Below are 50,536 nucleotides of genomic sequence, written 5' to 3' on the forward strand. Positions count from 1 at the left end.
AAGCTGCACTAAGCACGCTTTTTTAGCACGGCCGAACGGCGGTGTGAGCCTCGAAAGAGGCCACGCCGCCGTTCTGCTTTTAGGCCGCGGCACAGCACCTGACCGATGGCTCACCCCGAGTGATCAGCCGGCCTTGCGGTTGCGTCCTTTCTTGCCGAGCGCCACGCATGGTGCGCGGCACATGCAGGTCGTCTCATGGTCGTTGACCATGCCCACCGCCTGCATGAATGCGTAGCAAATAGTCGATCCCACGAATTTGCAGCCGTAGCGTTTCAGTGCCTTGCTGAGCGCGTCCGACACCTCCGTCGAGGCCGGCGCATGTTTGTACGATGCCCAGTCGTTCTGGATGGGCGTCTGGTCGACGAACGACCAGACGAAGTTGGAGAGTGAGCCATGTTCGGCCTGAATCTGCTGGACCGCACGTGCGTTGGTAATGGCCGATTCGATTTTGCCGCGATGTCGAACGATACTTTCGTCGACGACCAGCGCATCGACGTTTTGCGGCGTGAAGCGCGCCACCGTCGCGATATCGAAATCGGCAAAAGCACGGCGATAACCGGCGCGCTTGTTCAGAATCGTGGACCACGACAAACCCGCCTGCGCGCCTTCGAGCACGAGCATTTCGAACAGATGCCGGTCGTCGCGCGACGGCACGCCCCATTCGGCGTCGTGATACTGTGCGAGCGCTTCGCTCGATACCCAGTTGCATCGCTGTGTCAATTCGCGCCCCCGCTGTGTCATGTCGACCGCCAGCATAGCGGATGCCGTGCGCGCCGCAAGCTACCCATTCGGCCGATTGCGGGATCGAAACCGACCTGCCACGCTATGCGTTATTCCCCTTCCTGAACTCACACGATTTTCAATGAACCAAGCTCTCTTTCTGATCGGCATTGACGGCGGTGGCAGCGGCACACGCGTCGTACTCGGCGACGCCGAGGGTCGCGAACTCGCGCAGGCGGCGAGCGGCCCGTCGGGTCTGGGGCTCGGCGTGGAGCGCGCGTGGCAGTCCATCACGACGGCGTGCACCGAGGCTTTTGCGCGTGCCGGCGCGAAGTTGGACTGGTCGCGCTGCGTGCTGGGGTGCGGGCTGGCCGGCGTCAACAATCGCGACTGGCTGGCGGCATTTCACGCGCACGCGCCCGCCGTCGCCGCGCTTTCGGTGGAGAGCGATGCCTACACGACCGTGCTGGGCGCGCATGGGGGCGAGCAAGGTGTAATTGTCGCGTTGGGTACCGGTAGCGTGGCGGCCGTGCTCGACGGCGCGGGTCAATGCCGCTTCGTCAGCGGCTACGGTTATCCCTCCGGCGATGAAGCGAGCGGCGCGTGGTTGGGTCTGCGAGCCATCGTGCATGCCCAGCATGTGCTGGATGGGCGCAGTCCCGGCGACGAGTTTGCCGACGCGCTCCTCGCGCACACCGGAGCCCACGATCGCGACAGTCTCGTCGTGTGGCTGTGCGATGCGAACCAGACGGCTTACGCGAGTCTTGCGCCGATTGCTATCAGGCACCGAACGCATCCGTTCGCGGCGCGTGTGCTCGACGAGGCGGGTGTCCAGGTCGGCCGGATGATCGATGCGCTCGATCCTTCGGAAAGCCTGCCGGTGGCATTGTGCGGCGGACTCGGTGCGCCTATGCGCGACTATCTGGCGCCGGTCTACCAAGCGCGCCTGCGTGAGCCGCTGGCCGACTCGGCACACGGCGGTTTGCAACTCGCGGCGCGCGCCGCGGCTCGTTTAGGCGGCTGAGCGACCGCGAAGCGGGAGAACAGCATCACGGCGCTTACGAGCATCACGGCGCTCTATGCATCGCACCGTCCTCGAAGCACACCTCCCTTCGAAGCACACCGCAACAAAATTCGCCTGCCCGTTGAGCCCAGCCCAAGCCGGAGTCGACGGTAAGATACGTGTTTCGACGTTGCCCGGTTGCTCACCCATGTACAAAGTCATCGCCACGGATCTCGACGGCACGCTGCTCAACGCGAATCACCAGGTCGACCCGTTCACGATCGCCACGCTTCGCAAGCTCGAGAGCGACGGCCTGCGCTTCGTTATCGCAACGGGCCGGCATTTTTCCGACGTCGCCGGCATTCGCGACGTGCTCGGGATCAGTCCGTATCTGATCACCTCCAATGGAGCGCGCGTCCACACGCCGGACAATACCGTGCTGCACGCCGACGACCTGCCTGCGGCCATCGTCAGGCAGCTCGTGCAACCGGAGATTGCAGGCGGGCACGGCCGCGTGATCGTCAATCTTTTCGCGGATCAGGCGTGGCTGATCGACCGCGATGCGCCGCATCTACTGAAGTTTCATCAGGATTCGGGCTTCACTTACGAGGTGACCGATCTACTCACTCACGACGGCGCGAACATCGCCAAGGCGTTATACATAGGCGACCCCGCCGATCTTGCGCAAGTCTCAGCGAATCTCGCGCGTGAATTCGGCGACGCGTTGTACGTCACCTATTCGCTGCCCGACTGCCTCGAAGTGATGACGGCCAATGTGTCGAAGGGGCGTGCACTGCAAATCGTGCTGGACCGTCTCGGCGTCGATGCTGCCGAATGCGTAGCGTTCGGCGACAACATGAACGATATCGATATGCTCGAAACCGCCGGTCATCCGTTCATGATGAACAATGCGAATCCGGACCTCATCAAGCTTTTGCCAAATGTCCCACGCATCGGCAATAACTTCGACGCCGGCGTGGCGCATCATCTGCGCAAGCTCTTCGCGCTCGACGACGAATTGACGTCCTGAAACGCCACCGGCCCGTAGCTGCAAGAGCGGATACGGGCCGGTGAGCTTATAAATTCAACAGGCCTTGGGCCGAGGCCGATTAACCGTGCCATCCGCCACGGCGATCGCCATGATCCCCACGGTTGTCGTGACCGCCGCGATAGTCGTCGTGACCCCAGTGGCGGTCGTAGCGATGATCATAACGATGATCCCAGCCGCCATCGCCGTAATAAACCGGCTGCGGTGCGACGTAGACCGGCGCGGGTTCCGCGTAAGCAGGCACGCCCAGCGAGAGGCCGATATTCAAACCCGTATGAGCTTGCGCGACGCCGCATGCGCCCGCCGCAAGTCCGGCAGCAACCAGCAAGTGAGTGACGATGCGTTTCATGTTCTGTTCTCCTGTTAGGCGACGTGTGTTTGTCGCACAGGACCAATGTACGCACTCCCCCGCGCCGATCTGCGACGAGATGTTACGGACTGCAAGCATCGTCGCAGGGTCTGAAAGGGATTCGAGAGCAAGCGCCGGATCGCGCCGTATCGTGCTGGATTCGCCAGAACCGCGGCGAGATGGCGCTTCGGCGGCGTGAATTAAAAAAGGAGAGGAAAAATACAGGAGTGATCGCCTGAATCACTCCCGCCGCGCGTAATCGCGACTTACATCTGTATTACCCGATTAATCATCCGCGCTGGCGGCATTCGCCGTATTCGCCGCTGGACCGCTCGCCGGAGCCGCACTCGCCGCCCCCGGCAGCCCTGCACACGGACATTCGGTCGACCGTCCATTCAACCCCTGCCGGTCATGCTTGAAACTCGCATGCGCAACGCCGTCTTTCCAGTCGAGCCGCACGATATAAATACTGTCGAAATCGTCGCTTGCCCACTTCGGGACGTCAGCGGCATTACCGCCATGCGCACTCATGATCTGCCGCAGCAATATGACGATCAGATGATGTTCCCACGCGACGACGATGAGCTTGTTGCGATTGGCCGGGTCGACCAGCGTCTTGCCGAGCTGGTCGATCTGCGCAAACCCATAAGGCGTTTGCACGGGCATCTGGAATTGGATCGCAGTGGGCTCGATCGTGGCGAGCGGACGGATGTAGTAGTACGGGTGTCCGCTGTCGTTCTTCTGCTGGCCGGGATCGGGCGCAAAAAGCTGGTCGGGTTTGCCGAACTTGGCGGCGATGACAGCGGGCAAAGCCAGCGCCCGGTTCAATCCCTGACAGTCGAGCTGACCGTAACCCTGCGCCGGCTTCTCGCCGTGGCGCACGAACACGAGCGTTTCGACACCATCCTTCGCTGCCACTGGCACTGCCACGCCGGCCGTCCCGCTCGTCCCTGCCGCATGCGCCGCCGGTAGTATCGGCAAACCGCCACCCAAACCAGCCAGACAAAGCGCCACACAAGACGCCACATTAAGCGCCGTACCCTGCACAAATGCGCGACAACGGTTCATCGTTCGTACCTACTGGCCAGGAAAGTCGCTCGATTCTAGCAGCGGGCTTCCCTTGGCCCGTGAAGCGCCGAGGCCAGTCAGTCCAGCGCCAGTTCCGCCGAACGGCCACGCCGCTGTTCGGCGATCAACGGATACAGCACGCCGGCGACCACCGCGCCGACGATGGGCGCAACCCAGAACAGCCACAACTGATCCACCGCCGCACCGCCGACGAACAAAGCCGGACCGGTCGAGCGCGCCGGGTTCACCGACGTGTTCGTGACGGGAATCGAAACGAGGTGAATCAGCGTCAGGCACAGGCCGATGGCGATCGGCGCGAAGCCGGCCGGCGCACGCTTGTCCGTCGCACCGAGAATGACGAACAGGAAGAAGCCGGTCATGACCGCCTCGCAGATGAACGCGGCGACGAGCGAATACTGTCCTGGCGAACGCTCGCCATAGCCGTTGCTCGCGAAGCCGCTGGCCACGAGATCGAAGCCCGGCTTGCCCGACGCGATCAACGCGAGAACCGCTGCGCCCAACACGGCGCCGAGCACTTGCGCGACGACGTAGGGCAGCAGATCGCGCGCCGGAAAACGGCCGGCGACCGTCAGGCCCACGCTCACCGCCGGGTTCAGATGGCAGCCGGAAATGTGACCGATCGCGAAGGCCATGGTCAGCACGGTCAATCCGAACGCCAGCGACACGCCGACGAAGCCGATGCCCAAACCATGCAACGGTCCCGAAAAATTCGCCGCGAGCACTGCGCTGCCGCAGCCTCCGAGCACAAGCCAGAATGTGCCGAACACTTCGGCCGCAAGGCGTTTTGACAACTGCATGATTGGTAATCCTGAAAAAGAAGTCGCTTCTGATGCGCATGCACGGTTATGTGCCACTGCCCAATTTGAGTGCGCATTCTAGGGAAAGACGGCCAATTCAGGTGTCAAGAATTGTCAATGTAGAGAGTCTTTTGTCGATTATTACGGGATAAAAATTGTCTTTTACAAATCATCCACGTTTAATAATTATCAGAGGATATCCCGGCTAAATCAGTATTAGTGGCCATTGCGAATTTTTATAATTGCGGTTAGTCTCCGAGCGAATGAGTTCGGGAAACGGGGAGAATCGAAATGTCTCAATATGCAGACCTGAAGGCGCAGATCGCGAAATTGCAGGCACAGGCAGAAGATGCGCGGCGAACTGAAATCGACAATGTCGTCGCCGATATCCGCCAAAAGATCGCCGAATACGGCCTGACTGCGCAAGACCTCGGTTTTGCAGTTGCCGCCAAGCGCGGACGCCCGCCCAAGAAGGCGCCGCTGCCGGCAAAGTATCAGGACCCGAAGTCGGGCAATACGTGGAGCGGACGCGGCAAACCACCCAAATGGATCATCGGCAAGAACCGCGAGCGGTATCTGATTGGCGCACTTTGAATGTGCATATCGTGTCGAACCGAAAGCCAACTGAAGGTTAATTCACTCGCAGTCTTATTCGAGATCCGGCATTCGACCGGCTAGACACTTCTGCACAATCAATTGAAAAAGCCGCCTCAAAAGGCGGCTTTTTTCTGCACCAGCGTCGGGATACTCGGTCCGGCTGTTCGCGCAAACGATTCACATCGACAAATTATGTCGTGCCCTGCCGTTCATTCAGAAAAATCGCATTGTTCGAACTGAGACGGCTCAATCGGCGCATTGAATAACCCTACAGCCGTTTGAACCGTCGTCATTCGACCAGCCGATTAACCGACTGCAACCTGGCGCAACACCGGGCGGCGCGTGGCTTCGATCAGGGCTGTGTAGCCGTCGACATAGTTTTGCGCCATCGTCTTCGAGCTGAAGCGGCGTTCGAACTGCGCGCGAATTTCGGTGCGCGACAGTTCGTCCAGGCGTTGCAACGCGGCGACCGCACCCTGCACGTCTTCGACGATGTAGCCCGTCACGCCGTGGTCGATCACTTCCGGCACCGACCCGCGGTTGAATGCGATCACCGGCGTGCCGCACGCCATCGACTCGATCATCACGAGGCCGAACGGCTCCGACCAGTCGATCGGGAACAGGAGCGCCTTGGCACCGGACAGGAACTCGGGCTTCTGCGCCTCGTTGATCTCGCCGACGAACTCGACATGCGCCATCGACAGCAGCGGCTCGATTTCACGCTTGAAGTATTCCTGGTCGACCTTGTCCACCTTGGCGGCGATCTTCAGCGGCAAACCGCTTTGTGCAGCGATCTTGATAGCTGTATCGACGCGCTTTTCGGGGCAAATCCGACCGAGGAAAGCCAGGTATTCCGGCTTCTTGTGCGTTTGCGGCGTGAGCAACTGGTCCGGCAGACCGTGGTAAATCGTGTTTAGCCAGTTGGCCTGCGGCAACGGCGCACGCTGCGAATCCGAGATCGACACGACCGGCACTTGCGGGAAAGCGTCGAACACCGGCTGCAGTTCCGGCAGGTCCAGACGACCATGCAGCGTGGTGACGAACGGCGTGTCCATGGTCGAGAACAGTGGGAACGGCATGTAGTCGAGGTGGAAATGCAGCACGTCGAACTCGTGCGCGACCTTGCGCACCTTTTCCATCATCAGCACGTGCGGAGCGAGCGCGTCGCGGATCGTCGGATCGAGTCGCAGCGCCCGCGGCCAGCAGGCTTCGAGGTTGGCCGAGGTTTCCGAGTCGCCGCTCGCAAACAGTGTGACGTCGTGCCCGAGGTCGACCAGAGCTTCGGTCAGATACGACACGACACGTTCGGTGCCGCCATAAAGCTTCGGCGGGACGGCTTCATACAGGGGCGCAATTTGTGCGATTCGCATGCGGTTTCTCCTAATCAATACGGCTTTCGCACAACGGCGCTCGTGGTGTGAGCGAGGAGCGAATGCCTGACGGACGGTTGGGCGCGGTAAGCCGCCGCCCGGGGGTGCTCCGAACCAGCATCGGGTAATCCCTTATCGTCATTATCGGGATCACATGAGCTAATTCGAGTTATTTTTCAAACGCTTAATGTTGTTACAGCGCGATACACGAGGTGTTACAGGCCGTTCTACCGGCCTTTCCACCCACGAAAATCGAGCCCTACTAGTTAACTAAACGCTGCGGCATCATAGCAAGCGACGCGCCCGGACCGCTTCAAACGCCAGAGCGCCGGCAAACCGAAGTGAAAAGTGAAAAGCTTTTATAATCCGGTTTCACCCGAGAACAGGTGAAAACTCCGGCCGGAGAATTCTCACTTTCTGGCCAGCCTTTCGAACAATCAGGCGCCACGCCTTATCCAGTAAGCATCAGCGGCGGTCAAACTGCCCGGACATCAGCCGTATCAAAACCTCCCGCGAACGTCCTTTGTAGGAAAAATTCCTACACGAATGACGGATTAATCCGTCAGAGAGGCAGGGTGTCTGTCCGATTTTCGTCCGTGCCCCGTTTCGCCACAATGCACGCAAGACCAGAAACGAGCCGATTCGTGCGTTTAAAGCGCGCGCGATCGAGCAAACGTTTCCTAAACGGCCTGACCAGCCAGTTACACCCGGGGGAATCATGAGCGCGACAAGCGAAATGCTCAGTGAGATCAGAGACGTCAATCTCTCGTATCTCCTGCTGGCGCAGCGACTACTGCGCGAAGACAAGCCTATGGGCATGTTTCGCATGGGCATCTCGGATCAGCTAGCCGATGTCATTGCCAATCTGTCTCTGGCGCAAACCGTCAAGCTGGCCGCGTCGAACCAGATGCTGTGCCGCTTCCGCTTCGATGACCATGCAGTGCTGTCCGCGCTTGCCGATAAAGGCAAATCCGGCGCCGTTGCCCACGCGCATTCCGCGATTCTGATGGCCAGTCAGCCGGTCGAGCAACTCGGCTAATTCGGCTAACTCGACTGATTGCCGGCCTTTTTGCACATCGCGTGCACGGACCTGGGAAAATACAAGCGGATGGCAACTAAAAGCGTGGTGCTCGAGGTCAGGGAAATTACCCTGGCCATCGAGCTGATCGAACTCGGCGCGCGGCTGCAACTGCTGGAAGCCGAAACCAGCCTGTCGCGCGATCGCCTGATCAAGCTGTACAAGGAGCTGAAAGGCGTGTCGCCGCCCAAGGGCATGCTGCCGTTTTCGACCGACTGGTTTATGACCTGGCAGCCGAACTTTCATTCGTCCCTGTTCTACAACATCTACCGTTTCATGGCCGACCACGGCGGCTGCGAAACCATCCAGTCGATCGTCAAGAGCTACCGGCTCTACCTCGAACACGTCCAGTTGCACGACGACGAGCCCGTGCTCAGTCTCACGCGCGCCTGGACGCTAGTGCGCTTCTTCGACTCCGGCATGCTGCAGATGACGTCCTGCTGCCGTTGCCGCGGACACTTTGTCGCACATGCCCACGATCCGCAGCACGGTTTTGTCTGCGGACTCTGCCAGCCGCCTTCGCGCGCCGGTAAGACAAAGAAATTTGCCGACGCCCGCGCCCGCGAGACGGCGGCCGCCCTCCAGGCCTGACGCGACGCTTTTCCACCAAAGTTTTCTGCCCTGCTGCCGTAAACCTGAATAACGCGACGGACGCCGTCGCTTATCGATAGGGGTCGGCAGTGCTGATTTTCGTGGGAACACTCGTGACGCTGTTGTCCGTTTTCGGCGGTTATGCGCTGGAAGGCGGCCATCTCGGCGCGCTGCTGCAGCCCGTCGAAGTGCTGATGATCGTCGGCGCCGGCGTCGGCGCGTTCATTCTGGGTAACGGAATGAAGACGATCAAGGCGACCCTGCGCGTCCTGCCGACGCTCTTCAAAGGCGCCAAATACAACAAGGCCGTCTATATGGAGTTGATGGCGCTGCTTTACGTCCTGCTCGCCAAAGCCCGCAAGGAAGGCACGCTGACGCTGGAAGCCGACATCGACGATCCGTCCAAAAGCCCGATTTTCACGCAATACCCGAAAATCCTCGCCGATCACCACATCATCGAATTCCTGACCGATTACCTGCGCCTGATGGTGGGCGGCAACATGAATGCGTTCGAAATCGAAAGCCTGATGGACGAAGAGATCGAAACGCATCACCAGGAGGGCGAAGCGCCCGCGCATGCGCTGAACAAGGTCGGCGACGCGATGCCCGCGTTCGGGATCGTCGCCGCGGTGATGGGCGTGGTGCACACGATGGCCTCCGCCGACAAACCGCCCGCCGTGCTCGGCGAGATGATCGCGCAGGCGCTGGTCGGTACTTTCCTCGGGATTCTGCTGTCGTATGGGCTGATCGGGCCGCTCGCGAGCGTCGCCGAACAGCGCCTGACCGAGTCGACCAAGATGTTCCAGTGCATCAAGGTGACGATCCTCGCCAGCCTGAACGGCTACGCGCCGGCGATCGCCGTCGAGTTCGGCCGCAAGGTGCTCTTCTCGACCGAGCGCCCGTCGTTCGCCGAGCTCGAAGAGCACGTGCGCCGCGTCAAGGCCAAGTAAGCGGCGCCCGGACACGAAGCCATGAGCAAGGACAAAGACCGCGCCATTGTGGTGAAGCGCTCCGCGCCGAAGAAAGCCGGCCATCACGGCGGCGCGTGGAAACTGGCGTACGCGGACTTCATGACCGCGATGATGGCCTTCTTCCTGTTGATGTGGCTGTTGAGCTCGGCATCCACCGTGCAGCTCCGGGGCATTGCCGACTATTTCAACCAGCCGCTGAAAGTCACATTGTGGGGCGGCGACCGCAGCGCCGAGGATTCGAGCATTCTGAAAGGCGGCGGCCGCGACATCTCGACGGACGCGCAAGGCGTGACGCGCGCGACCGACGGCGCCGCGAACCGCGCCGAACACTCCGTCTCGCACAACGACGAAGAGTCGGTGAAGCAGTCGCAAGGCGCGCTCGAGCGCCAGGAGCAGGCCCGTCTGCACGATCTGCAGGTCAAGCTGATGGCGGCGATCGAAGCGAATCCGGTGCTGCGCCAGTTCAAGCAGCAGATCCGCATCGACTCGACGCTGACCGGCCTGCGCATCGAGATCGTCGACTCGCAGAAGCGGCCGATGTTCGCCACCGCGAAAGACCAGGTCGAACCGTATATGCGCGACATCCTGCGCGAGATCGGCCACACGCTGAACGACGTGCCGAACCGCATCATCGTGCAGGGTCACACCGACGCCGCGCAGTACGCGGGCGGCGAGAAGGGTTACAGCAACTGGGAACTGTCCGCCGACCGCGCCAACGCGTCGCGCCGCGAGCTGATTTCCGGCGGCATGGACGAAGCGAAGGTGATGCGCGTGCTCGGCCTCGCGTCCACGCAGAACCTGAACAAGGCCAACGCGATGGACCCGGAGAACCGCCGCATCAGCATCATCGTGCTGAACAGGAAGTCGGAGGATGCGCTCAATCACGACGACTCCACCACGACGACCTTGTCGGACGACGCAGCGGGCTCGAGGCCTTTGCTGCCGAAGATCATGCAGCCGGTGACGGTTGCACCGAAGTTGCCGACGCTCGCGCCGGTGACGAAGTAAAGAACAGCGATCGCCCGGACGACTCCGCGCGCCCAGGCGGCGCGGACGGCCGGGCGGCTTATCAGGCAAGTGCGACGAGGTATTGATGATCAGGCACATTCTGGCAATCGACGATTCGGCCTCCATGCGGCAGATTCTCGCCGCGACGCTGACGACGGCCGGCTATGAAGTGACGCTGGCGGCAGACGGCAACGAAGGGCTCGAAAACGCGCTCGCGATGTCGTTCGACCTCGTGTTGACGGACCAGCATATGCCGGGCAAGACCGGGCTCGATCTGATCACCGCGTTGCGCAACAACCCGGCCTATCAGGCCACGCCGATTCTGGTACTCACGACGGAATCCGGCGAGCCGTTCAAGGATGCGGCGCGCGCGGCGGGTGCGACCGGCTGGATCGAAAAGCCGCTCGACCCCGACATGCTGACCGAACTGGTCGCGGCGCTCGCCGAACCGGATCACGCATGAACGGCGGGCGCGCATTCGACACGACGTATAGAAGCTTCCGGCGCGGCGGCCCGGTAGCCCAAGTTAGACAGGAACTCTCGCGGTGACCCAGGCATGACACTCGACATCACTCAGTTCTACCAGACCTTCTTCGACGAAGCGGACGAACTGCTCGCGCAGATGGAGCAGTTGCTGCTCAATCTGGATATCGCTCGCCCGGACCCGGAAGACCTCGCGGCGATTTTCCGCGCGGCGCATTCGATCAAGGGCGGTGCGGCGACCTTCGGCTTTACCGCGCTGACCGAAACCACGCACATTCTCGAATCGCTGCTCGACCGCGCGCGCAACAACGAACTCGTGCTGCGCAAGGACATGATCGACACGTTCCTCGAAACCAAGGACGTGCTGTCGGGCCAGCTGGCCGATTACCGCGCGAGCGCCGAGCCCGATGCCGACATTGCGCGGGCGATCTGCGCAAAGCTCGAGCGTCTGCATACGGAAAGCCGCTTCGGCGCAGCGGCCGCGGAAGCGGCGCACGCCGAACCGCAACAACCGGCAGTAGAAGCAACAACCACCGCGGCAAGCGCAGCACCCGAAGACGGCTCGGCGCCCGAGCATGTCGTCGAGCAGGCCTGGCATGCAGCAGGCGAATGGAACGACGGCGAAGCTGCGCAGACAGCAGAAGCCGTGGGCACGGCGTCGGCCGACAGCGACACCGGCCCGCATCTGAAAATCACGCTACGGGGCGTAGGTGAGAAGGACCAGGCACTGCTCGTCGAAGAACTGGGCAACCTGGGTAGCATCGTCGGTCAGGTCGAGGGCAACGGCGAACTTTCGCTGTGGCTCGCGACCGACGTTACCGCCGACGACATCATCGCCGTGTGCTGTTTCGTGATCGACGAAAGTCAGATCACGATCGGCCGCGGCACCGCACCGGCGGACGACGCGAGCGAAGGCGATCCTGGAACGCCCGAAGCCGCTGGATCGTCCCCGGCGCAGACAGCACCGGTCAATGAGTTGGAGCAGGCAGCATCATCGGCCACGGTGGCCGACATCGCTGCCTCCGTCAAAACCGCAACGCACGGATTGTTCGACACACCGGCCTCGACCCGATCCGCCCATCAAGCATCGGCACAACCGGCAGCACCAACGACGCCGCAGCCCGTGCAAGCACCCGCACCGGCTGGCACCGAGAAGCAGGCCGCCCCGGCCACCACGGCCACCACGACCGCCGCAGCACCCGCCGCCGCCGATCAGGAGCGCAAGGCCGCTCGCCCGGCCGCGGCAGCAGGCGGCGCGGAAGGCAGTTCGATTCGCGTCGGCGTCGAGAAGGTCGATCAGTTGATCAACCTGGTCGGCGAACTGGTGATTACGCAGGCGATGCTCGCGGAAACCACCAGCACGTTCGATCCGGCGCTGCACGACCGGCTCTTCAACGGCATGGCGCAACTCGAACGCAACGCGCGCGACCTTCAGGAAGCGGTGATGTCCATCCGCATGATGCCGATGGATTACGTGTTCAGCCGCTTCCCGCGCCTCGTGCGCGATCTGGCGGCGAAGCTCGGCAAGGAAGTGGAACTCGTCACGTTCGGTCAGGCGACCGAACTCGACAAGAGCCTGATCGAACGCATCATCGATCCGTTGACGCACCTCGTGCGCAACAGCCTCGACCACGGTATCGAAACGGTGGAGGCGCGCCGCGCGGCCGGCAAGGACGGCACCGGCCAGCTGGTGCTATCGGCCGCGCACCATGGCGGCAACATCGTCATCGAAGTGAGCGACGACGGCGCCGGTCTGCGCCGCGACAAGATTCTCGCGAAGGCTGCCAAGCAGGGCATGCAGGTGAGCGAAAGCATGAGCGACGAAGAAGTCTGGAACCTGATTTTCCTGCCCGGCTTTTCGACGGCGGAACAGGTCACGGACGTCTCCGGCCGTGGCGTCGGCATGGACGTGGTGAAGCGCAACATCCAGGCGATGGGCGGTCACGTCGAAATCACGTCGCACGCCGGCAAGGGCAGCACCACGCGCATCGTGTTGCCGCTCACGCTGGCGATTCTCGACGGCATGTCCGTCAAGGTCGGCAACGAGATTTTTATCCTGCCGCTGAACTTCGTGATGGAGTCGCTGCAACCGCGCGCCGAAGACATCTACACGGTCGCCAACGGCGAGCGCGTGGTGCGCGTGCGTGGCGAGTATCTGCCGCTGGTGGCGCTGCACGAAGTGTTCACCGTTTCCGACGCGAAGCAGGAACCGACGCAAGGCATCGTCACCATCATGCAGGCCGAAGGGCGCCGCTTCGCGATGCTGATCGACGAACTGGTCGGCCAGCAGCAGGTGGTGGTGAAGAACCTCGAAACCAATTACCGCAAGGTTCACGGCATTTCCGCCGCGACGATTCTCGGCGACGGCAGCGTCGCGCTGATCGTGGACGTGGCGGCGCTGAACCGCGAGACCCGCCACGCGCACGGCGCGCTGAGTCTCGCATGACATTCACCCGATTCATCTCATCCCAACCGTTTGGGGGCTAAACGTGGCAGAAGTCCATTCCATCAATTCGAGCGGCACGAGCAGTACGAGCGGCCGCCGCGACGCGCAGCAGGCCGACGCAGGCGGTCAGGAATTTCTCGTGTTCACACTGGGCGCGGAAGAGTACGGCATCGACATCCTGAAGGTGCAGGAGATTCGCGGCTACGACAACGTGACGCGCATCGCCAACGCACCGGATTTCATCAAGGGTGTGATCAATCTGCGCGGCATCATCGTGCCGATCGTCGACATGCGCATCAAGTTCCACCTCGGCCGGGTCGAATACGACCATCAGACCGTGGTGATCATCCTGAACGTCGCGCATCGCGTGGTCGGGATGGTGGTGGACGGCGTGTCCGACGTGCTGACGCTGGCAACCGAGCAGATCATGCCGGCGCCGGAATTCGGCGCGACGCTCACGACGGAGTACCTGACGGGACTCGGCACGGTCGACGGCCGCATGCTGATCCTGATGGATATCGAAAAACTGATGACCAGCCGCGAAATGGCATTGATCGAAACGATCGCGGGCTGAATCCGGCGGCACGCCAAGGCTGGCGCGCGCAATCAGAGACAGATTTGAACGGGGAGCATCGAGATGTTGAGCAGGTGGTCGATTCGCACGTCGCTTACGCTGGTGGGGATTCTTCTGGTGGCGCTCACGGTCGTGGTCGGCGTGCTGGGACTGAGCGCGCTGAACGGCGCGAGCGGGTCGCTCGAGCGCATTGCGCGCGGCGATCTCGCGTCGATCCACGCACTCGACGAAGCGTCCGCGTATCTGTTGCGCTCGCGTTTGTCGCTGGATCGCTTCAACGCATTGAGTGCAGCGGGCAACCAGGACGAAGCGAAGAAAGCCCTGGATCGTGCGCAGGAGTTGTACGGCAAGGGCAATCAGAGCTGGCAGCAATATCTCGACGCGCCCAAGCAGGGCGTCGATCAGGCGCAACTGGATGAACTGGTCAGCCGTCGCACGACCCTGACGCGCGACGGCCTCGACCCGGAATTCGCCGCGTTGCGCGCGAACGATCTGCCGGGCTATCACGCGATTGCCGATCTGAAAATCAGCCCGTGGTTCGTCGCTTACGACGGCGCCGCGTCGGCCGTGATCGCGAGCCTGCAGCAGCAGGCCGTCACGCAGCAGGCCAGCGCGCAGTCGACCATCTCGCTGATGACCACGCTGATTCTCGGCCTCACCGTGTTCGCCCTGGTGCTGGTGGTGGGCCTGCGCTTCGCGCTGCGCGGCCTGATCGTGAAGCCGCTCGCCGACGCAACCGCCTGCTTCGAACGGATTGCCGCGGGCGACCTGTCCGAATCCATCGAGGTGTTCAGCCGCAACGAAATGGGCCGCCTGTTCGCCGGCATCAAGCAGATGCAGGCCAGCATGGGGACGATGGTCAAAGCGGTGCACGACAGCGCCGAGTCGATCGACACCGGCGCGCGCGAAATCGCGATGGGCAACACCGACCTGTCGCAGCGCACCGAGCAACAGGCCGCTTCGCTGCAGGAAACCGCGTCGAGCATGGAACAGTTGACCGGCACGGTGCGCCAGAACGCGGAAAACGCGCGCCAGGCGAGCCAGCTGGCCGTCAACGCGTCCGATATCGCGACGCGCGGCGGCGACGTGGTCAGCCAGGTTGTCACGACCATGCAGGACATCGCGACGAGTTCGAACAAGGTGGTCGACATCATCGGCGTGATCGAAGGGATTGCCTTTCAGACCAACATTCTGGCGTTGAACGCCGCGGTGGAAGCAGCACGCGCCGGCGAACAGGGCCGCGGTTTCGCGGTGGTCGCGGGTGAAGTGCGCAGCCTCGCACAGCGCAGCGCCAGCGCCGCGAAGGAAATCAAGGAACTGATCGGCGACTCGGTGGACAAGGTGCAAAGCGGCTCGACCCTGGTCGGCCGCGCCGGCGCGACGATGGAGGAAATCGTCCAGGCCGTGCGGCGCGTGACGGACATCATGGGTGAGATCAGCGCGGCCTCGGAAGAGCAGTCGGGCGGCATCGAACAGGTGAATCGCGCGGTCGTGCAGATGGACGAAGTGACGCAGCAGAACGCGGCGCTGGTCGAACAGGCCGCGGCCGCGGCCGCCTCGCTCGAAGACCAGACGCGCCAGTTGCAAGCGGTGGTGAGTGCGTGGACCGTGGCGGGCGACGAGCCGCGCGCGGTGTCGGCAACGGGGCACTCGAGCGCAACACGCAGCGCGGCGATGACGAAAGCCAGGACGAGCGCCGCGTCGCAAACCGTAAGTCAGTCCGCGACCGCAGCGGCGCATCGTCTTGCCGCAGCCACGGCTCTATCGGGCGACGCCGCCGCGCGTGTCGAGCCGGCCCTCAATGCGGCCCTCAAGCCGGCATCGAAGCCAGCATCGAAGCCGGCCTCGAAGCCGTCCACGGCCACGACCCGCACGGCCGCCGATTCCGCAGCACGCCCGGCCGCCAGCGCGGCCACGGCGAGCGCGGATGGCGACTGGGAAACGTTTTAAGCAAGGAAACGGCAGGAAAACATGCGGTCATTCGACATCTCGCTCCTCGACGGGCGAATCATCGAAGCACGCCTTGACGGTGTGTCGCGGGCCGACTGCATGTTGCAGCCACGTCATTGGCAGCACTTCGCGGGCGGGCGCGACCCCGCGAACACAATCCCTTTCGCTGCGAGGCGAAAGCGCGATGGCTCGTATTGCAGGCAGGAACTCTCATGATGGCAACGCGCGCAACCCAGCGGCCTGAACCGGCCAGATCCGGCGAGTCGGGACGGGACTTCGAATTCACCGCAGCGGACTTCGCCCGCATTCGCGAGCTGATCCACCGCAGCGCGGGCATTTCGCTGTCGGATCACAAGCGCGACATGGCGTATAGCCGGCTCGCGCGGCGGCTGCGCACGCGCGGACTCGACACCTTCCGCCAGTATCTCGATCTGCTCGAGGCGGAGAACGATCCCGCCGAGTGGGAAGCGTTCACGAACGCGCTCACGACCAATCTGACGGCGTTCTTTCGCGAAGCGCATCACTTTCCGATCCTCGCCGATTTCGTCGGCTCTCGCGCCCAGCCGGTCTCGGTGTGGTGCTCGGCGGCGTCTACCGGCGAAGAACCGTATTCGATCGCGATGACGCTGATCGAAGCGCTCGGCGAAAGCGGCGCGCGCCAGGCGAGCGTGCTCGCCACCGACATCGACACGCAGGTGCTGGCCAAAGCGGCGGCCGGCATGTACCAGTTCGATCAGGTCAAGCATCTGTCGCCCGAGCGGCTGCGGCGCTTCTTCCTGAAGGGTACCGGCGCGCATGCCGGCATGGTCAAGGTGCGCCCCGAAGTGCGGGCGCTGGTGCGCTTCGAACAGCTCAATCTCACCGACCGCGATTACCAGTTGCGCACTCAGTTCGACGCGATCTTCTGCCGCAACGTGATGATCTATTTCGACAAGCCGACGCAGGGTCAGGTGCTGACCCGCTTCGAGCCGCTGATGAAAAGCGGCGGTCTGCTGTTCGCGGGTCACTCGGAAAACTTCACCTATGTCACGCAGGCGTTCCGGCTGCGTGGCCAGACCGTCTACGAACTCGCGCGCGACGCGACCGGCGTGCGCGCACCGAGCCGCGCGACGAGCGCGACTAGCGCGACTAGCTCGACGCGCCCAACGAATAGCGGGGTGACCGCATGAGCAGCCGCCTGCCGATCGCGACCAACCTGTATTACGACAACCACTTTCAGCGCCCCGGCGTGAAGCTGTTGCCGAACGAGTTCTATACGACTCACGAAGACATGGTGCTCGTCACCGTGCTCGGCTCGTGCGTGGCCGCCTGCATTCAGGACCGCACCGCGGGCATCGGCGGAATGAATCACTTCATGCTGCCCGACGACGGCGCGGATGTCGGGCAACCGGCGTCGGACTCGATGCGCTACGGCGCGTATGCGATGGAAGTGCTGATCAACGAACTGATCAAGGCGGGCGGGCGGCGCGAGCGTTTCGAAGCCAAGGTGTTCGGCGGCGGCGCGGTGCTGGCCGGCATGACGACCATCAACATCGGCGACCGCAACTCGGAATTCGTGCGCCGCTATCTGGCGCTCGAAAAAATCCGCATCGTCGCGGAAGACCTGCAAGGCGCGCATCCGCGCAAGGTCGCGTTCATGCCGCGCACGGGACAGGTGATGGTGAAGAAGTTGCGTCTGCAACAGGAAGCCGGCGTGGCCGAGCGCGAACAGGCGCTGGTGCGCCAGAGCGCCGAGGCGCGTGCCGAGCGGCTCGCGGCTGCGCGTCAGCGCGTCGAACTGTTCTCGGCGCCGGCCGCCGCGCGTCCCAAGGTCGAGCTGTTTTCCGCGGCGCCGGCCGCACCCGCCAGACCGAGAATCGAGCTGTTCGGCGCAGGCCCGCGCCCCATCAATTCCAACAACGCCAGAACCACAGAGGAGGCGTGAGCGCTGTGCAAAAGATCAAAGTGGTGTGCGTCGACGACTCGGCGCTGATCCGCAGCCTGATGACCGAGATCATCAACAGTCAGCCGGACATGACGGTCGTGGCGACCGCGCCCGACCCGCTGGTCGCGCGCGAACTCATCAAGCAGCACAATCCCGACGTGCTCACGCTCGACGTCGAAATGCCGCGCATGGACGGCCTCGACTTCCTCGAAAAGCTGATGCGTTTGCGGCCGATGCCAGTGGTGATGGTGTCGTCGCTGACCGAGCGCGGCAATGAAATCACGTTGCGCGCGCTCGAACTCGGCGCGGTCGATTTCGTCACCAAGCCGAAGGTCGGGATTCGCGACGGCATGCTCGATTACGCCGAAAAGCTCGCCGACAAGGTGCGTGCTGCGGCGCGCGCGCGCGTGCGACAGAGCGCGCCGGTGCAGCACGCGAGCACGCACGCCGCGCACGCGGGTAGCGCCGGTGTCGCGGCCGCCGCGCCGCTCTTCAACAATCCGTTGCTGAGTACGGAGAAGCTGATCATCGTCGGCGCATCGACCGGAGGCACCGAAGCGATCCGCGAAGTGCTGGTGCCGCTGCCGCCGGATGCGCCCGCCGTGCTGATCGCACAGCACATGCCGCCGGGTTTCACGAAATCTTTCGCGCAACGCCTCAATGGTTTGTGCCGGATTACCGTTAAAGAGGCAGAGCACGGCGAACGCGTGCTGCCGGGACATGCGTATATCGCGCCCGGTCACGCGCATCTGCTGCTGGCCCGCAGCGGCGCGAACTATATCGCGCACCTGTCCGACGAGCCGCCGGTGAACCGGCACCGGCCGTCGGTGGACGTGCTGTTCCGTTCAGCCGCGCAACACGCGGGCAAGAACGCGGTCGGCGTGATCCTCACGGGCATGGGGCGCGACGGCGCGGCAGGGCTGCTGGATATGAAGCGGGCGGGGGCGTACACCTTCGCGCAGGACGAAGCGAGCTGTATCGTTTTTGGCATGCCGCGCGAAGCGATTGCGCTGGGCGCGGCGGACGAAATCGCAGCGTTGCCGGACATGAGCCGGCGCGTGATGGCGCGATTGTCGTCGATGGGCGAACGCGTTCAACGCGTATGATGCGCGCCGGGTCATTCACGCGGACGGTCATACGCCGCACCATGAATCAAGCAAAGGAATGGAAATGGATAAGGGAATGAAGATTCTGGTAGTTGACGATTTTCCGACGATGCGCCGGATCGTCCGCAACCTGCTGAAAGAACTCGGCTACTCGAACGTCGACGAAGCGGAAGACGGTCAGGCGGGTCTCGCGCGTCTGCGCGGCGGCGGCTACGACTTCGTGATCTCCGACTGGAACATGCCGAACCTCGACGGTCTGGCCATGCTGAAGGAAATCCGCGCCGACGCGGCGCTCACGCATTTGCCGGTGCTGATGGTGACGGCCGAGTCGAAGAAGGAAAACATCATCGCAGCGGCCCAGGCCGGTGCGAGCGGATACGTCGTCAAGCCGTTCACGGCCGCGACGCTCGACGAGAAGCTCAACAAGATTCTCGAGAAGATGGCGAAAGCCGGGAGCTGATGTGAACCTGCCGATCCCTTCGCAAGCGGACGAAGCGGCCAGCGAGAACGGTGACCACGCGTCCGACCGCATCCTCGCCCGCATCGGCCAACTCACGCGCACGCTGCGCGATTCGATGCGCGAGCTCGGACTCGACAAACACGTCGAGCGTGCGGCGCAAGCCGTGCCCGATGCGCGCGACCGCCTGAAATACATCGCCACGATGACCGAGCAGGCCGCCGAGCGCGTGCTGTCCGCGATCGACGTCGCCAAGCCGATCCAGGAGCAACTGCAGAAAGACGCGGGCGAACTCGACGCGCGCTGGGAGCAGTGGTACGCGGCGCCGATCGAGCGCGAGGAAGTGCGCGCGCTGATGAACGACACGCGCACGTTTTTGCGCAGCGTGCCGCAATCGACCGGCGCGACCAATACGCAGCTGATGGAAATCATGCTGGCGCAGGACTTCCAGGATCTGACCGGCCAGGTCATCAAGAAGATCACGGACGTCGTCTACCTGATCGAGCAGCAGTTGCTCGGCGTGCTGGTGGAAAACATCGCGCTCGAGCGGCGCGAGCAGTTTGCGGCGAACGCGGCGGCGCTGGCGGCCGAACCGTCGGCGACCGGCAGCCCCGAGCATCTGCTGAACGGTCCGCAGATCGATCCGGAAGGCAAGCCCGATGTGATGCAGGATCAGTCGCAGGTGGACGATCTTCTGGCCAGCCTCGGCTTTTAACGCGCGCAGGCGCGGGGCGTTTTGCATAACGCCGTTGCAAGCCCGCGTTGCAGCCCCCGTTGCAGCCCGCCTTGCAACCTAGGCGCGCGCCAGGTAAGGCCCGGTAAGCCGCCCTGGCGCGAGCAGGCGCAATGAGGGCCGGCCGCTTTCAGGCGCCCGGCTGTCTGGCGGCCGAAACCACAGGCATACTACGGACTCACGCAACGGCGCCGCAGCCGGCAAACCCGGTGGGACGGTCATCCTGCCGTGTCGGGACGAGCGGTGCCGTAAGATTTACATATAGGCGGCCGGGTCGTATGAGAGGCGAGTCGAGCCGCAGTCTGGGAGGAGCCACGTCATGTGGAGTCGTGTCTGTCGCGCCGTGTACGTTACGGCGCTTGCTTTGCCCTGCTCGTTTTCGGGCGTGCAGTCCGCTCATGCCGCCCTGGGCGGCGCGCCAATCGTTCCACCGGCCGATGCTTCGGTCTCTTCCCGTACGGTGCAGCCTGCCGCCAGCTCCGGCAGCACGGCTACTGCGACGACTCAAAGCGTGATGCGCGCCGCGTCCAGCGCCGCTTCGTCCGCCACCGCTTCGTCCGCTGCGTCCTACACCGTGCGTGAAACCACGTTCGGCAACGGCACCGTGGTGCGCGAATACCTTGCCGCGGATGCGTCCGTGTTCGGCATCGCGTGGCGCGGTCCGCAAATGCCCGATCTGAACAGCCTGCTCGGCAGCTACTTTCCGCAATACGTGAGCGGCGTCCAGGCCGTACGCGCGGCACGCGGCGGCGGTCACGGTCCCGTGACGGTCGACCAGAGCAGCCTCGTGGTGCACTCCGGCGGCCACATGGGCGCGTTCATCGGACAGGCATGGCTGCCGTCGGCATTACCTGCCGGCGTGAGCGGTTCGGACATCCAGTAAGGGCGAGGACACAAGATGCGAACCAGGCAAATTGCTTTGAAGCTGCAAGGCTGGGTGCAGGCCGTCGTGGCCGTGACATTGCTGTCGGTCGTCGCCGCATGCGGCGGCGGTGGCGGCAGCGACAGCAGCAGTTCGAGTAGCACCAGCGGGAACGGCAATTCATCCACCACGCTGAACGGCGGGTCGTTGCCGGCCAGCCCGACCCAGCAACCCATCGCCGCGACGGCTTCCAACACGGTGGCGATCACGGTCGGCAAGGGCGTCGCGGGCGTGGTGAATATTCCGGCGGTGAGCGTGACGATCTGCGCGCCCGGCTCCACGACCAATTGCCAGACCATCAATAACATCCAGGTCGATACCGGCTCGTTCGGCTTGCGGGTGGTGGGTTCGGCCCTGAACGCGTCGCTGCTCGGCGCGTTGCCGACCAGCACGGCGACGGGCGGCGGCCAGCTCGCCGAGTGCGCGACGTTCGCCGACGGCTACACGTGGGGCTCGGTGCGTACCGCGACGCTGACCATCGGCGGCGAGACGACGACGGCGGCGACGCCGCTGCAGATCATCGGCGACGTGTCGACCAGTTCCTTGCCCGCCAACGGTTGCGGGACCGGCGCGGCGGAAAACACGGTTAGCGATCTGGGCGCCAACGGCATTCTGGGCATCGGCAATGCGCCCGTCGATTGCGGCGCGACCTGCGCGAATCCGACCACCGCGGCGGCCTACAGCAACTACTTCTCGTGCCCGGGCGGCGCATCCTGCACCCGCACGGCGGTGCCGGTCGAGCAGCAGGTAACCAATCCGGTCACGAAGTTCGCGGCGGACAACAACGGCGTGATCGTGCAGATGCCGCCGCTCGCGGATAGCGGCGCGCCATCGGCCACCGGCACCCTGGTGTTCGGCATCGGCACGCAGTCGAACAACACGATGGCCGCGACGCAGAAGTTCGTCACCGACTCGTACGGCGATATGAACAACAGCGTGTTCAACGGCACGACGGTGGTCGCGTTCCTCGACTCCGGCTCGAACGGCTACTTCTTCGGCGACAGTACGCTCGCGCAGTGCGGCAGCGCCTACTCGGGCTTCTATTGCCCGGCGTCCGCGCAAACCCGTTCCGTGACTCTCGCCGGCGTGAGCGGTACGCAGGCGGCGGTCAGCATCGGCATCGTCAGCGCGGCTACGCTGTTCGGCAACACCAGCAACTATGCGTTCAACGACCTGGCCGGGCAGATTGGCGGCAACAGCAGCTTCGATCTGGGCCTGCCGTTCTTCTATGGTCGCTACGTGTACTACGGCATCGATCAGACGGCGTCCGGCGGACAAAGCCCCTACGTGGCGTTCTGACGCCGCTGGCCGGGTTCCCATCTATCGCGGCGATCACGGCCGCCTGAATAGAAGCCGGGCCGGCGCCCCCTGCGGTTTCCGCGAGGGACGCCGGCCCAACCATCTGTCGAAATACCCCCCTTTCCCTGTCTTTATCCGCCGATCGCTGCTTGCGTCGAGCGGGAATAATCGCTCTCACTGAAAAGAGGCGTTTCGCCTCGGCCGACTGGAGAGCGTGCGTGGCAGAGGACAGCGACCTCGAAAAAACCGAATCAGCCACTCCCCGGCGCCTGCAGAAGGCGCGCGAGGAAGGGCAGATCGTGCGTTCGCGGGAGCTTTCGACCTTTGCGCTGCTCGGCGCCGGGTTTTTCGGCGTGTGGGGAATGTCCGGCAGCATCGGCGAGCATTTGCAGGGCATGCTGCGCACGGCGTTCACGTTCAATCACGCGACGGTGTTCGAGACCAGCCGCATGCTGCTCGGCGCGGGGTCGGCGGGCCGCGAAGGGCTGGCCGCGTTGCTGCCGATCCTCGCGTTCACCGGCGCGGCCGCCTTGCTCGCACCCATGGCGCTGGGCGGGTGGATGTTCTCCAGCAAGGGCCTCGAACCCAAATTCGACCGGCTCAATCCGATCGCGGGACTCGGCAAGATCTTTTCGATCAACGGGCCGATCCAGCTTGGCCTGTCGCTCGCCAAGACGCTGGTGGTGGGCGTGATCGGCGGAACGGCGATCTGGCATCGTCGCGAGGAAATTCTCGCGCTCGCGACGCAACCGCTGCAACTGGCGCTCGCCAACACCGTGCATCTGATCGCAGTCTGCTGCGGCATGACGGTAGCCGGGCTGTTCGTGGTGGCCGCGATGGATGTGCCGTATCAACTGTGGCAGTTCCACAAGAAACTGCGCATGACGAAGGAAGAAGTGAAGCGTGAACATCGCGAAAGCGAAGGCGATCCGCATGTCAAAGGCCGGATTCGCCAGCAGCAGCGCGCGATGGCCCGCCGCCGCATGATGACCCAGATACCGAAGGCCGACGTGGTCGTGACCAACCCGACGCACTTCGCGGTCGCGCTGCAATACACCGACGGCGAGATGCGCGCGCCCAAGGTGATCGCCAAGGGCGTGAACCTGGTGGCCGCGCGCATTCGCGAACTGGCCGTCGAAAACAACGTGCCGCTGCTCGAAGCACCGCCGCTCGCCCGCGCGCTGTATCACAACGTCGACCTGGATCGCGAGATTCCGGGCCCGCTGTATGGCGCGGTCGCGGAAGTGCTCGCGTGGGTGTACCAGTTGCGGCGCTTCAACACCGAAGGTGGCGTCGCGCCGGTCGCCCCGACCGAATTCGACGTGCCGGCGGATCTCGACAAGGGTGGTGTGTCCGATGAAGACGCCGCCGAGGAAGCGGCCGACGTGCTCGACGCGGCCGCCAACCCTGCTAACCCGGCTAACCCGGCCAGCCGCACCAACCCCGCTAACGACGCCCCAGGAGCCTCCGCATGAACGCTCGCGCCGGAATCCTGTCCCGACGGCCGGATGCCTTGAGCAGCACCAATCTGCGCGCCCTCGCCGGGCCGGTGCTGATCTGCATGATCCTCGGCATGATGATTCTGCCGTTGCCGCCGTTCCTGCTGGACCTGCTGTTCACCTTCAACATCGCACTCTCGGTGATGGTGCTGCTGGTCAGCATGTACACCATGAAGCCGCTCGACTTCGCCGCGTTCCCGAGCGTGCTGCTGTTCTCCACGTTGCTGCGCCTGTCGCTGAACGTCGCCTCGACCCGGGTCGTGCTGCTCGAAGGCCACACGGGCCCCGATGCCGCCGGCCAGGTGATCGAGTCGTTCGGCCACTTCCTCGTGGGCGGCAACTTCGCGGTCGGGATCGTCGTCTTCGTGATCCTGATGGTGATCAACTTCATGGTGATCACCAAGGGCGCGGGGCGGATCGCGGAAGTGTCCGCGCGCTTCACGCTCGACGCGATGCCCGGCAAGCAGATGGCGATCGACGCCGACCTGAACGCCGGTCTCATCAACGAAGAGGCGGCCCGCAAGCGTCGTCTGGAAGTCTCGCAGGAAGCCGAGTTTTACGGCTCGATGGACGGCGCCAGCAAGTTCGTGCGCGGCGATGCGATCGCCGGTCTGCTGATCATGGTGATCAACATTCTCGGCGGGCTGATCGTCGGGATGGTTCAGCACGGCATGGACTTCGCGTCGGCAGGCAAGACCTATACGCTGCTGACCATCGGCGACGGCCTCGTCGCGCAGATTCCGTCGCTGGTCATTTCGACCGCGGCCGGCGTGATCGTGTCGCGCGTCGCGACCAACGAAGACATCGGCACGCAACTCACCGGTCAGTTGTTCACCAATCCGCGCGTGCTGGCGATCACCGGTTGCATTCTGGTGTTGATGGGTCTGATCCCCGGCATGCCGCACTTCGCGTTTCTGATTCTGGGCGGCGGTCTCATCCAGCTCGGCCGCACGATGCGCAAGCGCAGCGAAGACCGCAAGGGCGCCCCGGCGCTGGTCGACATCACGCCGGCGGCGACGACTCCGGTCGAAAACGCCGAAGCCAGCTGGGACGACGTGACGATGATCGACACGCTCGGCCTCGAAGTCGGCTACCGCCTGATCCCGCTCGTCGACAAGAACTCGGACGGCGAACTGCTCAAGCGTATCAAAAGCATCCGCAAGAAGTTCGCGCAGGAAATCGGCTTCCTGCCGCCGGTCATTCATATTCGCGACAACCTCGAATTGCGGCCGAACGGCTATCGAATCGCGTTGAAGGGTGTCGAAGTCGGCGTCGGCGAAGCGTATCCGGGGCAATGGCTCGCGATCAATCCGGGCCAGGTGTCGGCCGCGTTGCCGGGCACGCCGACCCAGGACCCGGCCTTCGGTCTGCCGGCCATCTGGATCGATACGAACCTGCGCGAACAGGCGCAGGTGTACGGCTATACCGTGGTGGATTCGAGCACGGTGGTGGCGACGCATCTGAATCACCTCGTCGTCACGCATGCCTCCGAACTGCTCGGTCGCCGCGAAGTGCAGGCCTTGCTCGAACGCATGCAGAAAGACACGGCGTCGCTCGTCGACGATCTCGTGCCGAAGGTCGTGCCGGTCACCACGTTGCAGAAGGTGCTGCAGAACCTGCTGGAAGAGGGTGTGCCGATCCGCGACTTGCGCACGATTCTCGAGGCGCTCGCCGAGCACGCGCCGAAGGTGTCCGACGCGCACGATCTCACGGCGGCCGTGCGTCTTGCACTGGGCCGCGCGATTACGCAGCAGTGGTTTCCGGGCACCGGCGACATGCAGGTGATGGGCCTCGATTCGAATCTGGAGCGGGTGTTGTCGCAGGCCTTGTCGACCGGCGCCAATCCGGGCCTCGAACCGGGCCTCGCGAATACGCTGTTGACCGAAACGCAGAAGGCCATGATGCGTCAGCAAAACCTCGGACTCGCGCCGGTTCTGCTCGTGCAGCACGCATTGCGGCCGATGCTCGCGCGCTTCCTGCGCCGCAGCTTGCCGCAACTGAAGGTGCTGTCGTATGCGGAAGTGCCCGATACCCGCAACATCAAGGTCGTGAATCTGATCGGCGCGCACGGTTAGGCGAGCTTCACGCGGTTGCTTTCTGCTTCTGCTTTCTGCTTTTTGCTTGCGATTACGGACCGGCGCTCATCGAGCGCCGGTTTGCATTTCCGTATCTAACTTTTCGCACCCGGGTCTTGCGAGAACGCTCATGCTCCGCTCCCGGAACCGGGTGCGCATGCGGTTCGACATGCTGTTTGAAACCGCCGCGCGACTGAATGACAGCGTGGGTCCATCGTTCGAATTGCCCCGCTTTAACGGTCTTTATCCATCGATCGTCACACGACGGGTTTCGCAATAATGATCTCAATGGGAAGCGGTATGTTGCCGATCCGTTAGTCCGTTCAGCTCATCGGGGTCCATCTTGAACATTCGTAAATTTGTCGGTGCAACCAGTCGTGACGCTTTGCGCCTCGTACGCGAAGCGTTGGGCGCGGATGCGGTCGTACTGTCCAGCCGCACGATGGACGACGGCAGCGTCGAGATCGTCGCACTGGCCGACAGCGACCTCGCCGCCATCGCGCCGAAAGCACCGCGCAACGCACACGCGATGTCGATGAATGCGACGCCGGCACAAGCCGCACTCGCGGCGCCCCGTGCGCAGACGATGGCCGCCAATCCGTATGCGAGCGGTATGCCCGATGTGTTCTCGTCGGTGTTCGGCGCGAGCCCCGAAGCGGGTGCGGAGACGATGGGCAACAGCGGCAATGGCAACGCCGGTTCGGCGTCGACCAGTGACCTGTCCACGACTTCACGCTCCACCGACACCGCCCCTGCGACTTCCGTCGCGGCAGAACAGCCGAGCGCCCGCGCCGCGGCTTCGCGTCTGACCGAAGACCTGCGCGCCGATCTGCTGAAGGCGGTCGGTGTGTCGCCCGCCACCGCAGCCGAGATGCCGGCGCCGCGCACGATGGCCGAATCGAATCCCTGGTTGATCGATCACGCCCGCCGTATCGCCGCCGAACAGCAACAGCCGGCCGAAGCCATCGCAGCGTCCGCGATGACACCGGCCGCCGCGATGGCCAAGGGCCTCGGCGCCGCGGTCGAACCGGTCAAGGCCGCCGCGCGTGCCGCGACGCCGACGCCGGCCTTCCCGAAGCCGGCTCAGGCTGCTGCTGCACGCGTCGGCGAAACACCCGACTGGGCGCGCGAAGCCGCCCAAATTGCGGCGCGTCGCGCAATGCCGAAAACGCCGGCATCGCAAGCAACCCAAACCACGCAAGCCACTCATGCGGCGAACGACGACGCCCGCAGTTCGTCCGCCGTCGCCGATGCGATCAGGACGCGCATGGAGCAGGTCGTCAACGAGACCGTGATGAGCGAGCTCTCGTCGATGCGCGGGATGATGGAAGAGCACTTCGCCGGTCTGCTGTGGAGCGACCGCCAGCGCCGCAACCCGACGCGCGCTGCGCTGACCAAGCATCTGTTCGCCGCCGGCTTTTCCGCGCAGCTCGTGCAGATGATGGTCGACAACCTGCCCGACGAACTCGCCGACATGGACGGCGGCATGGACTGGGTGCGCTCGGTGCTCGAGTCGAACCTGCCGGTGATGGAAGACGAAGACGCGCTGATGGAGCGCGGCGGCGTGTTCGCGCTGATGGGCCCGACCGGTGTCGGCAAGACCACCACCACCGCCAAGCTGGCCGCGCGCTGCGTGATGCGCTTCGGCGCCAGCAAGGTCGCGCTGCTGACCACCGACAGCTACCGGATCGGCGGTCACGAACAACTGCGTATTTTCGGCAAGATTCTCGGCGTGTCGGTTCACGCGGTGAAGGACGGCGCCGATCTGCAACTCGCGCTCTCCGAGTTGCGCAACAAACACATCGTGCTGATCGACACGATCGGCATGAGCCAGCGCGACCGGCTCGTCTCCGAGCAGATCGCCATGCTGTGCCGCGCCGGTCAGCCGGTGCAGCGTCTGCTGCTGCTCAATGCGACCAGCCACGGCGACACGCTCAACGAAGTCGTGCAGGCGTACCAGCGCGCGCCGGATCAACAGCCGCTGGCCGGCTGCATCCTGACGAAGCTCGACGAAGCCACCAACCTGGGCGGCGTGCTCGATACGGTGATCCGCTACAAGCTGCCGGTGCATTACGTGTCGACCGGTCAGAAGGTGCCCGAGAACCTGTACGTGGCCACCCGCAAGTTTTTGATCAAGAGCGCGTTCTGCATTCCGCGCGACCACTCGCCGTTCGTCCCGCAGGACGACGACATTCCCGCGCTGCTGTCCGCGCTGTCCGCGCGTTCGACGTCCGAACTGCACGAGGTCCGCTTTGCATAAACACATGTCCGATCAGGCAGAAGGGTTGCGGCGCCTGCTGGCGCGCAGCGGTTCGCGCGTGATGGCGGTGACGGCCGGATCGGCCAGCGCCGGTTGCACGACGACGGTGGTGAACCTCGCCGCTGCGCTCGCGCAGCAAGGCAAGGACGTGCTGGTCATCGACGAATGCGTCGGTGCGAATTCGGTCGGCGAGATGCTCGGCGGCGCGCGCGGTGCGGGTCACTTCGGCGCCGTGGTGCGCGGAGAAATGGCGCTCGACGACGCGGTTGCGCGCCATCCGCTCGGTTTCGCGGTATTGAACGCTGCGCGGCCGAGTCGCGAAGGTCATGGCGTCGCGCAACTCGGCGTGGTGCTGCACGGTTCCGCGGACGTCGTGCTGATCGACGCGCAACTGGATTCGCAAGGTCAGTTGTCGCCGCTCGCGACGCAGGCGCACGACGTGATGATCGTCACGCGCATGGCGGCTCAGGCGATTACCGATGCGTACGCGTGCATGAAGCGCCTGCATTACGCGCATGCCATCGCGCAGTTCCGCGTGCTGGTGAACTTCGTGCAGAGCGTGAGCGATGCGCAGACTGCTTTTACGAATCTGGCCGGCGTGGCCGGGCGCTACCTGACGGTGGCGCTGGCCGACGCCGGTTGTATTGCCGCCGATGTGCGGATGGCGCGAGCCCAGGAGTTGTCGCGCTGTGTCGTCGACGCGTTTCCGTCGACACCGGCTGCGCGCGATTTCCGGCACCTCGCCGCCGAATTGCAGTACTGGCCGATGCGGCCAGCGATGTCGTCGCAGACGCCATGGATGGCGCCCGCGACAGTTACAGCGGCGCAACACGCCGACCAACCGTCCGCGCAGCACGCCTGAAGGGCGGCACAGGACAAGGGGTGCACGATGTATAACGCTCAGGGGAAGATTTCCCAGGCCGAAGTTCTGACGAAGTACGCACCGCTGGTGCGTCGCCTCGGCTTGCAGCTCGTGGCGAAAATGCCGGCCAGCGTCGATCTCGACGATCTGATCCAGGCCGGCATGATCGGCCTGCTCGACGCCGCGAGCCGCTACAAGGAAGACCAGGGCGCGCAGTTCGAAACCTATGCGAGCCAGCGGATTCGCGGCGCGATGCTCGACGAGTTGCGCAGCAACGACTGGTTGCCGCGCAGCCTGCGACGCACCTCGCGCGAAGTGGAAACGGCGGTGCACAAGGTCGAACAGAATCTGGGCCGCTCGGCGAGCGAAACCGAGATTGCCGATCACCTTAAGATGCCGCTCGACGAGTACCAGTCGATGCTGCAGGACCTGCATGGCAGCCAGCTGATCTACTACGAAGACTTCGACCGCTCCGCGGACGACGAGCCGTTTCTCGACCGCTACTGCGTCGATCATTCGGACCCGCTCTCCGCCTTGCTCGACGACAGCCTGCGCTCGGCGCTGGTCGAAGCCATCGACCGTTTGCCGGATCGCGAGAAGCTCCTGATGTCGCTCTACTACGAGCGCGGCATGAATCTGCGCGAGATTGGCGCGGTGATGGAAGTGAGCGAATCGCGCGTGTGCCAGTTGCATAGCCAGGCGGTGGCGCGCTTGCGCACGCGGTTGCGCGAGATGGCCTGGGCGAACGCCGAGGCGACTTGAGCCGGATTGGCTTTGGTACTTAGGGGGCGCACGCAGGGGCGCACGCAGGGGCGCATTCGGGGGCGCACTCGGGGCGCCCCTTGACGAAGCCCCAGGTAAAGGTAAAGGGAAGGGCCGCATAGTCCGGATTGCGTCGATGTTCGCCGAGCGTGAGGCGCTCGGGCATCGGCAGTCCTTCGTCGAGCAGCGCGTCGAGATGCTGCTCGATCGCTTCTTTCGCATTCGCCTACGCTTCTTCGAGCGTCTCTCCCGCCGGGTGACAACCCGCAATGTCGGGCACCACTACACCGAACGCATGCTGTGCGTCGCCCGATTCGATCGCGATCGGGAAAATCAGGTTTTTCATTTCAGGCGCCGTTCGTAGCGCACGCCGCGAACCGGTCACACGACGACACCTCCCTCGCTAGCGGAAGCGCCCCGCAGCCGGCCTCCAAAAGAAAAAGGCCCGTTAAAGAACGAGCCCTTGTTTCACCGACGCAGAAGAGAATTTACAACCCGACTCGTGCCGGAATCCGTCCGTCCGGTCCATAGAAGCCAGCCTTGCGTGGCACGGCGACCTGCAGCGCGGTAAGTGCCCGCTGGTTGTAGTCCATCCGCACGCGAATCAGTTCGCCATTGCTGGTGTTGACGCGGCGCGCCCTTTCGGCCGCCTTCTGCAGCAGCGACCATTGCGTGGCGAGGCGGGTATCGGCGGCAGCGGCGCGTTCCATGCCGGCCCAGCCGGCCGGCAAGCCCATCTCGACGAGCAAACCGTCGCGCGTCGCTTCGAGCCTCGCCAACTGGCCGACCAGCTCGGTTTTCTTTTCCACGATAGGCGGCAACATCTCCATCGGGGACAAGGCGATGAGCGCCCTGGTTTCGAGCGTCAGGACCGACGCGAAGGCCTCGACGGCCGAATACTCTTCGATGAGGGTGGCAAGCAGGGCGTCTTTCATCTCAACAACTCGCTGAACGCAGCGGCTCGCCGATACTTCACGAGCCGGGTTTGTCGAATGCCGCCCGGCAATTCACCGTACTTCGATGTGTCGATCAGTTGCCGGTCGACGGGGTTTGGGTTTGCAGCAGGTCGCGCGCGGTGCTGATGACGCCGTCCGCAATTTTGCCGGAGTCGATCTTCAGCGAGCCGTCCTTGATGGCCGCCTTGATCGCCTCGACGTGCGCCGTGTCGATGTCGGCCGAGCCGGACGCCGCCAGATTGCGCAGATTCTGCGACAGACCCGACAGGCTGACGCTGGCGTCGCCCGACGTGCTGGACGTGCTGGCCGTGCTGGCCGTGCTGGCCGTGCTCGTGCCGGCTGTCTGCGCGCTGGTGCTCGTGGCCGTCGCGTCGGCGGCGGACGAGCGGGACGAGGCGTCTTTCAACGGCGGCAGATTCGAATTGGTTGTGGAATCGACTTTCACGATGGGCTTCCTGAACGATTTGATCCTGATAACGGCAGGCAGTGATCAAAACTTTAGCGCATTCGCTCCAGCTTTTCCCTTGCATTTCAAGACTATCCGGCTGCGGCGCCGGTTCCGAACCCGGCTTCACGACCGCGCAGCGCCGGCTCGCCGGCCCGGGCAGCGAGCCCGAACTCATAGTGGCGTGCGGTGCGAGCGGTTTCACAGCTGAATCTCCACCGTCGTGCCGTCCTTCACGATGCCGGACACGATCTGGCCGTTGGCCGTCTTGACCCGCACCGATTGTCCCGGCGACGCGTTGTTCATCGCGCTGCCTTCGGCCGAGATGGCGAAGCCGACGCCCGCGGCGACGACCCGCACGGTCTGGCCGATCGACACGGCCGACGCGCTTTTCAGCATGTCGAGCCGCAGCGGGCTGCCGCCGGCGACCCGCGTGAGCGTGGTGGCACCGATCACTTGCGACGGATCCGTGACGATCGCTTGCGGCAGATAGGTCAGATCGCCCTCGCGCGCGACGAGGTCGGCGGCGCCCAGCACTTCGCCCGGCGACATCGCGCGGGCGGCCAGATAGTAGGTCGCATGCAGCGACACGCGCGCTTGCAGATACATCGTCCATGGCCGTTCGCCGACGCAGCGCACGCCGACGCTCACCTGGCCCCACAGACGCGCGCCGCTCGGCAGGAACGGCTCGAGCGACGTGCAGGCCGCGAGGCCGCGCGGAAACGCCGGCGCAATGGTGATGTCGATCTTGCCGGGCAAGCCGGCGGATTGCTGTTGCAGGAACGCGAGCGCGGTCTGCCGGATCGCTTCGGGATCTTGCTGGCCGGCGAGCGGCGTGCCGCGGGCAGGCAGGGCGGCGCGCGCGTTCTGGAGTGCAGGGGAGGCCGGCATGCGCGCCGAGGCGGCGCCGCGGGCCGAGGTGGACGAAAGGCTGGCGGCATTATTGTTCGCGGCAGTGGCGACCGCTGGAAGCGACGCCGTAGCTACCGCCGCCGCATTAGCAACAGGCACCGTCGCAGCCACGCGTGCAGGCAAAGGCTTACCGTTCGCACCCAACTGCGGCGGCTCGCCGCGCGACGCGAGACTATCGAAACCGTTCGCCGTGGCGAGGCCGGTCGCATCGACCGGCTGCGGCGCATTCACGGCCACCGGCTGCACGCCCGCACGCGGCCGCGTACCGCCGGGTTGCGGCGCGGGCGAGATCACCACCGGCACCACCTGGCGCGAATCCGGCACGAAGTTGACCCGCGTGAGGCCATTCGCCGCTGCCGCCTTCACCCCGGCCCCCGGGCCCGGAATAGTCACGACGCCGTTGGCATCCGGTTTCAGCGTGGTGGCGATCATGCGCGGCGTCGCGGCCGTGGCCTCCGCGCCGGTTCCATCGATCACGATGGCGCCGTCGGCTTGCGCCGCGCGCGTGAACGCATCCGCCTCGCGTGCCTTCGAACCCGACGACAACGACAACGACTGCGCCGTCGCCGCAGCGAGCGTCGCCGGCGAGCCCGCGCGTTTCGGCGGCGCGGCCTGCATCTGTTCAGCCAGCGCGGCGAGCGCGGCAGGATTCTTTTCTCCGGGACCGGCGATCACGATCGGACCGCCCGCGTCCTGCGCCTTCGCCGCCACCGGCAGCAGCACGACGCCGCCGGCCACCCAGATCGTCACGTTGACGACCAGCTTCACCGCAAGACGACAGGCGCCGCGAGCAACACGCCTGAGTGCAACGACGCCCACGCGATACGCCACCGCGCGACTCGCACGATGCGTCGGATCGAAAGTGGGCTGGTCCATCGGGTTTCTCCATCGAATACGTCGGTACGCTTTGCATTCTAGTGAGCGGCTCCTTTGCGCAAACGTCGAATAGAAGCCCCCTTTCCCGGTTATTCGTCCGATTGCCGCTTGCGTTCGGCCCATAAGATGCACCTCATGGAAAAAAGGCTTTCCTGCCAGGCGCAGTTCTCACACGAGGCGCGCCGCGGAAAGCCTCGGAACGTTCTCCGGAGAGGCTCATGCTGGACAAACTCGATGCCGAATTCGCCTTTGGTCGGCAAGCGCTCGATGTGCGCGCTTATCGCCAGGAACTGCTGTCTTCGAATATCGCCAACGCCGATACCCCCGGGTACAAGGCGCGCGACGTCGACTTCGCTTCGTCGCTCGCCGGCGCGTTGAAGAAAACCGGAAGCGGCACGGCGAGCGGCGCGTCCAACACGTCGACGCTCGCGATGGCCCAGCCGGCCGGCGTGACCAGCGGCATGTCGATGGTGTCGACCGAGCCGGGCCACATGGCCGGCAAGGCGACGCTGATTCCGACCGGCGGCACCACCGACGACTACGGCAATCTGCAATACCGCAATCCGACCCAGCCCGCGCTCGACGGCAACACGGTCGACATCGACACGGAACGGGTGCAGTTCGCCGACAACACGCTGCATTTCGAGTCGGGCATGACGGTGTTGTCGAACCAGATCAAGACCATGCTGGCCGCAATCCAGTCGGGTTCATAAGCCGAACGGCAGCAAGACAAAATCGCTACGGGATTTAACGTGAGGCCGGCTCGAACCGGCAGGAGAGGTCAGGAAACATGCCATCCCTGATGAATATTTTCGGTGTCGCGGGCTCCGCGATGTCCGCGCAATCGCAGCGGCTGAACGTGACGGCGTCCAATCTCGCCAACGCGGACAGCACCACCGGGCCGGACGGTCAGCCGTACAAGGCCAAGCAGGTCGTGTTCGCGGTGAGTCCGCTCGGCGGCGCGCGTTCGGGCTCGGGCCAGCAGGTCGGCGGCGTGCAGGTCACCGGCGTGGTCGACGACCCGACGCCGATGAAGACCGCCTACGACCCCGGCAATCCGGCAGCCAATCCGGACGGCTACGTCACGCTGCCCAACGTCGACCCGGTGCAGGAAATGGTCAACATGATTTCGGCCTCGCGCTCGTACCAGGCCAACGTCGAGACCCTGAACACCGCCAAAACACTGATGCTGAAAACGCTCACGATCGGAACCTGAGGAGAGCTCCTTGACCACCAACACCACCATCGGCAGCAGCGGCACAGGCGTGTCGCAAACGCTGCTCGATACCATGAACGGCACCGCCAGTGCATCGGGCTCGAGCAGCGCGACGAGTTCGACGAGCAGCACCTCGGGAACCTCGGCGTCCGATCTGCAGAGTACGTTCCTCGCCCTGCTGGTCGCGCAGATGAAGAACCAGGACCCGACCAACCCGATGGACAGCTCGCAGATGACTTCGCAGCTGGCCGAGATCAACACGGTGTCGGGTATCAGCCAGTTGAACACCACGTTGAGCTCGCTCGCGACGCAACTGTCGTCGGGCCAGCAGTCGCAAGCCGCGCTGCTGATCGGCTCGACCGTGCTCGCGCCGGGCAGCTCGATTTCGGTCGCAAGCGGCAAGGCCAGCTCGTTCGGCGTGCAGCTCGCGAACTCGGTGAGCGATCTGCAGGTGGTGGTGAAGAACTCGGCGGGCTCGATCGTCAACACGCTCGATCTCGGCGCGCAGTCGGCCGGCACGGTGCCGGTGGGCTGGACGCCGACCGATTCGGCCGGCAACACGCTGCCCGACGGCACCTACACGATCAGCGCGGTCGGCACGATCAACGGTCAGCAGGCCACGGCAACCACGCTCGCGGGCGCGACGGTGCAAAGCGTCGTCATGCAGTCGAGCGGCACGCCGGGCCTCGTGCTGTCCAACGGCACGACGGTCGGGCTGACCAGCGTCGCCGCCATCCTCTGATTCAGATTCAGTCAGTCAAGACTTTCCAGATACGGAGACCGTCATGGGTTACCAAACAGGTTTGAGTGGTCTGTCGGCAGCGTCGAGCGACCTCGATGTGATCGGCAACAACATCGCCAACGCGAACACCGTGGGCTTCAAGAGCGGCGCCGCGCAGTTCGCCGACATGTACGCGAATTCGGTGGCGACCGCGGTGAACAACCAGGTCGGCATCGGCACGCAGCTCTCCGAGGTGCAGCAGCAGTTTTCGCAGGGCACGATTACCAGCACGAATCAGGCGCTCGACGTCGCGATCAACGGCAACGGTTTCTTCCAGATGTCGGATAACGGTTCGCTGGTGTACTCGCGCAACGGCGTGTTCCAGCTCGACAAGAACGGCTACATCACCAACGCGCAGGGCCTGCAACTGATGGGCTACGGCGCGACCTCGTCGGGCGTGGTGAACACCGCGCAAACCGTGCCGCTGCAGGTGCCGACCACCAACATCGCACCGCAACCGACGACCAAGATCGCCGCGACGCTGAACCTGAATGCGCAGGACGGCCTGATGCTCGGCACGCCGACGGTGACCGCCGGCAAGACCAACACCGGTTCGCTGACGACCACCGGCGCGACCATCACCAACACGGCGTCGGGCACCAACACCGACGACTACACGGTCAGCTTCACGGGCGGCAACTACACCGTCACCGACAACACGCTCGGCACCTCGACGTCGGGCACGTATTCGGCCGGCACCGCGATTTCGCTCGGCAACGGCCAGACCATCTCGTTCTCGGGCACACCCGCGGACGGCGACAGCTACGCCGTCGCGCCCGCGCCGATCGCGTTCAACCAGAACAGCTCGACCACCTACAACTACTCGACCAGCACGACGGTGTACGACTCGCTGGGCGGCTCGCAAGCGGTCAACATGTATTTCGCCAAGACCTCGGCGGGAACGTGGGACGTGTACGCGGGCACCTCGAGCAGCACCGCGCAACTGGTCGGCACGGCGACGTTCAACACGTCGGGCACGCTGACCGGCACGACCAACGCGGACGGCTCGGCTACCTCGACGCCGTACGCGTTCAACTTCACGATTCCGAACACCGACGGCTCGTCGACGCCGCAACCGCTGACGCTGAACATCGCGGGCACCACGCAATACGGCGGCAAGGACGGCGTGAACTCGCTGCAACCCGACGGCTATGCCGCCGGCACGCTGACGAGCTTCACCATCGGCACCGACGGCACGCTGACCGGCAACTATTCGAATCAGCAAACGGCGTCGCTCGGCCAGATCGCGCTCGCGAACTTCGCGAACCAGAACGGTCTCGTGAATCTCGGCAACAACGAATTCCAGCAAACCCAGGCATCGGGCGTCGCGCAGATTTCGGTGCCGGGCGCGACCAACCACGGCACGCTGCAAGGCGGTGCGGTGGAAAACTCGAACGTCGACCTGACGAGCGAACTGGTGAACCTGATTACCGCGCAGCGCAACTATCAGGCGAACGCGCAGACGATCAAGACCCAGCAGACCGTCGACCAGACCCTGATCAACCTGTAAGCGAGCGGGACTTCCCATCATGGATCGGCTCATCTACACCGCAATGTCGGGCAGCACGCAAGCGCTCGAACAGCAGGCCATCGTCGCGAACAACCTGGCCAACGCATCGACCACCGGGTTCCGCGCGCAACTGGCGACGTTTCGTGCCGTGCCGATGTCGTTCGGCGACGGCAGCACGGTGAACGACGACACCACGCGCACCTTCGTGCTGTCGTCGACGCCGGGCGCCGACTACACGCCGGGGCCGATCCAGCAGACCGGCAATCCGCTCGACGTGGCGATTCAGGGACCGGGCTGGCTGTCGGTGCAAACCGCCGACGGCAACGAGGCGTACACGCGCGCGGGCAACCTGCACGTGGACGAAAACGGGCAACTCGTGAACGGCACCAACCAGGTGGTGCTCGGCAACGGCGGTCCGATTTCGGTGCCCCCGGGCGCGGAGATCACGATCGGCAAGGACGGCACGGTGAGCGCGCTCACGCCGGGCGATCCGCCGACCGCGGTGGTGATGGTGGACCAGTTGAAGCTGGTCAATCCGGACCCGCAAAGCATGACGCGCGGCGACGACGGCCTGTTTCGCGCCGGCGACGGCAACCCCGTCGACGCCGATCCGACCGTCACGGTGGCGCCCGCGTCGCTCGAAGGCAGCAACGTGAATCCGGTCAGCGCGATGGTCGCGATGATCACCAATGCGCGGCAGTTCCAGATGCAGACCAAGCTGCTGGAAAACGCCGACAAGAACGACCAGTCGGCCAACCAGCTGCTCAGCTTTAGCTAAAGGAAAAGAATATGAACCGCTCACTCTACATCGCCGCCACCGGCATGAATGCGCAACAGGCGCAAATGGACGTGATCTCGAACAACCTCGCGAACGTCAGCACCAACGGCTTCAAGGGCTCGCGCGCGGTGTTCGAGGACCTGCTGTATCAGACCGTGCGTCAGCCGGGCGCGAACTCGACGCAGAGCACGGAATTGCCGTCTGGCATCCAGCTCGGCACCGGCGTGCAACAGGTCGCCACCGAGCGTCTGTACACCCAGGGCAATCTGCAGCAGACCGGCAATTCGAAAGACGTCGCGATCAACGGGCAGGGCTTTTTCCAGGTGCAGATGCCCGACGGCACCACGGCCTACACGCGCGACGGTTCGTTCCAGACCAACGCGCAGGGGCAACTCGTGACGTCGAGCGGTTATCAGATCGTGCCGGCCATCACCATCCCGAACAACGCGACCTCGCTCACCATCGGCAGCGACGGTTCGGTGTCGATCACCGTGGCCGGTTCGTCGAACACGCAGCAACTCGGCACGATGCAGGTCGCGACCTTCATCAACCCGGCCGGTCTCGATGCGAAGGGCGAAAACCTGTTCGCCGAAACCGCTTCGTCGGGTGCGCCCAACGTCGCCCAACCCGGCCTGAACGGCGCCGGCACGCTGAACCAGGGCTACGTCGAAGCTTCGAACGTGAATGTGGTGCAGGAACTGGTCAACATGATCCAGACGCAGCGCGCTTATGAAATCAACAGCAAGGCCGTGACGACTTCCGACCAGATGCTGCAAACCCTCAGCCAGATGCAGGTTTGAGGGAACTGGAATAACAGGCGGTCATCAAGATGTCGCACTCTTCACGTCACCCGGTTCATTCGCGCACCGCACAGGCGCTCGTGCAACTCACGTTGCTCGCGGCGCTGGGCGGCTGCGGTCTGGTGCCCAAACAGCCGATCACGCAGCAGCCGATGACGGCCGTGCCGCCGATGCCGCCGCAAGCGCAATCGGCGGGCTCGATCTACAACCCGGGTTACGCGGGCCGGCCGTTGTTCGAAGATCAACGGCCGCGCAACGTCGGCGACATCCTGACCATCGTGATTCAGGAAAACGTCAACGCGACGAAGTCCTCGGGCGCCAATGCGAACCGTTCGGGCAGTACCAGTTTCAACGTGCCGACCGCCGGTTTTCTCGGCGGTCTGTTCGGCAAGACGAATCTGAACGCGACCGGCGCCAATGTATTCAGCGGTACCGGCGGCGCGAATGCGTCGAATACCTTTAACGGCACGATTACCGTCACCGTGACCGGCGTGCTGCCGAACGGCAACCTGATGGTGAGCGGCGAGAAGCAGATGCTGATCAACCAGGGCAACGAGTTCGTGCGCTTTTCCGGGGTCGTCAATCCGAACACGATTTCGAGCCTGAATGCGGTGTACTCCACGCAGGTGGCCGACGCCAAGATCGAATACTCCGCGAAGGGCTATCTCGACGAAGCCGAGAACATGGGCTGGCTGCAACGCTTCTTCCTCAACGTGTCGCCGTGGTGATGATCATGCGTAACGTCATCTCCTCTATCGGTCGCGTTCTGGCATTCGTTGCGCTGGTCGGCGCCGCCTTGCCCGCAGCCACGCCGGCTCACGCCGAACGCCTGAAAGACCTCGTGCAGATTCAGGGCGTGCGCGACAACCCGCTGATCGGCTACGGCCTCGTGGTCGGCCTCGACGGCACCGGCGACCAGACCACGCAAACGCCGTTCACCACGCAGACGCTCGCCAACATGCTGGCGAACCTCGGGATCTCGATCAACAACCAGGCGGCCGGCTCCAGCAGCTCGTCGTCGTCGCTGTCGAACATCCAGTTGAAGAACGTCGCCGCGGTGATGGTGACGGCGGTGTTGCCGCCGTTCGCGCGTCCCGGCGAACAGCTCGACGTGACCGTGTCGTCGCTCGGTAACGCCAAGAGCCTGCGCGGCGGCACGCTGCTGCTCACGCCGCTCAAGGGCGCCGACGGTCAGGTGTATGCGCTCGGCCAGGGCAGTCTCGCGGTCGGCGGCGCCGGCGCGAGCGCGAACGGCAGCAAGGTGCAGGTCAACTCGCTGGCGGCCGGCCGGATTACCGGCGGCGCGATCGTCGAGCGCAGCGTGCCGACCTCGGTGTCGCAAGGCGGCACGATGCAGCTCGAGCTGAACGAGATGGACTACGACACGACGCAGCGCGTGGTGGCGGCGGTCAACAACGCGTTCGGCAGCGGCACGGCGACCGCGCTCGACGGCCGCACGATCCAGTTGCGCGCGCCGGCCGATTCCGAACAGCAGGTCGCGTTCATGGCGCAACTGCAGAACCTCGACGTGCATCCGGCGCAGGCGGCGGCCAAGGTCATCCTGAACGCCCGCACCGGTTCGATCGTGATGAACCAGATGGTGACGTTGCAAAGCTGCGCGGTGGCGCACGGCAACCTGTCGGTCGTGATCAACACGCAGCCGGTGGTGAGCCAGCCGGGTGCGTTCTCGAACGGCCAGACCGTCGCGGCCCGCCAGTCGCAGATTCAGATGAAGCAGGACAACGGCGCGCTCAAACTCGTCACTGCCGGCGCGAATCTCGCCGAAGTGGTGAAGGCGCTCAATGCACTCGGTGCGACGCCCGCGGATCTGATGTCGATCCTGCAGGCCATGAAGGCGGCGGGCGCGTTGCGCGCCGACCTGGAAATCATCTAAGGAAGACACGGGATGAATTCGGACACGACCAACTCCACCGCTTCGGCGAACGACCTCACCCAGCGCTTTGCGCTCGACGTGCAGGGTTTCGGCAAGCTCAGCGCGCAGGCCAAGGCCTCGCCGCAAGCCGGTATGAAGATGGCCGCGCAGCAGTTCGACGCGGTGTTCACGCAAATGATGCTGAAGAGCATGCGCGACGCGACCCCGCAGGACGGTCCGTTCGATTCGCACGACAGCGCCACCTTCACGTCGATGATGGACCAGCAACTGTCGCAGCAGATGTCGCAGAAGGGCATCGGCGTCGCCGACGCGATGCTCAAGCAGATGATGCGCAATCAGGGCCTGCAGGTCGGCGGCGCGTCGGGTGGCGCGGGTGCCTCCGGCGGCCTCGTCGGCATGGCGAACGCGCTCGGCGGCGGCAGCGGCAGCGGCGGCGACGAAGGTCAGACCGCGGCGCTCAACGCGCTGGCCAAGGCCTACGGCAACAAGCAGGCGAACGGCCAGTTGGCGATGGGTCACGGCTACTCGGCCAACAGCGCGTTGACGCCGCCGCTCAAAGGCGACGGCAGCTCGCCGAAAGTCGATGCGTTCGTCGACAAGCTCGCCGCGCCCGCACAGGCCGCGAGTTCCGCGACGGGCATTCCGGCGCGCTTCATCATCGGCCAGGCGGCGCTCGAATCGGGCTGGGGCAAGAGCGAGATCAAGAAGGCCGACGGGTCGACCAGTCACAACGTGTTCGGCATCAAGGCGAGCAGCGACTGGACCGGCAAGACCGTGTCGACCGTCACGACCGAATACGTGCACGGCAAGCCACAGCGGGTCGTCGAAAAATTCCGCGCCTACGACTCGTACGAAGACGCGATGACCGACTACGCGAGTCTGCTCAAGGGCAACCCGCGTTACGCCCAGGTGATCAATTCGGCGCACGACGTGAACGGTTTCGCCAACGGCATGCAGCGCGCCGGTTACGCGACCGACCCGCACTACGCAAAGAAGCTGATGTCGATCATGCAGAAGATGGGCTGAGGGTTGGCGGCCGGTCGAGCCGCCTGACGCAGGAGAATTCGTGTGCGGTTTTAAACGTTTAAGGGAAATATTTCACGCGCGCCCCTAAACTTTGGCCGGGTCTTGCCGCTAATCACAGTTAGACCCCATGCCGGAAAGCGTTGTACTGTCCGGTTGATTGCGCGTGCTGCGGCTTCGATGAAGACCGCGCGAAAGCCCCGGCAGGAGCCCTGGCACGCGCCCGCAAGCACACGCATACCGGCAAGCTCAATGGATATGAACCAGTCGATCGGCCAGACCGCAGCGCCCGGCCAGCCGCAGGCACAGAACAACGAAGAGGCGCACGATTTCGGTCGCCGCAACCCGCTCGAAATCGGCGTGCAGTTGCGCAACCTCGTGAACCGGGGAGATTTCCTCACCGCCCAGTACGCGGGCGGGCAGCTGGTCACCCGCCTGCTCGACGTGGACGTGCGCGGCCGGACCTTCACGTTCGACTGGGGTGCGCTGTCCGAGCAGAACAAAGGTTTGCTCGACGCGCCGCGTTGCCAGTTTCACGCCGCGCCCGAGGGTGTGCGCGTGGAGTTCGCGACCGGCGCGCCGCGCGAAACCCGCTTCGAGGGACTGCCGGCTTTCGAGGCGGATTTCCCCGAGGTGCTGTTTTACGTGCAACGGCGCGAGTACTTCCGCGTGAACGCGCCGATTCTCGATCCGTACATCTGCACGGGCCGGTTCCCGGAAGGCGACACGTTCCGTTTCGAAGTGCACGACCTGTCGCTGGGTGGTGTCGGCATGCGGACCGCGAGCGAGCGGGTCGCCGAATTGCCGATGGGCACGCGTCTGATGGATTGCGAGCTTGCGCTCGGCGCGCTGGGTCGCCTCGCGCTCGATCTGCAACTGGTGTCGCACCGGTCGATTGCGTTGCCGAACGGCACGCAGCGGTATCAACTGGGTTTCCGTTTTCTGACGTTGCCGGGCAACGCGGAGAACACGTTGCAAAGGCTGATTACGCAGCTCGAAATGAAACGCCGCTCGCTGGTCCGGTGAGAAGTCAAAACGCCGCAGCCGTGCGGAACACGTATCGCGATGGCCTCAATTTTTGCTGTCCGGGGCCGTTAAACAGACTGTTCAAGTAACGCGGCGGCATGTGTCATGTGTCGCCCTTCAGGATGACGCATGTCCAGCTCTCTCATCAATCTCGGCCTTAGTGGACTGAACGCGGCGCAGTGGGGTCTCACCACGACCGGTCAGAACATCAGCAATGCTTCCACGCCGGGTTACACGATCGAAACGCCGGTGTATGCGGAATCCGGCGGCCAGTACACCGGCTCCGGCTATCTGCCCTCGGGCGTCTCGACCGTCACCGTGCAGCGCCAGTACAGCCAGTACCTGACCACCGAGCTGAACAACGCGACGTCGTCGAGCAGTTCGCTGTCGACGTACAACACGATGATCACGCAACTGAACAACCTGGTCGGCAGCCCGACCGCGGGGATTTCGAGCGCGATCACCAGCTACTTCACCGGTTTGCAGAACGTCGCGAACAGTCCGTCCGATCTGGCCACGCGTCAGACCGCGGTGAGCGGCGCGCAGACGCTGGCGGACCAGATCAACGCCGCCGGTCAGCAATACGACGCGTTGCGTCAGAGCGTGAACACGCAGCTCACCAACACCGTTTCGCAGATCAACACCTACACCCAGCAGATCGCCCAGTTGAACGGCCAGATCGGCGCGGCCAGCACGCAAGGTCAGCCGCCGAACCAGTTGCTCGATCAGCGCGATCAGGCCGTGGCGAACCTGTCGCAACTGGTCGGCGTGCAGGTGGTCGACAGCAACGGTAGCTATAGCGTGTTCATGAGCAACGGCCAGCCGCTCGTCTCGTCGAACAACAGCTACAACCTCGGCACCGCGACGTCGTCGGGCGACAGCAGCGAACTCACCGTGCAATACCTCGGCCAGGCCGGCGCGAATCCGGCGCAGACGCCGCAAGATCTGCCCGACAGCAATATTTCCGGCGGCACGCTCGGCGGTCTGGTTTCGTTCCGCAGCCAGACGCTCGATCCGGCCGAAGCGCAACTCGGCGCGATCGCCGTGAGCTTCGCCTCGCAGGTGAACGCGCAGAATTCACTGGGCATCACGCTGAACGGCAGCAAGGGTGGCGCGCTCTTCACCGTCGGCACGCCGACCGTCTATGCGAACACCAAAAATACCGGCAGCGCCGAGCTGAACGTCTCGTTCGCCGATTCGACCCAGCCGACTACCGGCGATTACACGCTGGCTTTCAACGGCACCACCTACACGCTCACCGACAATTCGACCGGGAGCGTGGTGGGTTCCGCCACCGATCTCTCCAAACCGATCGACGGTCTGCAGTTTTCGACCACCGGCACGATGAACGCCGGCGATTCGTTCACGGTCGAGCCGACGCGCGGCGCGCTGAACAGTTTCGCCACGGCGACCACGGCTGCTTCGGCCATCGCCGCCGCGGGTCCCGTGCTCGGTGCGGCGACCTCGACCAACACCGGCACCGGCACGATTTCGTCGGGCTCGGTCACGGCCGGCTACACCATGCCGAGTTCGACCACCACGCTCAAATACGACGGCACCGGCTTGTCCGGTTTCCCGGCGGGTTCGACGGTGACGGTGGCGGGTACGCCGCCGACCAGCTATCCGATTACGGATGCGACGACCGTGGTGCCGTATTCGGCGAACACGGGTGCGTCGCTCACGATCAACAACAGCACTGCCGGTCAGATGAACGGCGTGTCGGTGACGATCAGCGGCTCGCCTGCGACCGGCGACACCTTCACCATCGGCCCGAACACCGGCGCGACGAGCGACGGCCGCAATGCGCTGGCGCTGTCGAATCTGTCGACGGCGAAGTCGCTGGCAGGCGGCACCGTGACGTTGACGGGCGCCTACGCGAACTACGTCAACCAGGTCGGCAACCAGACCAATCAGGTGCAGACGTCGGCGACCGCGCAGGCTTCGCTCGTGACGCAGATCACCGCCGCGCAGCAATCGGTGTCGGGCGTGAACATCAACGAAGAAGCAGCCAATCTGCTTCAGTACCAGCAGTTGTATCAGGCGAACAGCAAGGTCATCCAGACCGCGCAGACACTGTTCCAGACGATACTCGGCATCTTCCAGTGAGGCGTTGACCATGCGCATTTCCACGACGCAGTACTACTCCCAGAACGTCGCGACGATGAGCGATCAGCAAGCCCAGCTGTCGCAGTTGTACGCGGAGATTTCGAGCGGCGTGAGCCTCTCCACGCCGGCCGACAATCCGCTTGGCGCGGCGCAGGCCGTGCAGTTGAGCGCGACCGGCACGACGCTGTCGCAGTACACGACCAATCAGAACACCGCGATCTCTTCGTTGCAGCAGGAAGACACCACGCTCGGCAGCGTCAACTCCGTGCTGCAGAATATTCACACGCTGACCTTGCGCGCCGGCGACGGCTCGCTGAACGACAGCGACCGCAGCGCGCTCGCCACGCAATTGCAGGGCTTGCGCAGCCAGTTGATGACGCTCGCCAATTCGACGGACACGCAAGGCAACTATCTGTTCTCCGGCTATCAGAGCGGCGCGCAGCCTTACAGCATCGACTCGGCCGGCGCGGTCACGTATTCGGGCGACACCGGTTCGCCCGCCGTGCAGGTCAGCGGCTCGAACGTCGTGCAGACCGGCGACAACGGCGTAGCGATTTTCGGCAGCGTGGCGCCGATCGGCACGAGTTCGGTTCCGGCGGGCGCGAGCGGCAATACCGGCAGCGGCTCGATCGGCAGCGTGAGCCTGAACAATCCGACCGACCCGGCCAACGCGGATACTTATCAGATCAACTTCTCGTCGGCGACCACCTACACGGTGAGCTCGACCGATCCGGCGACCGGCAACGTCACGACCAGCCAGCCGCAGGCCTTCACGTCGGGTTCGGCGATCACGCTCGGCGGTCAGTCCGTGACCATCACGGGCGCACCGAACGCAGGCGACAGTTTTTCGGTGACGCCGGCCACACAAGGCAGCACGGACGTGTTTGCAAATCTGAACCAGTTGATCACGACGTTGCAGCAGCCGGTGGCGGGCGACGCCGCATTGGCCAGCTTCCAGAGCTCGCTCGCCACCAGCATGACGCAGCTCGAGAACACGATGAACAACGTGACGACGGCGCAGGCATCGGTGGGCGGACGCGAGCAGGAAGTGCAGGCGTTGCAGACGGTCACGCAGACCAACTCGTTGCAGACGGCGAACAACCTGGCCGATCTCACGCAGACCGACCTCGTCAAGACAATCAGTCAGTACACGACGACCCAGGCTTCGCTGCAAGCGGCGCAACAGGCGTTCGTGCAGATCCAGAACATGTCGTTGTTCCAGTACATCAATAACTAAAGCGGCACGCTGAACGTAGAAGGGCGTCCCATGCGAAAGCGCGGGACGCCCTTTTTTTATCTCTTCATCGCCACGGTGAAAACCGCTATCTCAACCCGGCCGCGACGCGTCCCATCTCATCGATGCCGACTTCGAACAGCCGCGTGAAAAACGGGATCATGTTCGGGATCATCAACTGCAGGAGCAGCATGCCGATCAGCATCGTCAACGGGAAGCCGATCTGGAATACGCCGATTTGCGGTGCGGCGCGGTTCAGAATGCCGAGCGCGAGGTTGGTGATGAGCAGCGCCGCGACCACCGGCAGCGACAGCAGCAGACCCGCCGAAAATATCGTGCTGCCGAAGTTCGCGAGCGTGCGCCAGCCGGCCGCGCCAAGAATGTTGGAGCCGACCGGCAGCGTCTGGAACGTGGCGAGCAGCGCGCTGATCATTTGCAGATGGCCGTCGATCACGAGGAACACCAGCATGGCCAGCGTGTTCATGTAGCTCGACAGCACCTGGCTCGAACTGCTCGCCTGAGCGTCGAAGAACGTCGCGAAGCCGAGCCCCATGCCGAGACCCACGAAGTCGCCCGTCGCGCTGACCGCCTGGAATACGACCTGCATGGTCACGCCGAGCGCAATGCCGATCAGGAACTGGTTCACGATGATCCACACGCCTTCCGCGGAGAACACCGTGACCTGCGGCAGCGCGCCGAGCGTCGGTGCCACGATGATGGTGATGAACGCGGCCAGCGCGATCTTCACGCGCATCGGCAGCGAACGGTTGCCGAGGACCGGCGCGGTGGCGAACAGCGCGAGGACTCGCACGAACGGCCACAGGAACGCGGTGAGCCAGCCGTTCAGTTGCGCGTAGGTGACGGAGAACATGGCGGCGGGGAGGGGCGTGAAGCGGCGAGGAGCGCGCCGCTCAGTTGACGAGCGTCGGGATGCTGGTCAGCGTCTGGCGCAGATAGTCGAGCATGGTCGTCAGCATCCACGGACCGGCGACGACCATCGTCACGGCAATGGCGAGCAGTTTCGGAATGAACGACAGTGTGGTTTCGTTGATCTGCGTGGCCGCCTGGAACAGGCTCACGATCAGACCGACCACCAGCGCCACCAGCAGCAGCGGCGCGGCGAGCAGCAGGCTCACGTACATCGCCTGATGCGCGATGGTCATGACGGATTCTTGATTCATGGCGTCGACCGGAAAGAGGAGGTTGCGTCTAGACGAAGCTCTGCGCGAGCGAGCCGAGCAGCAGTTGCCAGCCGTCCACCAGCACGAACAGCATCAGCTTGAACGGCAGCGAGATGGTCGCGGGCGATACCATCATCATGCCCATCGACATCAGCACGCTCGCTACCACCATGTCGATGATCAGGAATGGAATGAAGATCGTAAAGCCGATCTGGAAGCCGGTTTTGAGTTCGCTCGTGACGAACGACGGCACCAGCAAGGACAGCGGCACGTCTTCCGGACCTTGCATGGGTGCCGCGTGCGAGATGCGTGCGAACAGGGCGAGATCGGTTTCGCGGGTCTGCTTCAGCATGAAGGTCTTGAACGGCGCGAGCCCGCGATTCACGGCGGTTTCCATCGGAATCGCGCCGTCGGAGAAGGGCTTGTAGCCGTCGGTGTAAGCCTTGTCGAGCACCGGCGACATCACGAATAGCGTGAGGAACAGGGCCAGACCCACCAGCACCTGATTGGGCGGCGTGGTGGTCGTGCCGAGCGCCTGACGAAGCAACGACAGCACGATGATGATGCGCGTGAAGCTCGTCATCATCAGGACCATCGCGGGCAGGAACGACAGCATCGTGAGCAGCAGCATCGTCTGCACGCTCAGCGAGTAGGTCGTGCCGCCGTTCGGGCCCGGGCTCGTGTTGAAGGCCGGCAAGCCGGCGGTCTGCGCAAACGATAGCGCGGGCAGCGTCAGCAGGAGTGCCGGCAGTGCGAGGTTCCGCACGACAGTGAGCAGGTTGGTGACGGCGCGGGACCGGCGCGAGGGATGCGCTGCGCGCGCAGAAGAAAGACTGAACTGCATTACCGAACTCCGCCGCCTTGCCCGTTGAAACGTTTGCCTACTTCGCCTTTCAAGGCGTCGCGAAAGCGCTGACCGAAGCTGCCGGGCAACGCCGTGCCGGGTGCCGTAGCCGCGGCCGATGCGCCGGGTACCGTGCCGACCGTCGACTCCATGCCGGCCGAACCTGCCGGCATCGTATGCAGCAAACGCACGTTGCCGGGCGCCGTGCCGAGCACGAGCCACGTATCGCCGATTTCCACCACCGCGACGCGCTCCTTGCCGCCGAGCGAAGCGCCGCCGATGGTCTTCACCAGACCGCCGCGGTTCGCCGGTTGCAGGCCGAAGCGGCGCGCGAGCCATGCACAACCGAACACCAGACCGATCACCACCAGCAGGCCGACGATGGTCTGCAAAACCGCGCCGACGCCGAGCGCCGGAACGGCTGTGCCTGCGCCGACGCCGGAGCCGATCTTCGCGGCGTTGTTGACCGCGTTCATGTCCGCCGCGTGAGCAGTGAATGGCGCGAACGGCGCGAGCAGCAGCAGCGACAGGAAGCCTGCGCTCGCCGTCGGTCGGATGCGGGCGACGAACGTTGCGCGGCGGGTCATGCGTTTCATCGATTCAGCTTCCGGATGCGTTCGGACGGCGTGATGATGTCCGTCAGACGGATACCGAACTTGTCGTTCACCACCACGACTTCGCCCTGCGCGATCAGACAGCCGTTGACCAGCACGTCCATCGGTTCGCCGGCCATGCCGTCGAGTTCCACGACCGAACCCTGCGCGAGTTGCAGCAGGTTGCGGATGGCGATCTTGGTGCGGCCGAGTTCGACGGTCATCTGGACGGGGATGTCGAGAATCATGTCGATGTCGTTGCGCGTCGAGGTCGGCGCGACCTTCGACAGCGGCTGGAACACACCGGCCGTCGTGGCGTTCACTTCCGTGTTGTCGTTTTGCTCGGCGAGCGCGCTGGCCCAGTCGGCCATGGCCGCGTCGTCTTCGGCGCTGGTTGCGTCGGCCGCCACTTGCGACTCGAGCTTGCCGGCTTCGGTCTTGGCGTTCAGGTCACTCATATCCACCTTCCTTCATCGTGTCGCTTGCGCTGATCATCTTCTGGACCCGCAACGCGTACTGACCATTAAAAATTCCGTAGCCGCACTCCATCACCGGCACGCCGTCGACTTTCGCCGTGATGTGTTCGGGGATGTTGATCGGCAGAACATCGCCTTTGCGCATGTTCAGGATCTGTTCGAACGTGACCGGCACCTGCGCGAGGTCGGCGGTCAGTTCCACTTCCGCGGCCTGCACCTGCTGCGAGAGCACGCGTACCCAGCGGCGGTCCACTTCGAGCGCTTCGCCCTGGATCGGCGACGACAGGATGTCGCGGATCGGTTCGATCATCGAATACGGCATGCAGATGTGCAGCGTGCCCCCGGTCGTGCCGAACTCGATCGAGAACTGCGTGACGATGACGATTTCGTTGGGCGTCGCCACGTTGGCGAACTGCGTATGCATTTCCGAGCGCATGTATTCGAACTGCAGCGGGCGCACGCTTTTCCACGACGCCGTGTAGTGTTCGAACACGAGGTTGAGCAGCTTCATGATGATGCGCTGTTCGGTCGCGGTGAAATCGCGGCCTTCGACGCGGGTATGGAAACGCCCGTCGCCGCCGAACAGGTTGTCGACCACGAAGAACACCAGGTTCGGATCGAACACGAACAGCGAGGTGCCGCGCAACGGCTTGACGTGGACCAGATTCAGGTTGGTCGGGATCGGCAGGTTGCGGGTGAATTCGCTGTACTTCAGCACCTTCACGGGGCCGACGGAGATTTCCGCCGAGCGCCGCATGAAGTTGAAGATACCGACGCGCAATAGCCGCGCGAAACGGTCGTTGATGATTTCGAGGCCCGGCATGCGGCCGCGGACGATGCGTTCCTGCGTCGCGATGTTGTACGGGCGGACGCCGGACTGGTCGGTCTGTTCCGCTTCCGCGTCGGACTCGCCGGTGACGCCCTTGAGGAGGGCATCGACCTCCTCCTGGGACATGAACTCTTCGTGGCCCATTGCTTATTCCTCGTGCGTCCCGTGGCGGTGGATGATGGCGGCGTTAAACGACGTCACGGACGTCACTGGACGACGAATTCGGTGAACAGGACTTCCTGCACGTGGATCGGCGCGGCGCCTTTATCGGTCGGCTGTTCGATCAGTGTTTGCAGTTCCGTGGCGAGTGCGCGTTTGCCTTCGAGCGGCGCGAGGTCGTCGGGGTGTTTGTTCGACAGGGCGAGCAGGATACGGCTGCGGATTTCCGGCATGTGGTCGGTGAGTTCCTGCTGGGTTTTGGCGTCGCCGAGTTTGAGCGTGAGGCCGACGCGCAGGAAGTGTTGCTGGCCGTCGTCGGATTGCAGGTTGACCGTCATCGATTCGAGCGGAAAGAACGTCGGGGCGGCCGCCGGCGCGGGGGCGGCTTCGGCGGAGGCGCTTGCCGGGGCGCGTTTCGCCATGAAGAACCACACGCCGGCGCCGGCAGCGCCGGCTGCGACGATCGCGATGACGGCGATCAGGATGATGCGCTTCAAGGGGCCCGGCGAGGCGGGCGCGGCTTGTTGGGGGGCGGGTGTGGTGGCCATTTGGGTTTGGTGTGTTTTTGCGGTGTTCTTGCGGTTGCTGGTGGCGGGTGCGGTTATGCGGCTGCTGTGTGCGTGTGGCTGGTCGCGTGTTGCTGGTCGCGTGTCCCGCGCCGTCAGTGCTGGTGATAGTGATTGTTGGGCATTTGCCCTCGCCGTGATGGGCCGAAAAGAAGGGGGATTGAGGGTTATCTCTGGACTTTGAGGTTTGGGGCCTGGGCGGCCTGTTGTTGGCTTCTTTGGCCTTTCCTTGCTTTGTTAGTGGTCTATTAGCGTTCCCCCTGTGCGGGGGGGCACCTACTTTTCTTTGCCGCCGTGTATGGACTGGAGACATGGGTAACAGGTGTACCGGGACATGGGTAACACTCCGGAAATGCAA

51 protein-coding genes and 1 pseudogene (1 of these 52 only partly in view) are annotated in these 50,536 nt (G+C 64.1%); 36 read left to right on the forward strand and 16 right to left on the reverse strand.

What is annotated here, in order from left to right; translation table 11 throughout:
* A protein-coding gene (rpsU, locus tag FQ746_RS20410; RefSeq protein WP_006050883.1) for a 30S ribosomal protein S21 crosses the window boundary here: on the forward strand, positions 1–12 show its 3' end. 201 nt of this gene lie to the left of the window's left edge; the window shows 12 of its 213 coding nt (coding positions 202–213); its start codon lies off the left edge, out of view; it ends in the stop codon at positions 10–12.
* Positions 13–123: 111 nt separating this feature from the next.
* Here the strand turns inward: rpsU and FQ746_RS20415 are convergent, their stop codons facing one another.
* Positions 124–741: a DNA-3-methyladenine glycosylase I gene (locus tag FQ746_RS20415; protein ID WP_144111437.1), complete on the reverse strand. Its 618-nt coding sequence runs from the start codon at positions 739–741 to the stop codon at positions 124–126.
* 121 nt (positions 742–862) lie between these two features.
* On the opposite strand from FQ746_RS20415, the gene FQ746_RS20420 reads away from it, so the two are divergent.
* Together FQ746_RS20420 and FQ746_RS20425 are read left to right on the forward strand one after the other, a co-directional pair.
* On the forward strand, positions 863–1,744 hold the full coding sequence (locus FQ746_RS20420) for a BadF/BadG/BcrA/BcrD ATPase family protein (protein WP_144111438.1): 882 nt from the start codon (positions 863–865) through the stop codon (positions 1,742–1,744).
* Between the two features lie 187 nt (positions 1,745–1,931).
* Positions 1,932–2,753: a Cof-type HAD-IIB family hydrolase gene (locus tag FQ746_RS20425; RefSeq protein ID WP_144111439.1), complete on the forward strand. Its 822-nt coding sequence runs from the start codon at positions 1,932–1,934 to the stop codon at positions 2,751–2,753.
* Between the two features lie 79 nt (positions 2,754–2,832).
* On the opposite strand, the gene FQ746_RS20430 is transcribed toward FQ746_RS20425, so the two are convergent.
* The 3 genes from FQ746_RS20430 to aqpZ all read right to left on the reverse strand — a co-directional run bounded on the left by FQ746_RS20430 (position 2,833) and on the right by aqpZ (position 5,006).
* Complete coding sequence (locus FQ746_RS20430) at positions 2,833–3,120, reverse strand: PXPV repeat protein (RefSeq protein ID WP_144111440.1); 288 nt, start codon at positions 3,118–3,120, stop codon at positions 2,833–2,835.
* Between the two features lie 285 nt (positions 3,121–3,405).
* Positions 3,406–4,188 carry a histidine phosphatase family protein gene (locus tag FQ746_RS20435; RefSeq protein ID WP_144111441.1) on the reverse strand — a complete coding sequence of 261 codons (783 nt, stop codon included), beginning with the start codon at positions 4,186–4,188 and terminating at the stop codon, positions 3,406–3,408.
* Positions 4,189–4,265: 77 nt separating this feature from the next.
* Positions 4,266–5,006 carry an aquaporin Z gene (gene aqpZ, locus FQ746_RS20440; protein WP_144111442.1) on the reverse strand — a complete coding sequence of 247 codons (741 nt, stop codon included), beginning with the start codon at positions 5,004–5,006 and terminating at the stop codon, positions 4,266–4,268.
* A gap of 291 nt (positions 5,007–5,297) precedes the next feature.
* Between aqpZ and FQ746_RS20445 the strand changes: the two genes are divergently transcribed.
* Positions 5,298–5,600: an H-NS histone family protein gene (locus FQ746_RS20445; protein ID WP_144111443.1), complete on the forward strand. Its 303-nt coding sequence runs from the start codon at positions 5,298–5,300 to the stop codon at positions 5,598–5,600.
* 308 nt (positions 5,601–5,908) lie between these two features.
* On the opposite strand, the gene FQ746_RS20450 is transcribed toward FQ746_RS20445, so the two are convergent.
* Positions 5,909–6,973: a glycosyltransferase family 4 protein gene (locus tag FQ746_RS20450; RefSeq protein WP_144111444.1), complete on the reverse strand. Its 1,065-nt coding sequence runs from the start codon at positions 6,971–6,973 to the stop codon at positions 5,909–5,911.
* A gap of 718 nt (positions 6,974–7,691) precedes the next feature.
* On the opposite strand from FQ746_RS20450, the gene flhD reads away from it, so the two are divergent.
* The 20 genes from flhD to FQ746_RS20550 all read left to right on the forward strand — a co-directional run bounded on the left by flhD (position 7,692) and on the right by FQ746_RS20550 (position 29,973).
* A complete protein-coding gene (gene flhD, locus FQ746_RS20455) occupies positions 7,692–8,012 on the forward strand; it encodes a flagellar transcriptional regulator FlhD (RefSeq protein ID WP_260854110.1) in 321 nt (106 codons plus the stop codon).
* Positions 8,013–8,081: 69 nt separating this feature from the next.
* Positions 8,082–8,642 (forward strand): flagellar transcriptional regulator FlhC, encoded by a 561-nt coding sequence (gene flhC / locus FQ746_RS20460; RefSeq protein WP_144111512.1) that lies wholly within the window; start codon positions 8,082–8,084, stop codon positions 8,640–8,642.
* Positions 8,643–8,731: 89 nt separating this feature from the next.
* Complete coding sequence (motA, locus tag FQ746_RS20465) at positions 8,732–9,592, forward strand: flagellar motor stator protein MotA (protein WP_144111446.1); 861 nt, start codon at positions 8,732–8,734, stop codon at positions 9,590–9,592.
* Between the two features lie 21 nt (positions 9,593–9,613).
* Complete coding sequence (motB, locus tag FQ746_RS20470; protein WP_144111447.1) at positions 9,614–10,621, forward strand: flagellar motor protein MotB; 1,008 nt, start codon at positions 9,614–9,616, stop codon at positions 10,619–10,621.
* Positions 10,622–10,706: 85 nt separating this feature from the next.
* Positions 10,707–11,084 (forward strand): response regulator, encoded by a 378-nt coding sequence (locus FQ746_RS20475; RefSeq protein ID WP_144111448.1) that lies wholly within the window; start codon positions 10,707–10,709, stop codon positions 11,082–11,084.
* Between the two features lie 93 nt (positions 11,085–11,177).
* Positions 11,178–13,550 carry a chemotaxis protein CheA gene (gene cheA, locus FQ746_RS20480; RefSeq protein WP_144111449.1) on the forward strand — a complete coding sequence of 791 codons (2,373 nt, stop codon included), beginning with the start codon at positions 11,178–11,180 and terminating at the stop codon, positions 13,548–13,550.
* A gap of 43 nt (positions 13,551–13,593) precedes the next feature.
* Positions 13,594–14,124 carry a chemotaxis protein CheW gene (cheW, locus tag FQ746_RS20485; protein ID WP_144111450.1) on the forward strand — a complete coding sequence of 177 codons (531 nt, stop codon included), beginning with the start codon at positions 13,594–13,596 and terminating at the stop codon, positions 14,122–14,124.
* Positions 14,125–14,187: 63 nt separating this feature from the next.
* Positions 14,188–16,074: a methyl-accepting chemotaxis protein gene (locus FQ746_RS20490; RefSeq protein WP_144111451.1), complete on the forward strand. Its 1,887-nt coding sequence runs from the start codon at positions 14,188–14,190 to the stop codon at positions 16,072–16,074.
* A 212-nt stretch (positions 16,075–16,286) separates the two neighbouring features.
* Positions 16,287–17,243, forward strand: coding sequence for a CheR family methyltransferase (locus FQ746_RS20495; protein ID WP_144111452.1), 957 nt, complete (start codon positions 16,287–16,289; stop codon positions 17,241–17,243).
* On the forward strand, positions 17,240–17,998 hold the full coding sequence (cheD, locus tag FQ746_RS20500) for a chemoreceptor glutamine deamidase CheD (protein WP_144111453.1): 759 nt from the start codon (positions 17,240–17,242) through the stop codon (positions 17,996–17,998). Before FQ746_RS20495 ends, cheD begins: the two co-directional genes overlap by 4 nt.
* A gap of 5 nt (positions 17,999–18,003) precedes the next feature.
* Positions 18,004–19,104: a chemotaxis response regulator protein-glutamate methylesterase gene (locus FQ746_RS20505; RefSeq protein ID WP_186310781.1), complete on the forward strand. Its 1,101-nt coding sequence runs from the start codon at positions 18,004–18,006 to the stop codon at positions 19,102–19,104.
* A 64-nt stretch (positions 19,105–19,168) separates the two neighbouring features.
* Complete coding sequence (gene cheY / locus FQ746_RS20510; RefSeq protein ID WP_144111455.1) at positions 19,169–19,564, forward strand: chemotaxis response regulator CheY; 396 nt, start codon at positions 19,169–19,171, stop codon at positions 19,562–19,564.
* A gap of 1 nt (position 19,565) precedes the next feature.
* Positions 19,566–20,276, forward strand: a complete 711-nt coding sequence (gene cheZ, locus FQ746_RS20515; protein ID WP_144111456.1) for a protein phosphatase CheZ — start codon at positions 19,566–19,568, stop codon at positions 20,274–20,276.
* Between the two features lie 337 nt (positions 20,277–20,613).
* On the forward strand, positions 20,614–21,177 hold the full coding sequence (locus FQ746_RS20520; protein ID WP_144111457.1) for a DUF2844 domain-containing protein: 564 nt from the start codon (positions 20,614–20,616) through the stop codon (positions 21,175–21,177).
* 15 nt (positions 21,178–21,192) lie between these two features.
* On the forward strand, positions 21,193–22,515 hold the full coding sequence (locus FQ746_RS20525; RefSeq protein ID WP_144111458.1) for a DUF3443 domain-containing protein: 1,323 nt from the start codon (positions 21,193–21,195) through the stop codon (positions 22,513–22,515).
* Between the two features lie 218 nt (positions 22,516–22,733).
* Entirely contained in the window at positions 22,734–23,990 is a 1,257-nt protein-coding gene (flhB, locus tag FQ746_RS20530; RefSeq protein ID WP_144111459.1) for a flagellar biosynthesis protein FlhB, read from the forward strand.
* Positions 23,987–26,089 (forward strand): flagellar biosynthesis protein FlhA, encoded by a 2,103-nt coding sequence (gene flhA, locus FQ746_RS20535; protein ID WP_144111460.1) that lies wholly within the window; start codon positions 23,987–23,989, stop codon positions 26,087–26,089. Before flhB ends, flhA begins: the two co-directional genes overlap by 4 nt.
* Positions 26,090–26,432: 343 nt before the next feature.
* Entirely contained in the window at positions 26,433–28,349 is a 1,917-nt protein-coding gene (gene flhF, locus FQ746_RS20540) for a flagellar biosynthesis protein FlhF (protein WP_144111461.1), read from the forward strand.
* Positions 28,342–29,211: a MinD/ParA family protein gene (locus tag FQ746_RS20545; RefSeq protein WP_144111462.1), complete on the forward strand. Its 870-nt coding sequence runs from the start codon at positions 28,342–28,344 to the stop codon at positions 29,209–29,211. Before flhF ends, FQ746_RS20545 begins: the two co-directional genes overlap by 8 nt.
* Positions 29,212–29,238: 27 nt before the next feature.
* Positions 29,239–29,973 (forward strand): RNA polymerase sigma factor FliA, encoded by a 735-nt coding sequence (locus tag FQ746_RS20550; RefSeq protein ID WP_144111463.1) that lies wholly within the window; start codon positions 29,239–29,241, stop codon positions 29,971–29,973.
* 73 nt (positions 29,974–30,046) lie between these two features.
* Here FQ746_RS20550 and FQ746_RS20555 read toward each other — a convergent pair.
* From FQ746_RS20555 to flgA, 4 genes and pseudogenes are all read right to left on the reverse strand, one after another.
* A pseudogene (locus FQ746_RS20555) lies at positions 30,047–30,319 on the reverse strand (type II toxin-antitoxin system HicB family antitoxin); the annotation flags it as partial.
* Between the two features lie 142 nt (positions 30,320–30,461).
* The gene (locus FQ746_RS20560) at positions 30,462–30,908 is read right to left on the reverse strand and encodes a flagella synthesis protein FlgN (protein ID WP_144111464.1); all 447 of its coding nucleotides are present in this window, start codon (positions 30,906–30,908) and stop codon (positions 30,462–30,464) included.
* A gap of 94 nt (positions 30,909–31,002) precedes the next feature.
* Complete coding sequence (gene flgM / locus FQ746_RS20565) at positions 31,003–31,374, reverse strand: flagellar biosynthesis anti-sigma factor FlgM (protein ID WP_144111465.1); 372 nt, start codon at positions 31,372–31,374, stop codon at positions 31,003–31,005.
* Positions 31,375–31,575: 201 nt separating this feature from the next.
* Positions 31,576–33,162 (reverse strand): flagellar basal body P-ring formation chaperone FlgA, encoded by a 1,587-nt coding sequence (gene flgA / locus FQ746_RS20570; RefSeq protein ID WP_144111466.1) that lies wholly within the window; start codon positions 33,160–33,162, stop codon positions 31,576–31,578.
* A gap of 218 nt (positions 33,163–33,380) precedes the next feature.
* Here flgA and flgB point away from each other — a divergent pair, with 218 nt between their 5' ends.
* The 12 genes from flgB (at position 33,381) to flgL (ending at position 45,533) form a co-directional block, all read left to right on the forward strand.
* Positions 33,381–33,875 carry a flagellar basal body rod protein FlgB gene (gene flgB / locus FQ746_RS20575; RefSeq protein WP_144111467.1) on the forward strand — a complete coding sequence of 165 codons (495 nt, stop codon included), beginning with the start codon at positions 33,381–33,383 and terminating at the stop codon, positions 33,873–33,875.
* A 77-nt stretch (positions 33,876–33,952) separates the two neighbouring features.
* Positions 33,953–34,378: a flagellar basal body rod protein FlgC gene (gene flgC / locus FQ746_RS20580; protein WP_144111468.1), complete on the forward strand. Its 426-nt coding sequence runs from the start codon at positions 33,953–33,955 to the stop codon at positions 34,376–34,378.
* Between the two features lie 10 nt (positions 34,379–34,388).
* Entirely contained in the window at positions 34,389–35,120 is a 732-nt protein-coding gene (locus FQ746_RS20585; RefSeq protein WP_144111469.1) for a flagellar hook assembly protein FlgD, read from the forward strand.
* A gap of 43 nt (positions 35,121–35,163) precedes the next feature.
* Positions 35,164–36,669, forward strand: a complete 1,506-nt coding sequence (locus FQ746_RS20590) for a flagellar hook protein FlgE (RefSeq protein WP_144111470.1) — start codon at positions 35,164–35,166, stop codon at positions 36,667–36,669.
* Between the two features lie 19 nt (positions 36,670–36,688).
* Positions 36,689–37,447: a flagellar basal-body rod protein FlgF gene (gene flgF / locus FQ746_RS20595; RefSeq protein WP_144111471.1), complete on the forward strand. Its 759-nt coding sequence runs from the start codon at positions 36,689–36,691 to the stop codon at positions 37,445–37,447.
* An 11-nt stretch (positions 37,448–37,458) separates the two neighbouring features.
* Complete coding sequence (gene flgG / locus FQ746_RS20600) at positions 37,459–38,247, forward strand: flagellar basal-body rod protein FlgG (RefSeq protein ID WP_144111472.1); 789 nt, start codon at positions 37,459–37,461, stop codon at positions 38,245–38,247.
* A gap of 29 nt (positions 38,248–38,276) precedes the next feature.
* On the forward strand, positions 38,277–38,975 hold the full coding sequence (gene flgH, locus FQ746_RS20605) for a flagellar basal body L-ring protein FlgH (RefSeq protein ID WP_144111473.1): 699 nt from the start codon (positions 38,277–38,279) through the stop codon (positions 38,973–38,975).
* Positions 38,975–40,141 carry a flagellar basal body P-ring protein FlgI gene (locus tag FQ746_RS20610; protein WP_144111513.1) on the forward strand — a complete coding sequence of 389 codons (1,167 nt, stop codon included), beginning with the start codon at positions 38,975–38,977 and terminating at the stop codon, positions 40,139–40,141. Before flgH ends, FQ746_RS20610 begins: the two co-directional genes overlap by 1 nt.
* A 12-nt stretch (positions 40,142–40,153) precedes the next feature.
* On the forward strand, positions 40,154–41,167 hold the full coding sequence (gene flgJ / locus FQ746_RS20615; RefSeq protein ID WP_144111474.1) for a flagellar assembly peptidoglycan hydrolase FlgJ: 1,014 nt from the start codon (positions 40,154–40,156) through the stop codon (positions 41,165–41,167).
* Between the two features lie 249 nt (positions 41,168–41,416).
* Positions 41,417–42,190 (forward strand): flagellar brake protein, encoded by a 774-nt coding sequence (locus tag FQ746_RS20620; RefSeq protein WP_144111475.1) that lies wholly within the window; start codon positions 41,417–41,419, stop codon positions 42,188–42,190.
* Positions 42,191–42,319: 129 nt separating this feature from the next.
* On the forward strand, positions 42,320–44,296 hold the full coding sequence (gene flgK, locus FQ746_RS20625; RefSeq protein WP_144111476.1) for a flagellar hook-associated protein FlgK: 1,977 nt from the start codon (positions 42,320–42,322) through the stop codon (positions 44,294–44,296).
* Positions 44,297–44,306: 10 nt separating this feature from the next.
* Positions 44,307–45,533 (forward strand): flagellar hook-associated protein FlgL, encoded by a 1,227-nt coding sequence (gene flgL, locus FQ746_RS20630; RefSeq protein WP_144111477.1) that lies wholly within the window; start codon positions 44,307–44,309, stop codon positions 45,531–45,533.
* Between the two features lie 85 nt (positions 45,534–45,618).
* On the opposite strand, the gene fliR is transcribed toward flgL, so the two are convergent.
* The 7 genes from fliR to fliL all read right to left on the reverse strand — a co-directional run bounded on the left by fliR (position 45,619) and on the right by fliL (position 50,160).
* Entirely contained in the window at positions 45,619–46,401 is a 783-nt protein-coding gene (gene fliR / locus FQ746_RS20635; protein WP_144111478.1) for a flagellar biosynthetic protein FliR, read from the reverse strand.
* Positions 46,402–46,441: 40 nt separating this feature from the next.
* Positions 46,442–46,711 (reverse strand): flagellar biosynthesis protein FliQ, encoded by a 270-nt coding sequence (gene fliQ, locus FQ746_RS20640; protein ID WP_144111479.1) that lies wholly within the window; start codon positions 46,709–46,711, stop codon positions 46,442–46,444.
* A 28-nt stretch (positions 46,712–46,739) separates the two neighbouring features.
* A complete protein-coding gene (gene fliP, locus FQ746_RS20645; protein ID WP_144111480.1) occupies positions 46,740–47,555 on the reverse strand; it encodes a flagellar type III secretion system pore protein FliP in 816 nt (271 codons plus the stop codon).
* Positions 47,555–48,151 (reverse strand): flagellar biosynthetic protein FliO, encoded by a 597-nt coding sequence (gene fliO, locus FQ746_RS20650; RefSeq protein ID WP_144111481.1) that lies wholly within the window; start codon positions 48,149–48,151, stop codon positions 47,555–47,557. Before fliO ends, fliP begins: the two co-directional genes overlap by 1 nt.
* Positions 48,148–48,606, reverse strand: coding sequence for a flagellar motor switch protein FliN (fliN, locus tag FQ746_RS20655; protein ID WP_144111482.1), 459 nt, complete (start codon positions 48,604–48,606; stop codon positions 48,148–48,150). The genes fliO and fliN overlap by 4 nt, the downstream gene beginning before the upstream one ends.
* Positions 48,599–49,597 carry a flagellar motor switch protein FliM gene (fliM, locus tag FQ746_RS20660; RefSeq protein ID WP_144111483.1) on the reverse strand — a complete coding sequence of 333 codons (999 nt, stop codon included), beginning with the start codon at positions 49,595–49,597 and terminating at the stop codon, positions 48,599–48,601. The genes fliN and fliM overlap by 8 nt, the downstream gene beginning before the upstream one ends.
* 62 nt (positions 49,598–49,659) lie before the next feature.
* On the reverse strand, positions 49,660–50,160 hold the full coding sequence (gene fliL, locus FQ746_RS20665; protein ID WP_144111484.1) for a flagellar basal body-associated protein FliL: 501 nt from the start codon (positions 50,158–50,160) through the stop codon (positions 49,660–49,662).
* Positions 50,161–50,536: the final 376 nt, after the last annotated feature.

Source organism: Paraburkholderia sp. BCC1886, from assembly GCF_900996245.1.
Taxonomy (GTDB): Bacteria; Pseudomonadota; Gammaproteobacteria; order Burkholderiales; family Burkholderiaceae; genus Paraburkholderia.

What these genes read in the sequence shown, in the direction of transcription:
- fliR (WP_144111478.1), bottom strand. Translation starts at nt 46,401, where the DNA reads ATGTTCTCCGTCACCTACGCGCAACTGAACGGCTGGCTCACCGCGTTC.
- flgB (WP_144111467.1), top strand. Translation starts at nt 33,381, where the DNA reads ATGCTGGACAAACTCGATGCCGAATTCGCCTTTGGTCGGCAAGCGCTC.
- FQ746_RS20435 (WP_144111441.1), bottom strand. Translation starts at nt 4,188, where the DNA reads ATGAACCGTTGTCGCGCATTTGTGCAGGGTACGGCGCTTAATGTGGCG.
- cheA (WP_144111449.1), top strand. Translation starts at nt 11,178, where the DNA reads ATGACACTCGACATCACTCAGTTCTACCAGACCTTCTTCGACGAAGCG.
- flhA (WP_144111460.1), top strand. Translation starts at nt 23,987, where the DNA reads ATGAACGCTCGCGCCGGAATCCTGTCCCGACGGCCGGATGCCTTGAGC.
- flgK (WP_144111476.1), top strand. Translation starts at nt 42,320, where the DNA reads ATGTCCAGCTCTCTCATCAATCTCGGCCTTAGTGGACTGAACGCGGCG.
- flhD (WP_260854110.1), top strand. Translation starts at nt 7,692, where the DNA reads ATGAGCGCGACAAGCGAAATGCTCAGTGAGATCAGAGACGTCAATCTC.
- FQ746_RS20445 (WP_144111443.1), top strand. Translation starts at nt 5,298, where the DNA reads ATGTCTCAATATGCAGACCTGAAGGCGCAGATCGCGAAATTGCAGGCA.
- fliO (WP_144111481.1), bottom strand. Translation starts at nt 48,151, where the DNA reads ATGAAACGCATGACCCGCCGCGCAACGTTCGTCGCCCGCATCCGACCG.
- flgF (WP_144111471.1), top strand. Translation starts at nt 36,689, where the DNA reads ATGGATCGGCTCATCTACACCGCAATGTCGGGCAGCACGCAAGCGCTC.
- flgL (WP_144111477.1), top strand. Translation starts at nt 44,307, where the DNA reads ATGCGCATTTCCACGACGCAGTACTACTCCCAGAACGTCGCGACGATG.
- FQ746_RS20420 (WP_144111438.1), top strand. Translation starts at nt 863, where the DNA reads ATGAACCAAGCTCTCTTTCTGATCGGCATTGACGGCGGTGGCAGCGGC.
- fliN (WP_144111482.1), bottom strand. Translation starts at nt 48,606, where the DNA reads ATGAGTGACCTGAACGCCAAGACCGAAGCCGGCAAGCTCGAGTCGCAA.
- flgG (WP_144111472.1), top strand. Translation starts at nt 37,459, where the DNA reads ATGAACCGCTCACTCTACATCGCCGCCACCGGCATGAATGCGCAACAG.
- aqpZ (WP_144111442.1), bottom strand. Translation starts at nt 5,006, where the DNA reads ATGCAGTTGTCAAAACGCCTTGCGGCCGAAGTGTTCGGCACATTCTGG.
- cheD (WP_144111453.1), top strand. Translation starts at nt 17,240, where the DNA reads ATGAGCAGCCGCCTGCCGATCGCGACCAACCTGTATTACGACAACCAC.
- flgJ (WP_144111474.1), top strand. Translation starts at nt 40,154, where the DNA reads ATGAATTCGGACACGACCAACTCCACCGCTTCGGCGAACGACCTCACC.
- FQ746_RS20525 (WP_144111458.1), top strand. Translation starts at nt 21,193, where the DNA reads ATGCGAACCAGGCAAATTGCTTTGAAGCTGCAAGGCTGGGTGCAGGCC.
- FQ746_RS20430 (WP_144111440.1), bottom strand. Translation starts at nt 3,120, where the DNA reads ATGAAACGCATCGTCACTCACTTGCTGGTTGCTGCCGGACTTGCGGCG.
- FQ746_RS20550 (WP_144111463.1), top strand. Translation starts at nt 29,239, where the DNA reads ATGTATAACGCTCAGGGGAAGATTTCCCAGGCCGAAGTTCTGACGAAG.
- FQ746_RS20590 (WP_144111470.1), top strand. Translation starts at nt 35,164, where the DNA reads ATGGGTTACCAAACAGGTTTGAGTGGTCTGTCGGCAGCGTCGAGCGAC.
- FQ746_RS20490 (WP_144111451.1), top strand. Translation starts at nt 14,188, where the DNA reads ATGTTGAGCAGGTGGTCGATTCGCACGTCGCTTACGCTGGTGGGGATT.
- motB (WP_144111447.1), top strand. Translation starts at nt 9,614, where the DNA reads ATGAGCAAGGACAAAGACCGCGCCATTGTGGTGAAGCGCTCCGCGCCG.
- fliP (WP_144111480.1), bottom strand. Translation starts at nt 47,555, where the DNA reads ATGCAGTTCAGTCTTTCTTCTGCGCGCGCAGCGCATCCCTCGCGCCGG.
- FQ746_RS20495 (WP_144111452.1), top strand. Translation starts at nt 16,287, where the DNA reads ATGATGGCAACGCGCGCAACCCAGCGGCCTGAACCGGCCAGATCCGGC.
- FQ746_RS20415 (WP_144111437.1), bottom strand. Translation starts at nt 741, where the DNA reads ATGACACAGCGGGGGCGCGAATTGACACAGCGATGCAACTGGGTATCG.
- FQ746_RS20475 (WP_144111448.1), top strand. Translation starts at nt 10,707, where the DNA reads ATGATCAGGCACATTCTGGCAATCGACGATTCGGCCTCCATGCGGCAG.
- FQ746_RS20425 (WP_144111439.1), top strand. Translation starts at nt 1,932, where the DNA reads ATGTACAAAGTCATCGCCACGGATCTCGACGGCACGCTGCTCAACGCG.
- FQ746_RS20610 (WP_144111513.1), top strand. Translation starts at nt 38,975, where the DNA reads ATGATCATGCGTAACGTCATCTCCTCTATCGGTCGCGTTCTGGCATTC.
- cheY (WP_144111455.1), top strand. Translation starts at nt 19,169, where the DNA reads ATGGATAAGGGAATGAAGATTCTGGTAGTTGACGATTTTCCGACGATG.
- FQ746_RS20450 (WP_144111444.1), bottom strand. Translation starts at nt 6,973, where the DNA reads ATGCGAATCGCACAAATTGCGCCCCTGTATGAAGCCGTCCCGCCGAAG.
- flgA (WP_144111466.1), bottom strand. Translation starts at nt 33,162, where the DNA reads ATGGACCAGCCCACTTTCGATCCGACGCATCGTGCGAGTCGCGCGGTG.
- fliQ (WP_144111479.1), bottom strand. Translation starts at nt 46,711, where the DNA reads ATGAATCAAGAATCCGTCATGACCATCGCGCATCAGGCGATGTACGTG.
- fliL (WP_144111484.1), bottom strand. Translation starts at nt 50,160, where the DNA reads ATGGCCACCACACCCGCCCCCCAACAAGCCGCGCCCGCCTCGCCGGGC.
- FQ746_RS20620 (WP_144111475.1), top strand. Translation starts at nt 41,417, where the DNA reads ATGGATATGAACCAGTCGATCGGCCAGACCGCAGCGCCCGGCCAGCCG.
- fliM (WP_144111483.1), bottom strand. Translation starts at nt 49,597, where the DNA reads ATGGGCCACGAAGAGTTCATGTCCCAGGAGGAGGTCGATGCCCTCCTC.
- flgC (WP_144111468.1), top strand. Translation starts at nt 33,953, where the DNA reads ATGCCATCCCTGATGAATATTTTCGGTGTCGCGGGCTCCGCGATGTCC.
- flhC (WP_144111512.1), top strand. Translation starts at nt 8,082, where the DNA reads ATGGCAACTAAAAGCGTGGTGCTCGAGGTCAGGGAAATTACCCTGGCC.
- FQ746_RS20520 (WP_144111457.1), top strand. Translation starts at nt 20,614, where the DNA reads ATGTGGAGTCGTGTCTGTCGCGCCGTGTACGTTACGGCGCTTGCTTTG.
- flgH (WP_144111473.1), top strand. Translation starts at nt 38,277, where the DNA reads ATGTCGCACTCTTCACGTCACCCGGTTCATTCGCGCACCGCACAGGCG.
- FQ746_RS20560 (WP_144111464.1), bottom strand. Translation starts at nt 30,908, where the DNA reads ATGAAAGACGCCCTGCTTGCCACCCTCATCGAAGAGTATTCGGCCGTC.